Origin of the sequence: Paenibacillus lignilyticus (genome assembly GCF_017942085.1) — a bacterium.
GTDB classification, from domain to species: domain Bacteria; phylum Bacillota; class Bacilli; order Paenibacillales; family Paenibacillaceae; genus Paenibacillus_Z; species Paenibacillus_Z lignilyticus.
Genome location: NZ_JAGKSP010000002.1, coordinates 518,540 through 576,210, shown reverse-complemented (window position 1 = coordinate 576,210; position 57,671 = coordinate 518,540). Strand labels below are relative to the sequence as shown.

At 48.7% G+C, this 57,671-nt stretch carries 27 protein-coding genes (2 of these 27 running past the window's edge); 23 read left to right on the top strand and 4 right to left on the bottom strand.

Annotated features, from left to right (window positions below; genetic code table 11):
- From I8J30_RS07575 to I8J30_RS07515, 13 genes are all read left to right on the top strand, one after another.
- Positions 1–113: the 3' portion of a 2-phosphosulfolactate phosphatase gene (locus I8J30_RS07575; protein ID WP_210656858.1), read on the top strand. The gene continues 598 nt to the left of window position 1, outside the view; the window shows 113 of its 711 coding nt (coding positions 599–711); its start codon lies off the left edge, out of view; the stop codon is at positions 111–113.
- Positions 110–1,426 carry an alkaline phosphatase family protein gene (locus I8J30_RS07570; RefSeq protein ID WP_210656857.1) on the top strand — a complete coding sequence of 439 codons (1,317 nt, stop codon included), beginning with the start codon at positions 110–112 and terminating at the stop codon, positions 1,424–1,426. Before I8J30_RS07575 ends, I8J30_RS07570 begins: the two co-directional genes overlap by 4 nt.
- A 471-nt stretch (positions 1,427–1,897) precedes the next feature.
- A complete protein-coding gene (locus tag I8J30_RS07565) occupies positions 1,898–3,631 on the top strand; it encodes an S-layer homology domain-containing protein (RefSeq protein WP_210656856.1) in 1,734 nt (577 codons plus the stop codon).
- A gap of 20 nt (positions 3,632–3,651) precedes the next feature.
- A complete protein-coding gene (locus tag I8J30_RS07560) occupies positions 3,652–7,263 on the top strand; it encodes a hypothetical protein (protein ID WP_210656855.1) in 3,612 nt (1,203 codons plus the stop codon).
- A 275-nt stretch (positions 7,264–7,538) separates the two neighbouring features.
- Positions 7,539–8,519, top strand: a complete 981-nt coding sequence (locus tag I8J30_RS07555; protein WP_210656854.1) for a BadF/BadG/BcrA/BcrD ATPase family protein — start codon at positions 7,539–7,541, stop codon at positions 8,517–8,519.
- A 1-nt stretch (position 8,520) separates the two neighbouring features.
- Complete coding sequence (locus I8J30_RS07550; protein ID WP_210656853.1) at positions 8,521–9,258, top strand: sugar isomerase domain-containing protein; 738 nt, start codon at positions 8,521–8,523, stop codon at positions 9,256–9,258.
- Positions 9,255–10,904, top strand: a complete 1,650-nt coding sequence (locus tag I8J30_RS07545) for a protein O-GlcNAcase (RefSeq protein ID WP_210656852.1) — start codon at positions 9,255–9,257, stop codon at positions 10,902–10,904. The genes I8J30_RS07550 and I8J30_RS07545 overlap by 4 nt, the downstream gene beginning before the upstream one ends.
- A gap of 20 nt (positions 10,905–10,924) precedes the next feature.
- Positions 10,925–12,241, top strand: a complete 1,317-nt coding sequence (locus I8J30_RS07540; RefSeq protein ID WP_210656851.1) for an ABC transporter substrate-binding protein — start codon at positions 10,925–10,927, stop codon at positions 12,239–12,241.
- 77 nt (positions 12,242–12,318) lie between these two features.
- On the top strand, positions 12,319–13,197 hold the full coding sequence (locus I8J30_RS07535) for a carbohydrate ABC transporter permease (protein ID WP_210656850.1): 879 nt from the start codon (positions 12,319–12,321) through the stop codon (positions 13,195–13,197).
- 32 nt (positions 13,198–13,229) lie between these two features.
- Positions 13,230–14,087, top strand: coding sequence for a carbohydrate ABC transporter permease (locus tag I8J30_RS07530; RefSeq protein WP_210656848.1), 858 nt, complete (start codon positions 13,230–13,232; stop codon positions 14,085–14,087).
- 117 nt (positions 14,088–14,204) lie between these two features.
- Complete coding sequence (locus I8J30_RS07525; RefSeq protein WP_210656846.1) at positions 14,205–15,425, top strand: Gfo/Idh/MocA family protein; 1,221 nt, start codon at positions 14,205–14,207, stop codon at positions 15,423–15,425.
- A 5-nt stretch (positions 15,426–15,430) separates the two neighbouring features.
- On the top strand, positions 15,431–16,816 hold the full coding sequence (locus I8J30_RS07520; protein ID WP_210656844.1) for a GNAT family N-acetyltransferase: 1,386 nt from the start codon (positions 15,431–15,433) through the stop codon (positions 16,814–16,816).
- Positions 16,817–16,839: 23 nt separating this feature from the next.
- Positions 16,840–18,249 (top strand): sugar phosphate nucleotidyltransferase, encoded by a 1,410-nt coding sequence (locus I8J30_RS07515; protein ID WP_210656842.1) that lies wholly within the window; start codon positions 16,840–16,842, stop codon positions 18,247–18,249.
- A 188-nt stretch (positions 18,250–18,437) separates the two neighbouring features.
- Here the strand turns inward: I8J30_RS07515 and I8J30_RS07510 are convergent, their stop codons facing one another.
- From I8J30_RS07510 to I8J30_RS07500, 3 genes are all read right to left on the bottom strand, one after another.
- Positions 18,438–26,342, bottom strand: coding sequence for an S-layer homology domain-containing protein (locus tag I8J30_RS07510; protein ID WP_210656840.1), 7,905 nt, complete (start codon positions 26,340–26,342; stop codon positions 18,438–18,440).
- Between the two features lie 353 nt (positions 26,343–26,695).
- Positions 26,696–28,492, bottom strand: a complete 1,797-nt coding sequence (locus I8J30_RS07505; RefSeq protein ID WP_210656838.1) for a sensor histidine kinase — start codon at positions 28,490–28,492, stop codon at positions 26,696–26,698.
- Positions 28,485–29,222, bottom strand: coding sequence for a response regulator transcription factor (locus I8J30_RS07500; protein WP_210656836.1), 738 nt, complete (start codon positions 29,220–29,222; stop codon positions 28,485–28,487). The genes I8J30_RS07505 and I8J30_RS07500 overlap by 8 nt, the downstream gene beginning before the upstream one ends.
- Before the next feature lie 265 nt (positions 29,223–29,487).
- Here I8J30_RS07500 and I8J30_RS07495 point away from each other — a divergent pair, with 265 nt between their 5' ends.
- From I8J30_RS07495 to I8J30_RS07485, 3 genes are all read left to right on the top strand, one after another.
- Positions 29,488–30,849 (top strand): ABC transporter substrate-binding protein, encoded by a 1,362-nt coding sequence (locus tag I8J30_RS07495; RefSeq protein WP_210656834.1) that lies wholly within the window; start codon positions 29,488–29,490, stop codon positions 30,847–30,849.
- 67 nt (positions 30,850–30,916) lie between these two features.
- Positions 30,917–32,209, top strand: a complete 1,293-nt coding sequence (locus I8J30_RS07490; RefSeq protein WP_210656832.1) for a Gfo/Idh/MocA family oxidoreductase — start codon at positions 30,917–30,919, stop codon at positions 32,207–32,209.
- Positions 32,210–32,632: 423 nt separating this feature from the next.
- Positions 32,633–32,773, top strand: coding sequence for a thioredoxin domain-containing protein (locus I8J30_RS07485; protein ID WP_420831212.1), 141 nt, complete (start codon positions 32,633–32,635; stop codon positions 32,771–32,773).
- 125 nt (positions 32,774–32,898) lie between these two features.
- Here the strand turns inward: I8J30_RS07485 and I8J30_RS07480 are convergent, their stop codons facing one another.
- Positions 32,899–34,062, bottom strand: coding sequence for a helix-turn-helix domain-containing protein (locus I8J30_RS07480; protein ID WP_210656830.1), 1,164 nt, complete (start codon positions 34,060–34,062; stop codon positions 32,899–32,901).
- Between the two features lie 376 nt (positions 34,063–34,438).
- Between I8J30_RS07480 and I8J30_RS07475 the strand changes: the two genes are divergently transcribed.
- The 7 genes from I8J30_RS07475 to I8J30_RS07445 form a co-directional block, all read left to right on the top strand.
- Positions 34,439–42,979, top strand: coding sequence for an InlB B-repeat-containing protein (locus I8J30_RS07475; RefSeq protein WP_210656828.1), 8,541 nt, complete (start codon positions 34,439–34,441; stop codon positions 42,977–42,979).
- A gap of 303 nt (positions 42,980–43,282) precedes the next feature.
- Positions 43,283–44,065: a squalene/phytoene synthase family protein gene (locus I8J30_RS07470; RefSeq protein ID WP_210656827.1), complete on the top strand. Its 783-nt coding sequence runs from the start codon at positions 43,283–43,285 to the stop codon at positions 44,063–44,065.
- 300 nt (positions 44,066–44,365) lie between these two features.
- Positions 44,366–50,332: an InlB B-repeat-containing protein gene (locus I8J30_RS07465; RefSeq protein WP_210656825.1), complete on the top strand. Its 5,967-nt coding sequence runs from the start codon at positions 44,366–44,368 to the stop codon at positions 50,330–50,332.
- Positions 50,333–50,949: 617 nt separating this feature from the next.
- Complete coding sequence (locus tag I8J30_RS07460) at positions 50,950–52,140, top strand: glycoside hydrolase family 88 protein (protein ID WP_210656823.1); 1,191 nt, start codon at positions 50,950–50,952, stop codon at positions 52,138–52,140.
- A gap of 49 nt (positions 52,141–52,189) precedes the next feature.
- Positions 52,190–53,347: a right-handed parallel beta-helix repeat-containing protein gene (locus tag I8J30_RS07455; protein WP_210656821.1), complete on the top strand. Its 1,158-nt coding sequence runs from the start codon at positions 52,190–52,192 to the stop codon at positions 53,345–53,347.
- 33 nt (positions 53,348–53,380) lie between these two features.
- Positions 53,381–55,855 (top strand): glycoside hydrolase family 2 TIM barrel-domain containing protein, encoded by a 2,475-nt coding sequence (locus tag I8J30_RS07450; RefSeq protein ID WP_210656819.1) that lies wholly within the window; start codon positions 53,381–53,383, stop codon positions 55,853–55,855.
- 252 nt (positions 55,856–56,107) lie between these two features.
- Positions 56,108–57,671, top strand: the 5' portion of a protein-coding gene (locus tag I8J30_RS07445) for a hypothetical protein (RefSeq protein WP_210656817.1). It continues 590 nt past the right edge of the window; the window shows 1,564 of its 2,154 coding nt (coding positions 1–1,564); the start codon lies at positions 56,108–56,110; the stop codon falls past the right edge of the window.

The window sequence follows — 57,671 nt, the reverse complement described above, 5'->3', positions numbered from 1 at the left end:
TTGATTTGTGCTTAAGTCTGAACCGGTTTCCCTTCGTGCTGAAGGCAGAGCCGCATGGAGAATCACTGATCAGGCTTAGAAAGCTAGGAGTTGTCGAAGGAGTAATGCTATGAGCCGTCGTGTACTCATTTTTGGGGCGGACGGACTGCGTCCGGACAACGTGGATTTGAAGCGAATGCCGACCTATGCGGAGCTGATCAGTCGAGGGACGTTATTCAATTCCTTCCAAGCAGCCTACCCGTCAGAGACTCGCGTCAGCATGACGACATTGACTACCGGGGTGCTGCCTGGCCGCCACGGGGTCGTCAATAATCTGATGGTGGTACCCGGCTTCGGAGAAAAAGGGTTCCTGCAGACAGGTGACGACCGGGATCTCTTGGCTTACAACGGCGCAATGTCGGAGCCATTCATTCTGGCTCCGACATTAGGTGACAGGCTGCATGCGCATGGGCTGAAGCTTGCTGTAGCCGCCTCCAGCTCCCCCGGAGCCTCCCTTCTGTGGAATCTGAATCACCCGGACCAGGTGATTAATCCGTCATCGACCTATGGCGTCGAACGACTTGGGCAGCTGCACGCGGAGCTCGGAGAACGATCTCCTGAGCGGTCGCGCGTGAAGCGGGAACATGCCCTATGGGCGACTCGGGCGTTAACGGAGATTCATATGCGGAACCCAGAGAATCAGGCGATGGTTCTGTGGCTGTCGGAGCCGGACGCCAGTCAGCACGACTATGGGCTCGGCTCACCGGAGAGCCTGGAGGCATTGGAGCTTATCGATGCATGTGTAGCGGAGGTGCTCAGGGCTATCAAGCGTGAGGGGTTATCGGACGAGCTGGACCTGTTCCTGATCAGCGACCACGGCCACTCGACGATTCAAGCTCAGGGCTCGCTGCAGGAGCATGTGCGGAAAGCCTGTGAGGAATTAGGCCTGACGTCCAGCTTCGTTGCAGCCGGGCACTATGTATATGCTGCACCCGATGAGTCGACTGAGCCCTCTCCGAAAGAGGCAGCAGCTCTCGTTGCGTGGTTGCAGGCAAAGCCGTGGTGCGAGCGGGTTTATGCCGGCTCTCCAGCTTATTGGGACCTCCCCGGCGTGTTGCCGCTGGAGCAGCTGCTCGGACCGATTACGCATCGACGCGCTCCACTCTTCGCCGTTCAGCCGGTATGGTCACACGAGCCGAATGAATATGGCGTGCCGGGGACGACGCTGGCTCTGACCTCATCTACGGCCCTTCGCTCCAGCCATGGGACATCCAGCCCTTACGACCGGCAAGCCTTCTGCCTTGCCGTCGGCAGCAGCTTCCGCCAAGGCGTCGTTTCCGAGGTCCCCTGTGGCATCGAGGATATTGCACCGACCGTCTGCTGGCTGATGGGCCTCCATGCCGAGACCGGCTTCGACGGCCGTGTGCTGAGTGAGGCGCTGCGCTAGGAAGGAAATGACTGAAGCCGCATGACTCTAACCGAGTCATGCGGCTCTTTTTGACGTTCCCCAAACGAACCAGCATAAACAAATAGGAGTGTTTTATACGGATATGACAGAAAAAACAATAATAGATTGACTATTACAAATGGAGATAGTTTTTGAACCTGAGATGCGCATACAATGATAGAATTTGCCATCCTCCCTCAGTACCGAGTCACTTCATCCTGTTCTAAACTGAAAGTTGTAGCAAATGATGCTATAAAGTTAAAGCGGTTTAACTTTTCGGTTCAGGCACTGCTTTCGATGAACCGACGGATCATCCGTTTAAACAGGCAGCGAATCATATCGACGAGGCTCGCTCGATTTTAACCGGAATCGCAGCGAATTAATTCCTATGTACCTGTTTAAGCCAAATATGTAAGCGCCTCCAGTCGATGTGAAACGCATCGCAAAACACCTTGAAAAGGAGTAGAGACAATGACAAGAAAAGTATCGAGCTTCGTTTCTTCACTTTTGATCGGCAGTATGCTGTTCTCCAGTACTTCCGGCGCAGTTCCGTCTTCAAACGCCGACGAACATTGGGCGGCCAAAGAATTGCAAAAGTGGACTTCGAACGGCTTGTTGAAAGGCGATGAGAAGGGGGACTTGCATCCCGATAAAGCCATTACAAGGGCGGAATTCATAACCTTAATCAACAATATGTTCGGCTTTAAGCCGCCGTCTGTTGCACGTTCTTTCCCGGATGTTAGCTCCAAAGTTTGGTATGCATCGGAGTTCCAGAAAGCCTACGACTCAGGAATCGTTCTGGGCGACGAGAATGGGAACATGAATCCCAATGCCAATATTACAAGGCAGGAAGCCGCTGTTATCTCGGCCAGATTGTTTGTGCTGCTTGACGTCGGTGCTCCAAGCGAACTTATTTTTAACGATTCGTCCCAAATCGCGAGCTGGGCTAAGTCCGCGGTTGCTGCTTTGGAAGCCAAGCACTACATCGCAGGCAGATCGAATAATGAATTTGCTCCCAAGGCCAACATCACGCGCGCGGAAGCGGTAAAGATGTTAGACAACATTATGGGAGAAATCATTAACAAGCCAGGCACTTACGAGGGCGATAAAGCCGGGAATCTGGTTGTAAATACCGCCGACGTAACGCTTAACGGCATGATCATTAACGGTAATTTATATGCAGCGCCTGGCGTGAGTGAAGGAGACCTTACGTTAAGCCATGTCCACGTGAAAGGCGACGTAATCGTCGAAGGAGGAGGCATTCATAGCGTACACCTCGATGATTCGAATATCCAAGGCAAGTTGATTATTCTCAAGAAGAACGCCCCAGTCAGAGTCGTAACTTCCGGAAGCACGGACATTGGGCAAGTCGTAATTTCCAGCGGCGCAACGCTGGAGAACCATGCAAGCCATGCGATTCCAACCGTCGTTATTACTGGCGATGATGTAGTCGGCAAAGCTGTAACGCTTACGGGTGATTTTGTAAGCGTGGACGTGCAAAAGAAGGTTGAATTGGACTTCGGCAGCGGAACCATTAAGGATATAGTCGTAAACGGTCAGGCATCTATTACGGGATCGGGCGAAATTGTAAATGCGACGATCAACGTCAACGGCGTAACGATCGAGAAAACGCCTGCGAATGTTAAATTAATGGATGGCGTGACCGCTACTATTGGAGGCGTTATAACCGGCAGCGTGGGCAATGGAGGCGGAGCTATTGGCGGGATCGGCGGTTCGGTTATTACGCCTCAACCACCTATCGTGGCATACGGAACGTGGGGAGATTCTTTAGCGGATAGTTCTGTACCGCAGAACGTGAAATCCTACATCACGGAAATTCGCGGCGTTACCAATCCATTGGGAGGCCAGAAAAACGTCATTACGGATGATCTGTTCGGAGTGACTCCGAATGTTTTCCCGATCCAGCTTGGGGCGAACATCACTACCTCCTATATGGACAGCAATAAGAATCTATGGATGGGGACGACAACGAACCTGATCTATCGAGATAACGCAACGGGTGCATTCAAAGAGTTTGGTGCGGATGTATTGGGCTACGGCAACGTCGATATGATTATTCCGGACGAATTGGGCGGCGTATGGGCTTTAGTCGGAAACGTTGAGATCCCGACTACCCCCGATACACCTGTCGACTACTCCAATACGAAGGTCATTCACATTACAAAGTCTGCTGTAAGCAACTAACGGAGAGGAGTTAGATTCGGATGAAGAGAAGAAAGTCAATGAAATCGATGTTATCAAAGGTCACGTTAACTTCTGTGTCTATAGCCACGGTATTGATGGTTCCTGTGAATGCTTTCGCCGAGCGGAATACGGTTGTTGTACCGACACCTGTCGTACACCAGGTTGCCGCACATTATACGAAGCAAATCAACTATTTCAAACTGGGAGATCCTCGAATTCCCGGCGGAGCGAACAGCAAATATTCTGCAGACTGGATCACGCCTGACAATTACACATCGCAAAGCGCATTGTCCAACAACCGTGTACTTCCATTTGATATGCCCGATTCCGTGCTTGAGGCAACCGGTTTGGGCAGCGAAGTCGACATGGCGTTCAAAGACGCTAATGGGGCGTACTGGGTTGTCGTTAATCCGAAAGGTCTGGTAAGAATCGATTTCGGTGCTTCCGACGCTAACGATGTATTCCAATATTTAACGGGAAGCCGGTACATATTTGACGCTACCAGCGACGATAAAAATACGATCACGGGCATTATGTCCGACGGCGATCACGGGATTTGGATTCAAAACAGTCAAGGTGCTACCCACGTTAAGTTCGTGCTGCAAACCTTGGCGGAGCAAGCGGCGAACATGGAGTATACGCGGGGCTTGTTCGACAGTCAAGGCGCGATCGGGGACCAAAGCGGCTTAACATTGGATTATGGCAACGATACTTCGGACAACGGGCCGGGCTATGTATCCACTTTACCTACAAGCCCGCGAGTCGGTGGAACGAATTATTTCCAAGACGCTTCGGGCAGAACGTATGCGGAAACGCTTAGACCGACCAACAACTTTGCTTACTGGTCCGGATTCAACAGCATTGGCGAAGGGGCGAGATACGACTATTTAGCCAATATGCCGAATCCTACGCTAAACGATGTTATGGCCAAGCAAGAAGCCCGCTCTAATATCATTCGTACGGCCTCTATGGCGATGCTGCTTACGAAGATCAACGGGCTCAACAACGGTTCTCCGAGCAGAAGCTTCAATGAAATCGGAACCACTAACCTAACAGGCAGAAATTCGTATAACTTTGCAAAAGCGCCAGAGAATACCGATGCATCTAAAATTCAAATCGGTGACGTATACTCCTTTGGCCGCAACTATGACTTTGATAGAAAGGAAGATCCAATTCAATGGTATCCGTACACAAGGTTCTTCGGAAACGGATTGCCGATTCATCAGTACAATCCGGAGCTCGCGGCTAACAACGGCTTAACGGATGAACAGTCGCCGGGCACGCCTGATACGAACGCTTTCGTAAGGAATAACGATGCACTTGCACCATGGCAAGGCTACAAGGATGTTGCGCAAGGCAATCTATCGCAAGGCAATGACGCAGCTAACCCGATCGGCAAAATTTTAGGTCCCAACGGCCCGTATCCGACGATTGGCAAGGGTGCGCATGCTTCGGCAGGTATCACCGTTTATGCCGAACAAGATTTTAATTCTGCTACAAGCATTCAAGCTCAAGAGTGGAACTATAAATACCAAGTCACTCAGAACGTAAGCGATCGATATCCGGATCTCATGGCGATGATTGTATCACCGGATCCAGTGAATCCAACGCGTGCATCCTATGGCGGTATTAGCGATTTAGCGTTGGGCAGACTCATTACGGATGGCACAACCACCAACAAAGGGCTTCAAGTGTACATGCACCCCTCATCCGAAGAGCCTGTAGGCGATTTCGCGCAATACTTCACGCTCTATCATTATGTATTGAAACCGGAGCTTGCTAATCCGAATACGCCTGCGAACATTAGAGAGCAAGACGAGAAACTTCTTGCTTTGCTAAGAGATTCCGCAACTGTTGAATTGAATACCATTATCGACAGCGGCTATATGCTCATCGATCCTAACGGCCAAAACTCGTCTTGGGCAAAATGGTCCGCGGACAATTTCAATAACGATCGTGGGCCGAACGAGTATTCCAACAACGATGGCATTCAACAAAACATGTTTTTCGCTGACGCATCTCTGAATGCAGCAGAAATTACAATGTTTATTCGGGTAACAATGGAGATCCTCGAGGACGTAAAGACGGATACGACCGATGTGGACGTATTGCATGATATGGACGCTTGGGTAACCAGGTTCGGCGCGCCGGCTCAAGAGCATAATTACGCTTACTTCTACAACAAGTTCGCTGCCGAGTACAACAAAATCTTCACAGGCACGAACTATGCAATGAACGGCTATGTGCTGCCTGCGTTCTCGCCGCTGCATACGGCGTTCGATGAATCAACTACAGTCGATCTATTCGGAAATCCGGTTCCAAAAGCGGCGATCAGAAACGGTTCCGGCTATATTTCCTTTATGCAAAACGTTAAGGCGTTAAAAGATAAAGAAGCGCAGATGTGGATTAAAGACAATAACTGGTTCATTAAAGCTGCGACCGGAGCATTGCAAGTGAATGACGATACTTCGGTATTGGAATACATTGAATCGTTGCCGCCAGCGGAGAAAAACAACTATTATCTGAATTCCATGCTAATCTTCGGGAACTTGGAACCTTTGTACGGGGATCCATTAAACGATACGGGCGATGATCTTAGAAAACTCGTCACCATGTCGCAGATTCAAATCGATTTCTTTAATCAATTGACAAACAAAAAGGCCATGCGATTAAGCTTTAATCACAGCGACGCGATGATGATGTTCGAAATCTATTATCCGTTAGCGATGGCTGCCAAAAATGATCCGCAATACCCGGCAATTCAAGCGGCTTACGGCAATGTTTATAATACGGTACTGATTAATTCGGATATTCCTGCTTATACGTATTTGCAAAAGATCATGAATCCGAACGATCCAAAAATTGATGAACAAGTTAAGCATGATACTTGGATGCTATCTCGGATTCCTCAATACGGTAACGGAAACATGGTAACCAATAACTACGCCAATCGAGAAGATTACTTCTTCTCAGGAGCAGGAGAAGATATGCTCATGGGCCATGCCCCAGTATCCAACAGGGTGTTGCCTTTGGATGAAAGAGGATCGTTCAAGTATAATTCCGTACAAACAGAAGATGATAGAAACGCGGAATTTGTAGAGGACCATGATATAGTCACGCCGTTCGCAAGCGGCTGGAACGGCGCACAAACCAACCACGTAAAGAGCAATAACTTTGGCTTGCTTTATGATCCGTCTATTTATACGACTGGCTATTGGATCGCGGTCGATAGCGGAATTATTACGGATGCTGCCCCTGTAAATCAGATTCAAGCGCCGTATTCCGTGATGCCGACGTTTGCTGCGACAAGCGCAAGCTATGGTGCTGACGGTTCTGCGCCTGCAGCTATCGATGTAAATTCGGGACGCGGATCCACGGGCGCAACGTATGTATCGTCGATCACTGCTACCACGGACGCAGGGACGCAGACGCTCATCAGCGGCACTGATTTTACGACTGCGTTTACGGCGCCACAGTATTTCGTAAGCAAGAATGGCCTGCTCAAGATTAATCTGGAGCCTTCGACAATCCAAGCGCTTTCGAGCGATGGTACCAAACCGGTAACACTCAAAATCGTACTTGGCGGCGCGAGCGGCGTTATCGGTTATGTTACGCTGTCAAACAACAATTAGCTGAAATCTATTCATGTGATTTAAACAACTAAATCGGAATGAGCACTGTTTGACTGCAGAGCTCATTCCGATTTGCGTTTACCGACGAGATGACATAAAAAAACAAAAAAAGATTGACTATTACAAATGGAGATAGATTCCCATTGTGCAGATGAGCAAACAAAGATAGGAATTGCCATTCTCCCTCAGTACCGACTCCGGTCAACCTGTTCTAAACTGAAGTAGTAACAAGTAATGGAACTGCAGTGTTATTGATGAACTGGGAGCGTAGGTAAATGGTAAGCCGAGAAATCTTGTTGGGCATTGACGGTGGTGGAACCCATTCGACCGCGATCGCTGTCGATATGGAGGGAAACGTCCTAGCCAAAGTGACTGGTGAATCGATTAATTATTATGCTATAGGGATGAAACGAGCACGCCATCATCTCATGCTAATCATGAATCGGATGGTGGATAAAGTAAAAACGGACAAGTTTGAAAGCGTCTACATCGGGAATTCAGCTCTAAGTGAGAAAGCCGCGGCATCCATGATCGATGAGTTGACCGGAGGCATCATCAAGAGCAAAAGCGTGTATATGCACAGTGATTCCTATATCGCATTATTAGCAATGACGACAGGTAAACCGGGGATATTGATCATAAGCGGAACCGGATCGATGGGAATGGCTAAGGGATTATCCGATGAACTCCTGACAATTGGGGGTTGGGGCCATGTGCTAGGTGATTATGGAAGCGGTTATCATATTGCTCTTCAGGGCATTCAAGCAGCGATAACAGCCGAGGATCAAATGGCGACGGCGACCATGCTTCAGGAAGCGCTTAAACGGCATTACGCTGTAGGAGATATGGGAGAGCTTATCGATAAATTCTATAATCCTCCGGTAGATAAACACATTATAGCCGGTTTTGCCTTTGAGGTTGCAAGCTGTGCCGAGCAAGGCGATGCGGTTGCTCTGAAGATAGTGAAGCAGGCGGCTCATGATCTTGCTGATCATGCGAAGGCTTTAGTGAAACGATTGAATATCCAAGGTGTGCCCATTGGTGCAAGCGGGAGCGTATTCAAAAAAAACAGCATGATATTTGAGGAATTCAAAAGCGTACTCCAACAAGAGTGTCCGTTGTCGACAGTAACACGAATCGATTTTCCTCCGGAATTCGGCGCAATCTTCGCATGTTTTCACGAGAATAAGCTTTTATTGGAGCCCTCCATTCAAGAGCGCATGAAAATAACCTATGAATTGCTGAAGGAGGAGTAACATGAACGCGGGTTTACAGTATATTGACGGCGTATTGAAGCTTGTTGAGTTGTTGAAAACAGAGGAACAGGAACAGTTGAGTCAGGCTGCACAACTTATTGCCGATGCGATAGAGCAAGGCCGAACCTTGCACGCGTTCGGAACGGGGCATTCTCACATGCTCGCTTTGGAGCTGTTCTATCGGGCCGGCGGTTTAGCAAGTGTAAATCCGATATTGGAAGAAGGCTTGATGCTGCACCGAAATGCGGTGCAAAGCACGGATCTGGAGCGGCTCGAAGGGTTGGCCTCCGTGATCTTTAAGCAGCAATCTGCTAAGGAAGGTGACGTTATCATTATCGCGTCAAATTCAGGCAGAAATGCAGTAAATATTGAAATGGCTCTTGAAGCAAAGGCTAGCGGGTTAAAGGTTATCGCCATTACGAGCCTGAAACATGCTGAGGCGTCGTCATCAAGGCACAGCAGCGGAAAACGGCTGCATGAAGTAAGCGATGTGGTCATCGATAATCACGGGTGCATCGGCGATGCATCGGTTGAGATCCCCGGGTCACCTATAAGAGTAGCTCCAACCTCAACGGTATCGGGGGCTTTGATTATGAACGCGATCGTGGCGGAAGTCGTCCAGCTTTTAGTGCAGCGGGGAGTAACGCCGGATTTATACGCCAGCAGCAATATGGATGCCGGGGATGAGCATAATCGACGTCTCATCGACAAATACAAAGGAGCGATTCGGAGTTTATGACAACTTTTCCTTCCATCTCTTCGTTAGGTGAAAACAGTTCTGTTATTCAGAACTGGTGCGAGCGAAATAACTATTCCTATCTCGGAGATCAGGGCGGCGAAATCCAAATTACAGCTTCTTATTCCACGGAAGCCAGATTTACATATTTGGAGGAACTGGGTTCTATCTCAGATGAGATCTATCAATTGGAGCTGTCAGGTGAACTGCCTCGCTGCAAGGTGAACATCATTTGCTCCGGAGAACGTGCCTTAAGATATGCATTGAATGCAGTTTCTTTCAAGATAAAGCGTGGAGAATGGCGGGAAGGCGTTGAATTCGATTACCCGCGATTTCCAATCAGAGGCATTATCGAAGGATTCTACGGACAGCCCTGGAATCAGGAGCAGCGTCTAAGCATGCTCAGCTTTATTGCCTCGAACAATATGAATACCTACGTATACGGCCCCAAAGACGATGTTTATCATCGTGAGCGGTGGCAGGATCTTTACGATGAGGAGTCTTACACCAAATTAGGCGATGTTTTCTCCGAGTCAACAGCACTTGGGCTCGACTTTTATTATTGCATTGCACCAGGGCTGTCTATGCGTTATTCGAGCGAGGAACAGTTTGAGGCGCTTGTTCGAAAAGTACGTCAAATCTATGAGCTAGGTGTCAAAAAGTTCTGCTTGCTGTTGGACGATATTCCGGAGGAGCTGCAGCATCAGGAAGATATTCGGATTTACTCGGATCTTGTTGAAGCGCATATTCGGTTAGTGAATCGCTTCTATACGGAAATCATGAATTGGGATGCCGGAATTCGTCTTGTTGTCTGCCCTACGCAATATTGGGGGAACGGCAACGAACGATATATTTCACTTCTGGGGAGCAGCATCCATCCAAGCATTGATCTCTTTTGGACCGGACGCAACATTTGCTCACCTGAGATCACGCTCAGCGAAGCGGCCGTATTTACTCAAAATACGTATCGAAAACCGCTCTATTGGGACAACTATCCAGTAAACGATGTGGAAATGACTGATGAAATGCATATCGGCCCATACCGCCAAAGGGATCGTCATTTATACCGATTCTCTCGAGGGGTTATTGCTAACGGAATGGAGTATGCCGAAAGCTCCAAAATATCCTATGCTACGATCGCATCTTACTTATGGAATCCTGAGCAATATGATCCGGAAGCGAGTTGGCGCGATGCGCTTAAGGAGGTGGTTGGTCAATCGGATTTCGAGCACATGCTCCAATTCGCGGACAATGTAAGATATTCCTGTTTGTATCTCACAGACTCGCCGATGCTTGCCGCTGAATTGACTCGATTTAATTTTTCATACTTTTATGGGGATCGGAAACAAGCAATCGATGATTTAGAGAGATTTGTATTAAAAATGAACGAATCTGCTGCCGTGTTATTATCGGGTGGCATGGAAAATCAAGCCTTGCAGAAAGAACTGAAGCGCTGGATTCTTAAATTCTCCGTTGGCATTGCGGTGCTGCAGGACTGCATGAATTACATTCGAAGTCAGAGCATGGATGACCTCATGGTAGTTCGGCATAATTACGAATTATATCGCAGCGATCTCACGTATGTTTTTTCCGATGTACTCTCTTCTTTCTTAAATAAAGTGCTTGAAGAATATTATTCAGCTAAATAACATGTGGAGGATGATTACGAATGAAAAAAGCAATCATTGGACTAGCGGTTGTTACTTCCCTTACAGCACTTACAGGTTGCGGGAACTCGAATTCTGATACGAATAATGGAGCAGGCACAGAGCAGGCCGGCAATGCCGCCACAAACGACAGCAATGAAAAGTTCACGATTCGTCTGGCCGATGGATCTCCGGGCGATGAAGTGCTTAAAGTATGGAATAAAGTAAAAGAGATGTACGAAAAGCAGCACCCGAACGTTACCGTAGAATTTGTTTTGCAGGATCCTCAGCTGTATCAAACAATGGGCCTGCCTAGCTTGCTGAATGGTGAAAACGCACCGGATATTTATTTTGAATGGGCCGGCGACAGACTCAAGACGAGAGTAAATGATGGATTTGCAGCAGATGTAACAGAAGCGCTTGAGTCGGAAGGCTTTAAAGGCAAGTTCGGAGAAGGTAATTTCGTTGGCATGGTTTATGACGGAAAGAAATATATGATACCGACAGACAGCCAAGTAACGAACGTCATTTGGTACAACAAAAGAATCTTTAACGACCTGTCGATTCAGCCGCCTAAAACATGGGACGAGTTTATGGCAGCTTGCGCGAAAATCAAAGCTGCTAACATCATCCCAATCACTACAGGCAACAAGGATTTGTGGACAGCTGGCAACTGGAACGCTCATTTGATCTCCAGAGTAGTTGGAGAACAAGCCTATGTAGATGCGATGGAATTGAAGTCGCCATTTAACACGCCGGATTTTGTAAAGGCCATGTCTTACGCCAAACAAATTTGGGATAACCAGTACATTAACGACAGCGTAAATGGTATTAACGATGACGAAGGCGCAGCATTGTTCTTTAACGAAAAAGCTGCTATGTATCCTATTGGTGCATGGTTTGTATCCGGAGCTCAAGATCATGCTCCAGATATGGAATACGATTACTTCAATATCCCGGCTATTCCTGACGGTAAAGGCGATCAAGGAAGCGTGATCGGTGTTCAGCAAGGATACGTAATCAACAAAAATTCCAAACATATTCAAGCTGCGATTGATTACATGAAGTTGTACGAATCGCCTGAAGTCGTTACCATGCTGAGCAAGGCTGGCTCATCGATGATTGCACCGGGATCGGAGCCTGAAACCAACCCGATAAATCTGAAGCTGAAAGATATGATGAATAATACAAAAACAGTTGTCTCCCCTCCAGATACTGGATATAACTTAGAGGTTGCTGATGCTCTTAACTCAGCTACAGCTGAAGTCCTTGGCGGCGTGAGCACACCTGAAGAAGCACTTGCAAAATTGGATGCCAAAATTGCCCCATTGAAAAAATAATCTTTACCACCAATAAGCCGGCGTCTTTAAGCAAGGCTCCGGCTTATTGCATTGTTAAATGAGGAGGTCTGAAAGTAGTGCAAAAATCACGCATTTCACCCTATCTATTCACAGCACCGGCAATGCTATTATTTTCGTTTACGATCCTCCTGCCGATAGTAATGACGCTTATCTTCAGTTTTTTCGATTGGAACGGTTTCGGAACGATGAAATTCGCTGGTATTGATAATTATATTCGGGCTTTTCAAGATCATATTTACCTTGTCTCTTATTGGCATATCTTCATCTACATCATCCTGACTATCTTTCTTGAAGTAGTAGCAGGACTCTTGCTGGCAGGTCTAATTACTGTGAAATTAAAGGGAACGGGTCTATTCCGAATCGCTTTCTTTACACCGGTTATGCTACCGATGCTTGTTACCTCCTTCATGTGGAGATTTGTATACAATTCGGATTTCGGATTACTGAACGCAGTATTGAAATTTGTTGGTTTGGAAAGTTGGACGCATGTATGGTTAGGCGACCCGCACACAGCGCTATATGTGCTATCTATCGTGTCTGGATGGGTCTATGCCGGATTTTATATGACGATCTTTTACGCAGGAATTCAGCGTATTCCTAATGATATTTATGAATCGGCCTATTTAGATGGTGCGACGGAGAAGGACATCTTCTTCAAAATCAAAATTCCGATGATTCGAAACCTGGTGGAAGTCGCACTTACGTTATGTATACTTGGCGCGTTCCAAGGGTTTGACTTGTTCTACATCATGACAAATGGCGGTCCGTATAATGCTACTGAAATTGTAACTACGTATTTGGTTAAGGTTGTGTTCACCAATGCTAACATCGGCTACGGTTCCGCGCTGGCCGTGATCATGACGCTGGTCGTTATCGGAATCGGGTTATTATTGAACAAGTTAAAGACTAGTGAGAAAGATTCGCTGGAGTATTAATAGCAGTCGATGGAATGAAAGAGGTGCTCAACATGGAAATGTCTAGTTCATACGAAGTGCACAAAAGCGGCAGCAATGTCATAATGCGAATAACTTATTATGTATGCATGAGCTTGTTCTCACTTATTTATTTTTATCCAATGATTTGGATGCTGCTTTCTTCATTTCGTGACAATAAAGAAATATTCAATAAGCCATTTTCGCTGCCGGATACTTTTAATTTTGATAACTGGGTGGAAGCCTGGAAAATCGGAGGCATGAGCACCTACGTGCTCAACAGCGTAATCGTAACTTCTGTAACGGTTGCTTGTATATTACTGTTTGCAAGCTTAGCGTCGTTTTCTTTTAGCAAATTAAGATTTAAGGGAAGCAAGACGATGCTGACGTTGTTTGTATTTGGTTTGTTCATGCCCATGCAGTCATTTTTTATTGCGCAAAATTATCTTTTTGAACATTTGCATATTAAAAATACGTATTATGCGCTTATTTTGCCCTATGTCGGGATGGGACTTCCGCTGGCGATATTTTTGCTTAAAGCGTATCTCGATTCGATTCCCAAAGAAATGATGGAAGCGGCAAGAATTGACGGCTGTACAGATCTGCGAATGTTCGGGAGTGTTATCATGCCCTTGTTGATTCCGAGCTTGGCGACCGTTGCGATTTTCTCTTCGCTGAATTCATGGAACGAGTTGCTGCTTGCCTTGCTCTATGTGCAAAGCGACAGTCTAAAGACGATTCCCGTAGGATTGCTCGCATTCTCAAGCAAGCATGTGACGGATTATAAATTGTTGTTTTCAGCGCTTACGATCATTACCATTCCAATGATCATGATTTATGTGTTTTTCCACAAACATATCGTTAGTGGATTGACGGAAGGGTCTATCAAATAGATTCGTGACACGATCGGACAAACATAGCCTCCTGGAGCATGGATTTCATGCTGTAGGAGGCCTTGCTATTAAAAATATGATTCTTTGTTGTTTGAAGAGGCAAGGGAGGGTATGTTCATGGGTGCAAAACCGGTGAGGCTGGCTGTTGTTGGTGGAAATCGAGGGACCAGTTTCAAGCTGTCGCTTGCGGCATTGTCGGACAAGATCTCGTTGACCGCCATTTGCGATTTGAATGAAGCCGTATTGAAATCGTGGAAAGAACAATATCCCGACATTCAAACGTATCAAAATTATGGCGAAATGCTGCAGAACCCTTCCATAGATGCCGTTCTTATTGCGAGTCCTATGCTTATGCATGCCAGACAATCCATTGACGCTTTGAAGGCAGGCAAACATGTGCTGAGCGAAGTGATAGCGGCACACACGCTGGATGAAGCTTTTGAGCTGGTCGAAACGGTAGAGAAAACAGGGCTTGTCTATATGATGGCCGAGAATTATTGCTATACGCGTGCCAATTTGGCTGTGAAAAATATGGCCGAAAAGGGGATGTTCGGAGAAATCACCTATATGGAGGGAGCCTACATCCATGAGCTGCGGCATATCCTCCACAATTCGGATCAGACATTGAACTGGCGCGGGCGGCTTCATAAGGACTATAACGGGATGAACTACCCGACCCATTCCCTTGGCCCTGTTGCGCAATGGATTGCGATCAACAAGCAAAACGGAGATGAGCTTGAGAGCATGGCGACCTTTGTGTCCAAATCCCGTGCGCTCAGAAACTATTGCAGCGAACAGTTCGGACAAGATCATCCCGGGGCACAAGACGGTTTCTGGCAGCAGGGCGATTCTGCGGTTACGGTATTACGGACGAAACAAAATGTGATGATCACGCTGCGTGTCGATTGGTCGTCGCCAAGGCCGCATCAAACGAAGCATTACGTTCTACAGGGAACCGAAGGAGCGTACGTGTCCGGGCGATATCAAGGAGAAGATGACTTGATTTGGTTAAGAGACCGGTCACCTTCCAGCACGGATATATGGCATGACAATGGAGAATTGCAAACTACATGGCGTACGCTCAGCAGCTATCAGCCGGAGTACGACCATCCGCTCTGGAACAAATGGGCAGAGCAGGCTTCTCAGGCAAGACACGGCGGCGGGGACTTCTTTGTGCTTGAAGAATTTGTGTCAGTTATTTTGGGAGAACGGGAGCCGTCAATCGACGTCTACGACGCGGTGACTTGGAGCTCGGTATTTCCATTATCGCTGCAGTCCGTCGCTGAGAATGGAAAAGTGATGACCTTCCCGAAGCTCAATAAACGGCAGGAGGCGTGATGACTATGAACCAAGAAAGATTATTGCCGCAATTAGTGATGGTCAGAGAGCGTCTGTCGGATTTGCCGGAGCTCATGCTCCCTCCCGGATACGAGCTTCGGTCGTATCAACCTGGTGACGACAGTCATTGGGAACAAATCGTGCAGTTGGCGTTTGGCTGGCATAAGGATTTCCGCAAAGGGATTAAGGAGCATCCGTTCTTTAAGCCGGAGCGGGTGCTCTTTATTTGTTATAACGATATGCCGGTGGCGACCGCTTGCGCCTGGCATGAAGAGAAGTTTGGTGAACATCTCGGGTATTTGCATATGGTAGGAGTCGACCCCGCTCATTCCGGCAAAGGGTTGGGCTATTCAATAAGTCTTGCGGCATTGCGGCAAATGAGCAGCGAAGGGCTCGAAAGAGCGGTGCTGGAAACGGATGATTTTCGCTTATCGGCAATAAAAATATATGTAAAGCTGGGCTTTAAGGCTATATATATCCATGACAATCAAGCGGGCAGATGGAGTCAGCTGTATCCGCAATTGAACCCGCAAAAGGCAAAATTCAATGTGGCAGGCCACAGTAGGCCGGGTGGCACCAACCTAAATGAAGATGCACTTGTTATTAATAACGATAGTCAAGTTTACGGAGTAATCGACGGAGTATCCTCCATGGCGGCCTACAAAGATACGCAAGGTCATACAGGCGGATACCTTGCAGCACAATTGCTCGCTTCGGAATTGAACGCGCACGATCCCCATTTGGATTTAAAACAAGCCGTACTTGCCGCGAACCGGAAGCTAAATGAAAGCATGGTTGAAGCGGATATCGATTTGACCTGCAAATGGAAGAGGTGGGGCGCGGTATTTGCTATTGTCCGCATTCATGAGACCCATATTGAGTATGTGCAAACCGGTGACTGCATGCTGTTCATTGCCTATTCCGATGAGAGCATACAGGTGCTGACTCGAAATCAAGTAGCTGGCTTTGACCAAATGACCTTGAATAAAAAGAAGGAACTGTCGGATTCAGGCTTATCGAAGGAACAAGTTAGCGAGGGGCTGTATCCTTTCAGTATTGCGAATCGAAATAAAGCGAATACGCCCGAAGGATACTCCGTTATGAACGGTGAACCGGAGCTGGAGCTATATATCGAGCATGGGAGCATCTCCAGAGCAAATGTTAGTAAAATTTATGCCGTATCGGACGGCATGTTCCATCTCATCGAACACTCCGATGATCCGAAAAAATGGGAGACCCTGCTTCGCTTCTTGAATGCAATGGGCATCGAACCTTATATGGATCATTTGACTTGCAGCGAGAATCAGGATCCACAATGCGAGCACTACCCCAGACATAAAAAATCCGATGATAAGTCGGCTATGATCATAGATTTCAACAACAACGCATAAGTGCGAAGGGAGCAAGCAATAACATGAAAACTGCTATTATACTGGCAGCAGGGCAAGGCTCGAAGATGTGGCCCTATGCTGAAATTCGGCCGAAGGCGATGCTGCCTGTTGGTGTCAAACCGATTATTGCGCATCAGGTGGAGCTGCTGCAGGAGCAAGGCTTCACAAAGGTAGTTATTGTAGGCGGAAAGCTGCATGGTCAGCTTCGTAATTATTTCCGCGAGAACGGGAAGCACTCAGGCGCTAGTCGCGATATGGAAATTATCGTGTTGGCCGATGAGAAAGCACAAGGTACGGCAATTTCGCTTACTGCTGCGCGTTCGGCTGCAGGCGACGAGAAGGCGTTCCTGGTTCTATATGGCGATACGCTTCTTGATCGAGCGGACATTGAGCAACTGGTTGCTTCATTTGGTCGTCGGACTGAACGCGAGCTTGCTGCGGTGCTTGTCAATCCGCTGCAAGAGCAATCCTCCTCGGATTGGATTTGCTGCAAGCTTGAGGAGGGCTTAGTCCAACATATCGTAGGGCATCCACGCGGTGACTACACGCATCGATTCTGCGCATTCGCCTTCAGTGATGCTTTCTGGTCCTATGTCAGCAGCAACTCAGGCTTGTTTACAAGCGTGCAGGTAGGGATGATGCCGCCTCTGGAAGCACATCTAGAGATGTCGCTGCTGGATTGTATGAATGACGGCTATGCGATTCGGGCCGTCGAGACGACAGGTGTTTTTGTTGACCTGGACAAGCCGTGGCATATCCTGTTGGCCAATGAGCTTGTTGCACGCAGCAGCTGTGAGAAGCTGAACAGCAATTTCCTCGGCGAAGGCGCATCCATTGATCCTAGTGCATCGATCGATGGCTTTGTGCAGCTAGGCGCCGGCAGCAAGATCGGCCGTAACGTCATTATTGAAGGAAATATCATTGTCGGAAACCGTACCATTATCGAGAATGGCGCTATTCTGAAGGGCAATCATATCATTGGCAATGATACTTACATTGGCAACTATTGTTTCCTTTCCGAGGGCACGACTGTCGGCGATCATTGCGTAATCAATCACTGTGCGGAGCTGGAAGGCGTTATTTTTGACACCGTATACTTGTACCATTACATGGAGTTCTATGGCGTTATCGGCACGTCTACGGATCTTGGTGCGGCTACCGTTTGCGGAACACTGCGGTTCGATGACGGAAGAACCACCCACCGGATCAAAGGACGCAAGGAGACGCCTAGAGAGCACAGCGATGCCATCTACTTGGGCGATTTTGTCCGCACGGGCGTAAACGCCATTCTCATGCCGGGCGTGAAGGTAGGCATTTACAGTGTCGTTGGATCGGGCGTCATCCTGGAAGAGGATGTCCCTAACCGGACGCTGCTCTATGTGAAGCAGGATCTTGTCCGTAAAGAGTGGGGGCCGTCGAGGTACGGCTGGTAAGTTAGGATAAAGGAGTCTAGAAGGTGTAAATAGAAGAAGGCGTTGGCCGAGTACGGTCAGCGCCTTTTTGCGCATATTCTTCAGCAAGGGCAGCTTCTAGGCCAAACAAAATACCCTGAGTCCGATTTAACACCGGACTCAGGGTATTTTGCACTTTCAATTTTTGAATCGTTTATACAGAAACATTTTTAAGGAGTTTGTTGTTGTACTTGGCATACAAATGTCATGACATGACTGTCAGCTTCAAACATAGGTTCTCCATTTAGCGTCATATCGCTGTATGTTACAGTAGCAATCACATTGAATGCATTAGATGTATGATAGCTCACAACACCTGTATCAGCATCAACTGAACCGTCAGCATCTGAACTTGAAGAATAGGTGACGGTAACCCAAGCATTTCCATCCGTATTCTTGTTTAGATCAGCAATTGCAGCAGCCAACCAAACAGGAAGCGCGAAGTTCTCGGCAGTGACTTGATTCAATTGAACTGCAGCCACAGCAGCATTAGGATCAACGACATTGATCGTAAATGTGACCGTGCGCGGAGCAGCGGCGCCGCCGTCTGCCGTCCATGCCGTTACAGTAGCCATTCCAGCCTTTCTGGCGGTAACAACCGATCCATACGTCTTACCGTCAAAGTTCGTAGTGGACTCGCCTGTACGCAGATCAACTACTTGGTAAGCAGGAGTTGAATCATCCCAAGCATCTGTACTCCAAGAGATGTTCTTGATATAAGAATTCTCTTGTCCTGTAACAGATAGATCCAGTTGCTCCCCGACATTCAAAGTAATCGTTTGAGTCAGGTTAGAAGGAATCGAAATATCGCCCGTAACTCTGCTCGTAACAGATGTAATCGAGTTGCCCAAAGAGCTGATGAGCGCTTTGTTAGTTGGATCCACCGAGAGCCAGTAAGGAAGTGAAATTCCAGTTGAAGCTTCCATGCTGTAATCGCCGCGAGAAGCATTTGGATTTAGCCAGTTCGTATTGTACTTAGCCGTTTTAGCTTCATCACGTGGCAACAGTTGATCATAGTCATCAGAAGGCAGATTGTTTGTCAAATCGCTTCTGCCCGCATTGCTGACAGTAACGTTAAGGAAATTACTTGGAATACGGTGCATTTGCCAATCAGCGCCTGCAAGGTCTACTTGATTGCCGGATACATCTACGCCAAGCGCTTGGAGTTGACCAAGGCTCATTGCATAGAAGTACGATAGGAACGGGTTATTCGTTCTTTTCTCGTTGTACCACCATTGATTTAGACCCTTCAGATACTCTTGCTTCAGTGCAGGCGTTGTGTTGGCGTTTGCAGAAGCGATAAGACCAGCAAATCCAAGCGCTGCCATTTCCTCGTCAGAGTAGTTCAAGTAATTTTCAAACGTTGTACCGTCTTCTCCGACTCCTGAACCGTCGTGCTCGGAGATACCAAAATATCTGTTATGGTATTGCGAAGCAACATCAGCGATCGTGTTGGAATTGCGGACTTTTGGAAATCTTGCTTTGTATTGAGCTGGGTTAGTCAGAACATTAAACTCATCCACATAGTCAATAATACCGATTTTAGCCGTTTTGTAACCGTCAGCAGCGCCAGTGTACAATGGAATACTGGAATCAGCCACAAAGTTCTGACCTTGTTGCAGCATCGTCAAGTCAAGAATTGCGCCCAGCGATGCGTCTTCATAATCGGAAAGTCCCCAAGCATTCACATTGCCATCCATATACTCTGGGTTATAGTAAGACCATCTGGTAGGGGTTGAAGGTACATTCAATCCATTACCGGAAGCTGCATATCCAGCAGAGTATTTAGCGCCAGGAGTACCGTTCAAATCTTTTCTATACTCTGGCAGCAATGGAACAACAGGATTTCCATTCTTTTGTTGAGGAGCTACGCCTACAAAATAGTAGTTGTTAATAATAATATGGTTTGTAACGTTCGTAATGGCCGTTTTCGCAAGAGAAGCCAGCTCTGGATCTACATCCTTGAATGTTTTATAAGCCATGTCCAAGAAGTAGAGGTGACCGATCATCTCATCCGTGGAAGTCGTATCTTTGTAGAAGATATGCTTGCCGGCAATATCGAATGTATCGGCCAGTCGCTGTGGTACCGGTACTGTTGCATAAGCCTTTAGAGAATTGTAGTCATATGTGCTAGTGCTAAATGCAGTTACATCATATGGCTTAGCGTAGTTAACTTCAGTGCCATTAATATCCACGGTTGTACCGCTTGCGATCTCCATCCATCTTTCTTTGTCGTTCAACTTGGAAGCCAAGAAAGCTGCATTACCATATTGAGCATCGTCAAACGCATAGTAGGAACGGGAGACAAAGCCATCTGGTGCCGGAGTACCTGTGTTCTCCAATGTAAAGGTTCCGTCAGCATTCAGATAAACCGGGTACCCTTCTTCAGAACCATCAGGGTTAGCGCCTAACAGATCATAGATGGCTGGATTATTTACGTTTGAAGCTGCTGGAACTTTAAGCTGTCGTTGAGAAATGAAGGACAACAGCAAGTCCGATTCAACCGAACGAGTTGCCGATGCCAGAGCATCTTTTGTACGAGCATCATCAGCGCCGTAAGTAGCTTTCATGTAGTTATAGCGATAAAGCTCGCCAGCCCCGTACATCGTCGTCCATAGCCCGTCATTGTCAGTACTGCCCAAGGAACGAGCGATATCAGATTGATCTTTCGAGCCATTGACAGCCGCATACATATCTTCTTTGGTGTTAAAGCGAGCCGTACCCGATTGAAAGCCCAATCTGTCATTTAAGTTTCTTCCAACCTCATCCAATAGCAGTGTCTTAGCCATCAGTGACATTTGCTTTCTAACGATATGAGTCACATCGCCATTAACGCCACGAATCCATAGACCACCATTATTGTCCGACAAGATGGATGCTATCTCATCTGACGCTAGCGGACTTAAAATTGGGATGTATCTTGTGCCTTGCAGGTATTGAATTTGGTCGAGCGGATTACTCGCGTTAGGATCATACAGCGTTACGGATTTCTTGTCGGAAGCGAGCATCCATTTCACGCCATTTGTGCCGTCAACGTATCCGGCATAAGAAGCAGAAGGCCAAGCCTTTCCGGCTGGAGCTGCAACAGTATCCGTAGTTAGAGTAGCGGCAGTGAAATTAGGAATCAGCGCATCACCGGCGCTGTAATAGTAAACGATTTTTTCCAGGTTCGTCGCTAGGCTTGGATCATTGTGAACCGTAACCTTTACCGTAACAGTTGAAGCACCTTGTTTACCTGTAATTGTTGCTGTTCCTGCAGAAATACCTAGAACTTTACCGGCATTATTGCCAGTCGTATTACCAATGGTATCCACATATGCAACATATGGATCAGATGTTGTCCATTGAATAGGTAGCGTTAGATTGAAACCTTCAGGCTGTAAACGAGTGATCTGTGTGCTGTACATGCTGATAGTTGTTCCAGTAGTAACAGGAGTAACAGGATCAACAATCGGCGTAGAAGTGTTAGAAACAGGGCATTCAAAAGTCATAACATGGCTGTCTTCTTCAAATCTAGCACCCAAATCATCCCATGCACCAGCATCAGCGTCAGGGTCAGCATTAACTGTTGTATCCGAATAGGCAACAGTTGCAATGATAGTGAATGGATTATTGGTCAAATAAGTAATTTCACCTGTTACAGGGTCAACCGTACCATCTGCCTCAGAAGAAGAACGATAGGAAACTTCTACAAACGGGTTACCATCTGTATTTAGGTTAGGTTTAGCCATTTCTGCAGTCAGCCAAGCTGGATAAGCAAAGTTACTTGCCGTTACAGCAGTAAGAGATGCAGGCGCTGCACTTGCTTTAGGATCAACGACGTTTATAGTATAGGTCAGTGTCTTAGGAGTTCTAAAGAATCCGTCGATAACATATGCAGTAACCGTAACTGTTCCCGGTTTAAGACCTGTTGCATAAGCGCCAGTGTATTCGCCTGCTACGCTAATGCCGGTTGCATCAACATTTCCGACTTCACCGTGGGCAGCTAAATCTCTCAGGTCAATAACTTGGAATTTGCTTGGATCAGCATTAATTGGAGCAGGTTTTCCATCAACATAACCTGCCTGGTGCCAAGCATCTGTCAGCCAAGAAACGCTTCTGATATAGCCGGTAGTTTTAGCATCAAGCCTTACAGAATCTCCAACGTTAATGGTAAAGGTGTGCGTTGCAGCATCGTAGTTACCATTAGGGTTCATTGCCTCGACATTGGTCGGATAAGTTAAGCTCTCTGTTCCCTTGTTTACAGGGGCCGTAACTGCTTGTCCAAGCGCAGCTACATTAGCTGCATCATTAGGATTCATAGTTAACCAATAAGGCATCGAAATAACGGTTGAAGATTCCATGCTTCTTGAGAAACCAGAGTCAATTGTTCTTCTGTCCATCGTACCGAAGATATTTGTGTTGTACTTCGACATCATAACTTCATCACGAGGAATAAGTTGGTCAACCATGCCATCAGGTATAACATGCGTTACATCGTTTCTGTTAGCAGATAGAACATCCCAGTTCATGAAGTTATTAGGGATACGAGTCATCTGCCAAGTTGAACCGGCAAGATCGACAGTCGGATTTCCAATGTTAACGCTTTTGTTTTTCAATGCACCAAGAGATGCTGCATAGAAAGTAGTAACAAATGGATTTTTCTGTCTCTTCTCGTGGAACCACCATTGATTCATACCAGCTAAAATGTCCCCAGCATGAGTAGCATCAGTATGGTGAGCTAATGTATAGTATGCGAGCGCAGCTTCTTCTTCATCGGAATAGTTCAAATAAGATTGGTAAGAAGTGCCGCTCTCCCCCATTCCATTTCCGTTATGAGCAGAAATACCAAAGTATCTTGAGAGGTAATCCAGGCTCATATCCAGCAGAGAAGTGGAGAAATGCGTTTTAGGATATCTTGTTTCGTAATCGTTATGAGCAGTTTTAGCTCCAGTTGGAGTATCGCCGTTCATAACATTTAGCTCGTTCGCATAATCAAGCGGCTTGGTAAGTGTTACACCTTGAGCAGCAAGAGCAGTTTGCTCAGCTTGTGTGTAATTGCCCATATCTTTTGCAACTGCAAGCATTTGCAGCGCAAGAGTCGCATTGAGAGGGCCATCCTCATAATCATTTCTTCCCCATGCATTAGAAACGCCATCAAGGAATTCAGGATTCATATTGGCCCATTTTGTAGGAACCGAAGGATAGTTCAACCCGTTGCCTTTGGCAGCATTCTCAATAGGGTCAGCAGGATTAAAGCGGGACTCAACTGGGTTTTCACCGGTTACACTGACTTGATAGTAGTTGTTCAAGATAACCGCATTCGTATGGTTAATCATGTCATTCTTGATCAGAGCAGCAAGTTCAGGGTCGCTGTCTTTGAATGCACTATATGCCAGATCAAGTGTAAAGTAATGACCTACCAACTCATCCGTTGATGTTGTAGCTTTGTAGTAAACATTGCTGCTGTCCAGGTTGTTTTCCGTATCTCCACCGTTTAGAGCAGCATAAACTTGAACAAGTCTGGAAGGTACAGCAACCGTATCATAAGCTTTCAACGCTCCGGATGGAGTCGAATAGTTGACCGTTGTTCCGTTGATATCAGTAGTTGTTCCAGCCTTCTTTTGCAACCAAGCAGAGTTTACGCCTGGATTACCGTCAGCTAAAGTAGCGCCATTGTTCTTATTGGCAACTTTATAGCTTCTAGCGAAGAAGCCGGCAGAAGCAGGGGCGTTACCTGCAGCAGTTAACGTATAGTTGCCTGTAGCAGCGTCAATGTAGACAGGCTTTCCTTCATCCGAGCCATTCGGATTTGCACCCAATACAGTGTAGATGGAAGGGTCGTTTACATTGGCCTTGGAAGGCACTTTTAGCTGCATTCCAGAGACATAACCGAGAGTAACGATGGATTCAACAGCGCGAGTAGCAGACGCTCTCGCATCTATTGTTCTCGCGTCAGCATCACCATACGTTTTCTTCATGTAGTTGTATCTCCAGATTTCACCGGAAGCGTACATCGTTGTCCAGAGACCATCATTGTCTGTATCACCGATATAAGCTCCAGCACCTTTATCCGCGTTCATCGCAGCTTTTATCATATCAGCTTGCGTTGAGAAAGATACAGCGCCGGATTGGAAGCCGAACCGATCAGCAAAGTTCCTCGAAATTTCTTCTTGAACCAATGATTTTGCCATCAAAGACATCGGCTTGCGAACAATGTGAGTTGCATTGCCAGCAGCACCTAATATCCAAAGTCCATTTTTGCCGTCAGGCATAATGTTTGTAATCACTTCTTCTGCGCCGGTTGCTGGACCAGCAACACCTGTTTGAGGAATATATCTGCCACCTTGAAGGTACTGGATTTGGTCAGCAGAAGCTAAGTTAGGGTCGTATAACGTTACCGCATCGGATACGATGCCAATCGTTACAGGAGTGGTTTCATTGCCTAAAACCACTTTACTGGTTGACTTGATTAACGTATCTTTCGATACTAACCACTTCACACCTTTCTCACCTTCAACATAACCAGCGTATGTTTTAGATGGGAAAGTTTTGCCTTCTGGAGCAGCAGGGATATTCGTTGTACTCCAAGCTGTTGAACTAAGAGCAGCAGGGATAGTAGCATCACCAGCGTTGTAATAGTAAACGATTTTTTCCAAGTTCGTTTCTTTCGCTAGGTTCGGATCATTTTTCACCGTAACTGTAACCGTAACCGTTACAGCGCCTTGCTTACCTGTAATTGTAGCTGTTCCTTCAGTAACGCCTAGAACTTTACCAGCGTAATTGCCTTTGCTGTTACCGATCGTATCTACGTAAGCAACGTAAGGATCCGAAGTTGTCCATTGGATCGGCTCCGTTACTATCAATCCTGCAGGTTGCAAACGAGTGATTTGTGTGCTGTGCATGTCAACTGTAGTTCCGGTAGAAACAGCAGGAACTATAGGTGTAGGAGCAGTACCGCCGCCAGTAATAGGAGGAATTACCGGTGTATCAGGTGTAGAAGTTGTACCTTCTACGGTTTTTCCGGCAACGGTAGACGTAATGCCAGCAGCAACATTAACATTTGCAGGTTGCTGGGCGATCGTAACGCCGGCTGATTTGATGTTAGCAGTTTGAATGCTGCCAGTACCTGTAACATTCGAAGGCGTGTTTAGTGTGAGTACGTTTAGTGTCGAATCAGCGTCTAGGTTTAGCGCCAATGTATGGTGCGTGTCAGTTACATTTGTTGTACCCGTAACTGTGGAAGCAATGAGGTTTACACCTTTTGCAGAGACAAGGCTAAGATCGCCTTTTACTGCAGTGTGATCCAAAACAACAGGTTCAGATGCTGCGGCATCCGTCACATATACATCACCAGTGATTGTAAGACCTTTCAGAACAGCGCCAGGAAGGGCGATTGTAACATTTCCAACGATCGTGGATGGAAGGTTAGCGAGATCTTCAGCCGTTCTTACTAATGTACCCATAACGCGATCCGTCATAACGAAAGATTCGGCACGCGTGATATTAGCATGAGGATCAAAATTCCCATTGCCTCTACCGTTTAGATATCCCTTAGACGCAAGAGCAGAGACTGCTTCTAAAGCCCAGCCCGCTATCTTCGAGGAATCGCTGAATTCAATGTCTTTAGTTCCGGTAATAACTTGGAAGCCTCTTGAAATTAGAGCAGCCGCTTCTTGACGAGTAATAGCTGCATTAGGATTCGCATTGTTGCTCGCATCGCCGTTTAGTAGGCCAGCCGCGGAAGCCTTTTGAAGTTCTGTATAATACCAATCACCAGGATTCGCGTCGGCAAACGTTTTGGAACCGACCGTGCTTTGAAGATTGAATACGCGATTCAGAATCGTGACGAATTCCGCACGAGTTATAGCTTCGTTTGGATTAAGATTTCCATTCGCATCACCTTTTAGTAAGCCAATGGATGACCATTTTTGCAGTTCTTTCGCTGCCCAGTGTGTAGAGTCATCTACGTTTGCTGCCACATTCGTCGGGACATCTGGAGAAGGACTTGCAAAAGCTGCCGTGCTTGATAACAACATGCTGCCAATAGCGATAGTAGAAATGACTTGCGAAGTTTTTCTCGTTTTTCTCGGCATTCTCTGTGCTCCTTTTGTTGTTGTTCTGGCATTACACCGACGCTTGAAGCGCTTACAAATACATGCTTCATATTCGCCCCCACTGACTTAAATTCGCTTTCAATTGCGAACCATACTTCATTATGGGCAACTTTTAAACGCAATCACAGTTCGTTCATTTAACAAATTCAATCATTAATTGACTGCTTAATTTTCTCAAATCATGCTAAATAGCTATTTTCTATCGTATTTTGATTATAATAATCATTTTGTGGTCAATATTTCACCGATTGCGTACATCTGCATCCGTTTGCAGAATAGAAAAGAGCAGCCGATCACCGGCTGCCCTTCATGGAATGATGCTTAATCTGTACTTATAAACTTTCGTACGACACTTCCAGCTGTTTCTGCACCGGGAAAGTCAGACTGATCGAGGTTCCCCATCCTAGCTTGCTAAGAATCGAAATGCGGTACTGTTCACCATAAGTAATCTCGAGCCGTTTATGCGTATTGAGCAGCCCAATATGCCGTCCGCCCTTGATTTGTGAAGCCAGTTTTGTCAGTACCTCCTGCCGCCGCTCCTTCTTCATTCCAACCCCTGTATCCGTTACGGTCAGGCGTACATGATCCTCAATTAACTCTGCTTTGATACGAATAATACTTTTGCCCTCTTTCATCCGAATACCGTGATAAATACTGTTCTCAATAATCGGCTGCAAAATCAGCTTCATGACATTATAGTCTGCGACAGCCTCATCAATGCGCCAGATCACATCGAATTTCTCTTTGTATCGGATATGCTGTATGTCCACATAACGCATGGTGTACTTCATTTCTTCTTGAAGCGGCACGAAGGGCATAGAACTATCTAAAGAGTACCTCAGCACGCCGGAGAGATTCTCAATCATATCATTGGCTTCATTCGGCTTGCCCGTATAACTGGCGACTTTCCAGTAGATCGTCTCCAGCGTGTTATATAAAAAATGCGGATTAAGCTGAGAATGAAGCGCAATAAATTCCATCACTTGCAGCTTATATTTTCGCTCGGACAGTTGAATGGTCAGAAACTCATTCTCAACGAACTTCTTCACGATATTCTCCGTAATATAGCCGTAAATGTCGTTCTTCGCGCCTGGAAGCACCTGCGGCAACGATGTACCGCGTTCAGCTGCGTGAAGGATAGAGACAACGGTTTGAAGCGTCTGGTGCTTCTTTTTGGATAAAGAATAAGCGAGAAACAGCCCGATTATGGTGGAAATGAGCAGCAGCAGTCCAGTCAGCATTCGCAGCTTGGATGGAAGTGAATACAGTGCTGCTTTGGGAACAATCGATACGAACTTCCATTTAAATCGTGACGACGATAGCATATCGACCGTGTATGTACGGCCGTCGACCTTCATTTCCTCCGAGAGCAGGTCTTTACTCGTTAAATCGTTTTGTTTGAACACATTCATATAATTCAGGTCTGAATTCTTAGCAATGGTACGGTTATGTTCATCCATCAGAAGAATGCTCTGGCTGCTGTTTGCGGGCAATTGCCGCAGAAGCGATTCAATAAATTCGGCTTTCACATTCAAGACGACAACGCCGCTGCCGCTTGCCAAATGCAGTCTGTTATAGATGGAGATGACTCGGATTTCGCCTTCCGGGGCCCGCCTTTTCACAATGCGGTTTTCAGTCCACACCCGCTCGTTGGAATGATTCTTATACAAATCGTGCCACTCATGATCATAAAATTTGTCCACGGTATTCAAGCCTGTTACCGACGATAAGAACCGCTTGTCCTGGTTATCGAAATAGATATAGACAGAGTAGATGAAAGGGTTCGCATAAACAGTTGAATCGACGAAATTACGAATGACTTTAAGAACATCGAAAGTGCTGTCCGTGATCCGTCCTGTTTTTAGGATATCCTTCATCGTTACGGTTAGTCCCGGATTTGCGGAGAAATTCGTACTCAGGGAGTCCATCTCACGGAAAGAAAGCTCAATATATGATTTAGTCTGGGATAAGAGTGCCTGATTATTGGTATCAATCTGATCCTGGATATAGAGCTTAATAAGAAAAGTGGAAAGCGATCCCAAGATCAGCAGCGGGACCAGCATCGGAATTAACAAGGTGATAAGATGGCCAAGCATGGAACGATGGACGGTTTTGAGCTTATTATCCATTATTACGGTAATCCCTTGGGCTTTTGCCAAAGATCCGCTTGAAAGAGCGAGTGAAGTTGTGTGGATTTGTGTAACCCAACATTTCACTGATCTCATAGGTTTTATAAGACGGGTCTGCCAGCAGCTGGGCTGCTTTCTGCATTTTGATCTGAATGACATAGTCCATGAACGTCAAGCCGGTCTGCTGCTTGAACAGTTTGCTCGTGTAGGAGTGGTTCAAATGCACATGTTTGGATGCGCTTTCAAGTGTTACGTTCGTGTAGTGCTCATCAATATACTTTTTAATGGCTGAAATATACCGGTTTTCCTGCTTCGGATCTACTTCTTCAGCTCGCGGCTCGGCTTTGCTGCGTTCATTGTCCATTTCTATCTTTAAGCCATGGAACACCTCTACAAGTTCTTTATAGATGGTTGGTTTCACGAGATAATTCTTAACACTATAGGTCATCGCTTGTTTGGCATACTGAAAGTCCGTGTATCCGCTTAAAAATACCAATTTGATTGCGGACTTATTGTCATGCAGCTCCTTGGCAAGCTCAAGTCCTGTCATAAGCGGCATCATTATGTCGCTTAGAATAACATCAACCTGCTTCTCTTTCAGCAGCTCCAAGGCTTGACGACCGTTCTCCGCTTCACATACAACCTCATAGCCAATCTCATTCCATGGGAAATAGTTTTTCAAACCGGTACGGATTTCGATTTCGTCATCGACAATCATTAACTTGTACATCGCGATGCCTCCTGAATACTTCTCCGAGCATGTTGAAACTCCCAGAAAGTATACAACATATTAAGTGAATTAAATACTGAAATAATATAGGAAAAAATCAAAAGTGGATAGCTATGACAAATGGAGATAGATTTCCAACTAGGAATGCGCATATAAAGATAGGAATTGTAACATGCCCCTAGTAGCGATTCACTTCAACATGTTCTAAACTAAAGACAACAAGTTTTCAAGCTGAATGAAAGCGGCATCACTGGGGGAAGGTTAAGTGAAGAAGTCATTTAAGAGAGTATGGACGATACCTTTCGCATTTACGTTGCTTGCAGGCAGCATAATAGGATGTTCCAGCGAGAGCACCTCTGATGGAACAGCAAACACTGCAGCTAATGAGTCAGCTGCAGCGGGGAATACAAACGTAAAGACAGAACCGGTAACGCTTCGTTTCTCGTGGTGGGGCGGCGATCAGCGTCATAAAGCGACGCTGGCAGTCATTGATCTTTACATGAAGAAACATCCGAATGTCAAAATTATAGGCGAATACAGCGGATATCAAGGTTACTATCAGAAGCTGGTCACGCAGCTCTCGTCTAATGCAGCGCCGGACATTATCCAAATCGATCAGCCTTGGCTTGCAGATCTGACTAGCCAATCCGATATATTCGTGGATTTGAAAGATAAGTTTGATGTTTCTGGCTTCGATCAGTCATTCCTAGACAGCTTCGCAGTTATTAATGGCAAATTGCAATCGCTTCCAACAGGCGTGAACGGTGACGTCTTTATCTATAACAAAGATGCCATGGGCAAAGCAGGTATCCAAGTAGATGAGAAGCTGGACTGGGACAAACTGTTCGCTTACGGAGAGAAGCTGAAGTCGGTTGACAAATCGGCTTATCTGCTAAACACCGAGCTGTATAATATCTCAGACATCCTGAGAAAATACACCGTTCAGCATACGGGCAAGCGCTGGATTAACCAAGATTATACACTCGGCTTTACGAAGCAGGATGCGGTTGGAGCGTTTAAATTGTTGCTGAAAATGGAAGAAAGCCACGTGATAGAGCCATTTGAAGATATATTACTATTTGATGAGGATCCATCCAAAAATCCGAAGTGGGCAAATGGCAAGCTGTTGGGTTTCCTCGACCAAGTGAGCGAACTCGAAAACTATCAAAGTTTGATGAAAGGCGCACTTGATGTTGCCCAAGCTCCGATCCTTGTCGGCGCTGCGGACACAGGGGTAGTCGTGCGTCCATCGCAGCTGATTGCGGTAAATGAAGACTCTAAGAATCAAGAGACTGCACTGAACTTCTTGAACTTCTTCTTCCATGACCCTGAAGCGATCAGAACGCTTGGTACGGTTCGGGGTGTACCTGCGACTGAGGATGCAAAGAAGCTGCTGCTGGATGACAAACTGATGAATCCACTCGTTGCGAAAGGCATCCGAATTGCATCAGCAACGAAGGGCTCGAATGAGAATGCCGTCGAAGCGAACAAGGAAATTTATAGTATCACAACCGACATCATTGAGAAGGTAGGTTTCAAGACAGCAACGCCTGAAGAAGCAGCCGATGAGCTGATTCAGCGGCTGAATGAGAAGCTTGCAGAGCTGAAGGCAGGTCACTCGGACTAAACAGGGCGAAGCGCGGTATATGGAGAAACAGGCTAGTCAACCTATAGGAATGCGAGGGGATGAAGAAATGAGTACTAAGAAAAAGTATGTCATCGTTGGAGCGGGTGGCAGAGCGGAGTTCTTCTACGCGGCGATTGCAACAGATTACAAGCATACATCTGAGCTGCTTGCCTTCTGCGATGTGAATCAGACCCGGATGGATTATGCAAATAAGCTGTTGACAGAGAGCTATGGCTCGAAGGCGGTTCGGACGTACAAAACGGAACAGTTTGACCGGATGGTTGAAGCCGAGAAGCCCGACGTTGTCATCGTGACGAGCATTGACCGCACGCATCATATCTATATTATTCGCGCAATGGAGCTAGGCTGCGATGTCATAACCGAGAAGCCGATGACGGTGGATGAGAACAAATGCCAGGACATTTTGGATGCTGTCGAACGTACGGGCCGCCGCATGCGTGTCGCATTCAACTACCGCTACGCACCGCATCATACAAAGGCGCGGGAGCTGATCGGAGGCGGAGTTATCGGCGACATTACTTCGGTTCATTTTGAATGGATGCTGGATACGAGACACGGCGCGGATTATTTCCGCAGATGGCATCGCGACAAGCGCAACAGCGGTGGGTTGTTGGTACACAAGTCGACGCATCACTTCGACCTGGTGAATTTCTGGATCGGGGCACAGCCGGAAACGGTCTTTGCCTTCGGCAATTTGTCGTTCTACGGCAGAGAGAATGCAGAGCAGCGCGGAGTAACCAGCTTCTATGATCGTGGCACAGGTAATCCGATTGCCAAGGAAGATCCGTTTGCATTGCAGCTTGATGAGAACGAGCATCTGAAGCATATGTACCTGGATGCCGAGCATGAGGATGGATACAGACGGGATCAAAGCGTATTTGGAGACGGCATTAGCATTGAGGATACGATGGGAGTGATCGTCCGCTACGACAATAAGGCGATTCTGACGTATTCCCTGAATGCTTACTTGCCTTATGAAGGCTATCGGATCGCGTTTAACGGTACCAAAGGACGGATTGAGATGGAAATTCTCGAGCAAGCGTACATCAACTCCGGCGGCAATAAGGCGGACGAAGGAGCACTGGAAAAACAGTCGATTATCGTTCATCCGATGTTCAAGCTGCCATACGAGGTGAAAGTCGAGGACGGAGAGGGCGGTCATGGCGGTGGCGACCCAATTCTACTTCGCGACTTATTCGGTGAGCCAGCGGAAGATCGTTTCAAGCGTGCAGCCAATCACATTGACGGCGCCAGATCCATCCTAACGGGCATCGCAGCGAATCAATCGATACGTACAGGGCTTCCGGTTAACGTGAAAGATTTGGTAACCTTTAACTAAGGAGCTGGCAGAGGAAGAAGACGTCAGTGAGATAATCGGACTATATAAGCGGATCATACGATGCCCCCTAATTTACGGGGGCATTTTGTTGTCTCATAAAGTACTGCATAATTCATAAAGCCTTTGCAACTAGCGATCAGCTTCAATTGATTGCAAGTGTTCATATGGTAGAGTGGAATCGTTACCATGATCAATTATTATTCATGAGAATAGTGAAGTTTACCATGTCAAAAAGCAAAAAGCAAAGCCCTCCCGCAAGAGCAATGGGCCATCCAGCAAACAGCTGGTTGTGTTTACAGAGATTATCGTAGGCTTATTCCTATTATTGTTTATTATCAGCCAAGCATCAGATAAGTCCGGAATTCGTTTCAAGATTCGCCTGAGATTAGCAATCAACCGATTGAAGGCGACAAAGATGCCAAAGTGTCTATTGTTGAGTTTGGCGACTTTAAATGTCCCTCCTGTAAAGCTTGGGGAGAGCAGCTGTATCCGAAATTAAAGGAAGCCTATATCGATAGGGGGAAAAGCCAATTTTACTTATATCAACGTTCTATTTCACGGTGATGAATCTAGGTTTGGGGCACACTCGAATTGATCGAGGAACAATTAAACGACTTAACAGCTATTCATATCAAAAACGGTTTCTTTCTATTTCTAGAAAGAAACCGTTTTTGATTTCCCGGAACTACTTATTCCTTTAATTGGTTATTACGGAAATCCATTGGCGAGACGCCGACGAACTTCTTGAACACTTTGGCAAAATGATTCTGATAATTGAAGCCGACGGCTATAGCAATATCGCTGATGGATTTACGGGTTTGCAACAGTAGATGCTTGCTTTCCATAACTCGGAGATAATTCAGGTTTTCATTGAATCCTAAGCCGGTTTCCTTCTTTAGCCTACTTGAAATATAGGATGGATTCTTATCGAATTTCTTAGCTACATCTTCCAGCGTAATCTTATCAAACATATGAGACCGCAAATATTGAATAATGTCTTTGACAAGATTCGAGTGGACCTGACTGGAGAATTGGGTAATGGCGGAAGTGAATTTAATCGTTACTTCTTTAAGCAGCGTAATAAATCCATTACTGGACGAAAAGGTTTCTGCAATTCGGCTATATTCTTCGGAAATCGTTCTGGCGTACGTATATTCAACGCCGTTGTCGATGGCAACTTGCGATAGGGCTGAGCAGGCTAATATGAAATGATTTTTAAGGGAACGTAATTGATCAGCTTTGGCCTGAACGATGCGGACAAAGTAATTTAAATAAATTTTGGTATTGAAAATATCCTCGATCGCACTGTTATCACCGACGACCATTTTAGCTTTGATTAAAGCGAATACTTCGGCAGGGAGATAAAGCGATTCGTTCTCATAATAGATATTAACGAGCGATAGATTGGCAAGTCTGGAGACCTCATTCCATTGCACACCAAACGGCAAAGGAAACGGAACCGTTTCTGCCTGCGGATGGTAATACCAATAAATCAAATTAACAATATGATTGTCTCTTTCTGCGCTCTTTGTTTCAATCGGCCCCAACACTAAGAATGGATACGAAGCGTTGTCTTCGAAATTAAGAACTAAAAAGCTCCGATTTAATGTAAGAGGAAACCTGCTAATGCCATTCGACGTCTTTTCGATTTGCCGGCGATTCAAACGCAAGGAATCGATCAGCATAGAAAGATGCTGGTTTTTATCAGGCGCTTGGGAGATTTCCGCGCTGTGATAGGCAAACGTAATTTGCAACTGATCATCTAAAGCATACGCGCTCGTACCGATCGAAATGGCTAAGCTTGTTGACTTTTCTATAAAGGAATCAATCTGCCGGAGGTATTGTTGAGACAAAACGGTCACACCACCTTCAATGTACGTGATAACGCATTCTTTTTTTACTATAATAAAATATTCCAGCTAAATTCGTATCCAAAACATTATATATGTATCCAGTCGGATTTGGTCGACATTGTATACTCAATTTAGCTTAAAGAAGGGGGAACTGCGGGCCTATTTATGGAGTGTTTTCAAGGCATACCGAAAGTTTAATAGGAAACTTTGTACAATAAGAGAGATTTGCGCGTAATCCACATCTTAGAATTTCACATATGCGAATGTATCTTATTGTTTTTGCTATGTCAATGAAATGCCATAGATATAAGGACCTGAAAATTCAGGAAACTGTGAAGATGAAAAGAAGCAATTAATCGTTAAACGGAGGATCACGATGAAAATGAAATCAAGACAAGCAAAACAAATGCTGTCCGTTATTGCTTTAGGTACGCTTCTATTCAACGGTGTACTGCCTCAGAATCTAACGCGCGTACATGCTGCAGACGCAAACGAGCCGGAGCAGCAGCAAAGCACTGGGACATTTAATGCAGATGAAGTAAATCGCATTCTGGCCAGTCTGACCCCCGAGCAGAAAGCAAGCATTAACAAACTGACCGGAGCGGACATGGCACAGAAAATCCATGTGGATCCAAAGGATTTGCGCAGCTCCAAACCTATTAACGTTATCGTGCAATTCAAAGTGGATCCGGCTAAGATCCAAATCATCAAGCAATCGTTGGCGAACGGCGGTGCTGGGGTAAACGGTACAGCATTTACGAATGATTACGCCGATGCGCAACAAAAAGTGAAAGATTCGCACGCTAGATTTAAAAGCTTTGTGACTACGCAGCCTGCCCAATCAATCGTTGGCGGTAAATCTGTCAACACGAGCATGAGAATTACTAGAGAATATTCTGAGGCGTTTAACGGTGTATCTCTATCTTTGCCTGCAAGTGAAGTGAATAAACTTGCCGATAATTCGGAAGTTGCTTCCGTTTGGTCTGTTGTACAATTCGATGTACCTAAACAAAGCTCAGCATCCGCTGCAGATACAAGCGGTTCTGTCGGCAATCCTACTTCGGCGCTGACTTGGATGGGCATTGATAAGCTTCAAGCCGCAGGCCATACAGGTATGATTGAATCAGGTCCTCGTAAGGGTGAAAGAATTAAGGTCGGTGTCTTGGATACCGGGATTGATTATAATCATCCTGATTTAAAGGCCGTTTATAAAGGCGGACATGACTTTGTTAATAATATAGTCGATGTTTCCGGTAATGTAACTTTCGTGGATGACCTTGACCCGATGGAAACCACTTATCGGGATTGGCTGGCTGCAAAGGAGCAACCGAATCCACTTGTAAGTCCTACAGCGAACTATAAGGACTACATAACGGAACATGGTACGCATGTATCGGGGACAATTGCCGCGAATACGACAACGAATAATGCTGTCTATTCTGCGAACGGCGTCGCACCGAAGGTTGATCTTTACGGGTACCGCGTATTAGGTCCAGGTGGAAGCGGTTCCTCGGACGGGGTATTGAATGGGATTGATCAAGCCGCTAAGGATCATATGGATATCATCAATCTTTCACTAGGAAATACAGTGAACGATCCTATGTATCCGACAAGCATTGCCATTACCAATGCTACAATCGAGGGTGTTGTTTGTGCAATTGCAGCAGGTAATGCAGGTCCTGGTCAAGCTACTGTTGGCTCGCCGGGAACTTCACCGCTTGCAATAACCGTCGGTGCCAGTACGATTCCGGAAAACATTCCGGTCATGACCCTCAAGAACGGCACAAAGTCTTATCAGGCTCGTTTATTTGGAAGAAGCTTCATCCAAAGCGATGATCAATATAAAGGACAGACACTTCCAATTGTTGATGTCGGTCTAGGTACTATGGATGACTATAGTGGAAAAGAGATGTCCGGTAAAATCGCCCTTGTTAAACGCGGCGGCGAATATATGCAGACCAAAATCGCGACTGCTCATCGCGCAGGCGCAGCGGGTATGATTATCTGGGATCATATTGATGATGCCGATACAGAAGGTTATATTCCGAATTACTTAGGCCTGAGTATGGATTATGCGTATTCCGTTTCCTTGACGCGAGTCCAAGGGGAAGCACTTGCGAAAGCAATTGCAGCTGATCCCGATCATGCCACCATTACGTTCCCGGCTGCTCTGGACGCGCCGCTCGTAAAGAATGGGGACGAATTGGCAAGCTTTAGCTCAACGGGACCCGTGAAGGATTGGACAATTAAGCCGGACATCGTCGCTCCCGGCGTTGACATTCTGTCTACAGCTCCATTCGACGTTTATGAGCCGCAAGACACAGGTACGCCTGATTATACGAATCAGTATATGCAAATGTCCGGTACTTCCATGGCTACACCTCATGTAGCGGGGATTGCGGCATTGGTTCTGGCAGCTCATCCTGATTACAGTCCTGCCGACGTTAAGACGGCATTAATGAATACAGCAAAGGATATGAATACCGCTTCGAAGACTTATAGCGTGTATCAAGTAGGTGCTGGCGTTGTCGATCCTGCTCGCGCTATTGGGGCTAACATTAATATTCAAGTGCTGGAAAAAACCTCTACGTATGATACCCCTACGGATTATACGACTATCCATCAAGTGGATAATCTGACGGGCAGTCTTTTCTTCGGCTTTAAAGGCAGAGGAGAGGGTGCAACGGACGGCTCGGATGACGTGGTCTCATCCAAAGCGTTTAACGTATCGAATAATGGTACAAGCAGCAAAACATTTAAACTCAGTACAGAATTTATTACCACTAAATTTGCGCTTTCGCACCCTGTTGGTACGGGGACCGGCAATGATGTCAAGATCGATTTCTCTACAGACAACGCACCTGTGACATCCATTACGGTTGGCGGAGGCAGTAAGGTTAAAACAACAGCCCAAATTACGGTTCCTTCAAACGCGATTGATGGCACTTATGAAGGTTATATTCATCTCGTTAATGCCGCTGATTCGTCGGAGTCTTATCGCATTCCCTTTACGGTGACCGTAGCCGAAAAAGGAATCGATATGAGTGTAGACATAAAAGCATTTACACTTCCTTTCTCCATTACAGGAAACTGGAACCCGGATACAAACGGATCCGGAGGTACGTACTATTCCTTCTCTGTTAATAGTGCAATGGACAGCATGTACCTGGTATTGAAAGATAAGAACGGTAAATATTTAGGTGTCGTTCAAAATGCTGCGAGTATCGGCGGCGTAGGTCCGGGTGTCATTTATGGTCCTCTACCTATGCTTCTGGGAGGCGCATATCTTCCATTTACTAAGCCTTATGACGGATCATCACTAGATCAGTCCGGAATAGCAGCCAAACCGGCGATCATTACGGAAGGCTCTTATTCCGTGGAGATGATTGCTACTGACACAGCTGGCAAACGTTACAGAGCAGAAGATACGCTGTACGTGGATTTGACAGCGCCTACGATCGCCATGGACAGTGATTCAAAGCCGGGGATTTATGAAATCGATCCGACAGGCTATCAGCCTGGGCAAGAGATTCAAGGTTTCTATGGTACCGTATATGATAATAACATCGACATTATGAAGAATAATGGTGAAACTTCGGTTAGAAGTCCAGAGGATAATCGAACACCTGTGCCGGTAGATCAAGGCTTAAATGCAGTATGGGGTTACCAAGATGGTTATTGGCCAACTGTAATCTTCAAGACGGATTCGAAAGGTCGTTTCCATTTTGGAGTTTCTCCAGAGGACATCACGCCAGAAGGCACTAACTTCTGGGTTTACCCAAGCGACTATGCCGGGGCGGCTGATACGGATTCCACCTCGCAGCAGTATTATTTCATCAAAAAGGGCTCGCCTTATGTAACGGTTACATCTGCCGGAAACACAGATACTGTGTATCAGGATAAGACGGTAATGGATGCCAATAAACCATTCAAGGTTACCATCGCTTTGAAGCATGGTATTGGCATGACAGGCGGTAATTTTATGTTAAATAGTAATCTTTATTCATTTGCCAATATCAAACTTACAGATGAATATAAAAACTATTTAAGCAGCAAAGGTATTGACCCTTCAACTGTTGGATTAACAGTAAGCCAGCCGTATAGACATTCACAATATGCGGGTCTGACCACTGACGTTACGATATCAGGAATTAGTGACGCTGGCGCCCTTGATCGGGATATGAACATCGTAGATTTGGATGCAACGTATACAAACGCTGGCCCGATTTCTGGCCCATGGAAATTCAACGTCTACAATACATTCTTTACGATGTCAGGTACAGAGTCGAGGGTTCCGGCTTTCACAACAAATGTACCTTATTTGCGACAGACTCAAGCTATGATTACAGGCGGTTTGTTTGCTGAATCGTTCAGACAGAATACGCTTAGCGGACAGTTCACAAACATTACGACCGATTCAGGCGCAAAGGTGAAGGTTACCAGTCAAGATGGCAAATCGTATGTAACCGATAATCCTACATCCACAAACAATGCAATTCAATATTTGGGTAATATGACCGGTACTTATGCCGTTACAATGGATGTAAGTGATAAACCATACTCCGTCGAGCTTTCCATGCCGGGACATTTTAAGGGATACCTTAAAACCCCTGTAGTTGCTTCAACAAAGTATGGTTATCTAACGGGAGAATACAAGGATATCCCTTCTAGTCAAACGCCTTCATTATTAGCCGGAGATGTTAATGGCGATAATGTGATTGACATGAAGGATCTCATTGCAGAAATCCAGACGTATTTAAACTACAAAGACCTGATCGCTGCAAATAACCCAGTAAAAGTAAATCAAACATCTAAAATGAATTTCCTAAATAACAATAGAAATTTTGATGTTTCCTGGAAAAATCCGTTATCTTCCAGTGCTGCAATCGACTATTATGACTTCTATTTCATCTTCAAAAACTTTGGTCAAGTGAATCAGAATGCAGTTGATTTCGGTGTAATCCCTACTGCCCCTACTCCGCAGCTTTTGGTGGAACAAGCTGCTACCATTTCAAAGCTGTATGGGGGTAGCATTGACTTAAACGCTGGAGACGGCATGAAAGAAGTAATGGCTAAACTCGGTTTCGCAGGTCCACTGCAAACAACGTCAGTTACGACACTTCCAAAGTTAAGTGACTTGCAAAGTGGTGCGACCATAACATTAATACCCAATAACAGTGTATTTCTGGATGACGTTATTTGGAGAACCAGCATTACGAAGATCCTTCTAGGTTCAATAGACGTAACCGATAAAGTAATAATCACTGCAGGGTACAATTATTTCGATCCAATTAAGGGTTTGACTTTTGTGCCGTCTAAGATTACTTTACCAGGTTCACTCTTCCCAGCAGCCGGTAATTATGCTGTCAAAATCCAGGCCGCAGGGTATACAGATGTAACGACTAGCTTCTCGATTGGCGCTGCACCGATTCCGACGCCTACGATTCCGTTAGTCACCGATCCGGCCAAAGCGCATGTAGGTAAAGATTTAACACTTACATTTACGGAAGATGCGAGTGGTGAAGATTGGCGCAGCGGTATCAATAAAGTCGTGGTGAAAACAAGAGACTACCCAACCGGTATAGACATCACCGATTTGTTGGATGGCAGCGGTCATAAATATTACGACATCAGCCAGCCCGGGCAAATTACGTTTAAGGCAGATCTCTTTAAGACCAATGCATCACCTGTCGTTGCAGCTTCGGCAATAGCTCCAGGCGGAGCCAATTATTTGCCTCAGCTGTATATGTTTGAATTCAGTTCAACAGGTGCCACCACGGGTACAATTTACCCTCTTAAAACGGTAGGCTCTGATCCGTCAGGGATATATGGTGCTATGCAAGCCGTTGGATACGGCCTTACATTTGACAGTCAGGGCGGAGCTCCGGTTCAACCCATTGCCGTTGGAATTAATCCTGCGAAGAGCAGAAACGGAACTAACCTTGTATCAAACTCAACGTTGAAAAATCCTTCAACAACAAGACCCGGATATAACTTTATGGGCTGGTATAGCGATCCGGCACTTACGAAGAACTGGGATGCAGGCAGCAATATTAGCTCGGACATTACCCTTTATGGCAAATGGCAAATGAATTTCACTCAAAACTATGCTCTTGTTGATAAAGCGAAGCAAGATGGCCTAAAGTTCGACGGGACGAATGGCGCCGTCAGCGGGAGAGGTTGGGTGCTTGGCGAAGGGAATCTGGATATTGGCATTGCGGATTATGCTGCTAATATTCCTTGGCTAACGAGCAAGGCGAGTATTCAAAAAATTGAAGCCTCCTTCTACAAGATCAAGAGTGATGGCGCAACTGAATCGACACTTACAACGTATACGCTAGATCGAAGCACGTATGACTTTGTAACGAATGGTACTGCTGGCAAGCTGACCTTTACGACTGCAACAGCAGCAGCAGCGGCTCTAGCTGGACAAACAAGTCTGGGTCAAAAGTTTGCGTTTAGCGAAGCGCCAAGTCTCCTTGGCGGAAGTCCGTATAGCGGTTACCAGCTGAAGGTTACAGCAATCGACGGTACGACGACTTTGTTGATCAATGATGTCAAGCTGGGTTATAGACGTCATATTGACCTTAACGGCGGTGCGTTAAAGAGTCCTAATGACACCTACTTCTGGGATACACTTGTAAACGGCAAAGCCAGCATCCCTAATATGACAACAGTAGTTGACGCCGTTACGGGGAACGTTACATCAGGCCCATTATTACATGTAACCAATGGAGGTCTTTCTGTAAGTCCATTGCTTTATCTGGATGCAGCAAGCTCAATCGGGAATACGTTTAACGGCAATGCAGCACTGACAGATAATGCCGTGTTATATCTAAGCTGGACGAAAACGCCGCCAACAGTTCTTAAACAAGTCTTTGGGAACACGGTCGGCAGCGATATTAGTCTGCATTTCACCGATGACGGATTATGGAAGAGCAATATTAGTAAAGTTATGATCGGTTCTAAAGTATTGGTTCGTGATACAGACTACACGATCTCCGCCGATGCAATCACGCTTAACCATTCCCTGTTTACAGCTGGGCAAAAGGTGAATGTAGTGATTCAATCGGAAGGTTATGCAGATGCAATCGTTACGGATCAAGTTATCGGTTATTTGGTAAACTTCGAGTCCAATGGCGGTGATCCCATCGCACCTCAAATTGTAACAAGAAGCGTAACAAGACCGGTTGATCCGATCAAGGTCGAGTATAGGTTTGCCGGTTGGTATGCGGATCAAGACTTAACAATGCCATTTGATTTTGCAAGTATTGTGACGAAACCAATGACTCTGTATGCCAAATATGCTTTAGCCACATCGATTGTTTCACCGGATGATTGGGATAACGCCGTGGGTAACGACATTACCCTTGAATTCAGCGACTCGGATTGGGCAAACGCAATTACAAGCATCATTGTTGGTGGTACTCCTGTAGATAGCTCGACTTATAGAGTAGATCCTGCTGCAGGTACGATCACGTTGGATAAGAGTCTCTTCACGAAAGCAGCAGCTTTCAGTATCACGATCAGCGCTGCCGGTTATGCCGATGTTTCACTTATCCAAGAAGTCATTAACGGATATCAAGTACATTTCGTACTTCCGGCCGATGTTCCGTTTGGCGGAGTCCAAGATCAAATCGTATCCCGCAGAATCACGCAACCGGAAGTTTACGGTTATGATTTGGTGTGGTACGCAGATGAGGCTCTTGCTAATCCTTGGGATTTCACAAGCTCCATCTATTCGGATCGTACGCTTTATGGAACATGGACGCTCCATAAATTCAACGTGACAATCGATACACAAGACGGAGGTTTAGTTGATACTCTGGCAGTAGATTACAACACTGTTATCACAGAGCCAACAACTCCGGCGAGAGAGGGTTATACGTTCGGAGGTTGGTATCAGGATGCTGCGGGTACACTTCCATGGGACTTTGCAACGAATATAGTAACAGCAGATACAACGTTATACGTGAAATGGCTAACCAATAGCTACAATGTTAGCTTTGACAGCCAGGGTGGCAGTGAAGTGGCAAGTATTCCAGTGGAATATAACACTACAGTTACTGAACCAACAGCGCCGACAAAAGACGGTTATACTTTCACTGGTTGGTATCAGGATGCTGAAGGTACACTTCCATGGGATTTTGCAACGGATACAGTAACAGCGGATACTACTTTATTCGCAAAATGGACTTACATTCCAGTTAACAGTAACACAGGCGGTGGAGGCGAAACTCCATCGGAATCGGAACCGGAAACAAAACCAGAAACAAAACCAGAACCAACGCCGGAAAAACCGGTATTGAAGGCTGACATTGTCGATGTGGCAAAACTCGTAGAAGCAATCAAAACCAATCTTGCAACCGCTCCTGCGATCACATTCACTGACGAAGCTCCTACAAGCTGGAGCGCGAACGCTGTAGCATTGGCTACGCAGATCGGCTTCGTATCCGGTTATACGGACGGTACGTTCCATCCTAATGCTTCTGTCACACGCGCAGAATTCGCAACTATGCTTGTAAAGGCTCTAGGCATCACGGCCAAAGGTTCTGATAACTTTGCGGATGCGGAAGGAAATTGGGCGGCAAGCGCAATTGCAGCTCTGAAATCTAACGGCATCATTAACGGTTACGCTGACGGAAGCTTTAAGCCGAACAACGAGATTTCCCGTGCAGAAATTGTTGCTATTCTTTCGAAGGTGATGAACCTCAGCCCTGTAACAGGCGCATCGAAGTTCCATGACATTGAAGGAAGCTGGGCAGAAGAGCCTATCAACCAATTGGCCAATGCGGGAATTATCGGCGGTAAGGGAGACGGTAAATTTGATCCGAATTCCACGGCATCCCGCGCTGAGTCGGTAACGATGATCCTTCGTGCGCTGAACGTAAATCTTGATCTGGGTTTGGAATTGTAAAAAAATGAAAAGTTTGGGCTGTCTCAAAGACAGCTCCCAAGTATGCGAAAGCCCCCGATTCATTCGGGGGCATTTTTGCGCATGAAAATGCTCAGCTGCAGATGACAAGTAATGCCTTCTACACTACTAAAGCTTCCTGCTTCTTCCTGCTTCTTCCTGCTTCTTCCTACCATACTGCTGCTTCTACCATATCGCCTGCGTTCTCCGCAACCTTTATAATAGGATTGTGTTATTATGATATAAGTTACTTTAATGCAATGCTTGGAGGGAATTATCATTAATAACGATGTCTTGAATGATGCAATGACCATGTTGAAAAAAACGAGCCGCACTTTTTACATTCCCATAAGCCACATGGAGTTTGGGTTGAAGGAGGCTGTGACATCTGCTTATCTGTGTATGCGGGCAATAGATGAAATAGAGGATCACGAAGAACTCTCCGACAAATTGAAAGTGGAACTATTACTTGGAGTACACGATGCATTCCAAACCGCACATATTACTGAAGCCATACGAAAATTATTATCGCCGTATCGGGCAGTATTACCAGCAGTTACGATGCAACTCGATGAGTGGGTGGCTCTATGTCCTTCCTCAGGAGCACCCATCGTAAATCGTTATATCGCAAAGATGGCTTTACAAATGTCCGAATGGGTTCAGAACGGGTGGAATATTCAATCGGAAGAGGATTTGGATCGTTACACTTATAGCGTGGCCGGTATGGTTGGAGAAATGCTTTCAGAACTTTGGTTATGGCATGACGGTACTCAATCCGATTTAACGAAGGCGGTTGCTTTCGGGCGAGGACTGCAGGCCGTAAATATTCTCCGAAATAGATCGGAGGATATTAAACGTGGGGTGGACTTCTTTCCCGATGGTTGGGGATTCAAGGAGATGCAACAGTATACGCGCCGCAATTTACAACAAGCCGATTCTTACGTCGCAGACTTGAAAGACGGTCCGGCGTCGAAATTTTGTAAAATACCTTTAGCATTAGCTCATGCTACAGTAAACCTCATTTCTACCGGCGGAAGCAAATTAACAAGAGATACAGTATTAAAAATCGTGAGCCGTGTGACTGGTTAATAGAACGAAATAGCGATCGCATGAGAAGTCGGTAAACGCCGGCTTCTTTTTTTATATAAAATCAGGCCGCAGATGGTTATGCCTCTAATTTCCGTAAAGCTATTAAAAGTAAACGAAAGGCAATGAAATACAATATATACCATCAATAGAGTGTGTTACCTTATACGCATCGGGCTCGTCATCGAGAGCGAGGAAGGAGGGATATTCGCAGGTTTCCGGCCCGGATCTACAGTTCATCCACTTGGAACAAGAGCACTTTGTCCGACACACTTGGGACCACCATTTCAATAAGGGGGAACAATGATGAAACGAAGGCTATTGGCAGTTATGATTATTGTAGTCATGATGTTGACGAGCATCCCGATTCCGGCTTTTGCGGGCACCGCGGCGGGGATCGACGTATCCGTGACTGCGGATAAAACATCCGTGGAACCGGGCGAAACGGTAACCTATACGGTCACCGCTTCCAATAACGGCAGCAAGGGAACGTACAACAATATCAGCATTGTCGCGGGAGAGAACACCTGGGCCATCAAACAGATCAAGAAAGGCAATTCTCAAACCTTTACATTTAATGCCGCATATAACGAGCCGGGTGAATACACGCTAATAAGCAAAGCGCAGGACAAAAAAGGCGGCCTGATCTCCCAGTCCGGCCCTCTGACCGTTAAGGTGGCGAACGCTGTCGCCGACGACGGATGGATTACCATTGGCGACACGGAGATCGTAGGCGTGGACAGATCCTGGCTGGGCGAAAAAGGTCAGGATACGACCCCGGGCAACCCGTATCTGCTGTTCCGCGGATACGAGACCTATAAGGACTTCACGACCTTTGAGCAGATCAGCGCAGCGAGTCCGTCCGGCTATTGGCCCATACTTACCCAAGAGGACAAGCTGATCCCGAACGGCAATACCGACAAGGTCTGGAGATCGGGAGCCGGAGGAGCATGGGACACGAACAGAGTCCTCGAGATCGAGCTTAAACAGCGGCATGATCTTGAGGAGATCTGGTTCTTTGACGGCGGAGCGTACCGCCCATCGGCATATTGGAACTTTACGGATCCGGCTAACCCTGTTCCCGACGTCCCGAACGATCCTGATGGCGTGGGCAGCAAGTGGGAGGTCATCGGCGGATCTATCAATGTCTACGGCTATCTGGAAGACGCGCAGAGGTATGAGCTGCTGTTTTCCTATGATATGAACAACGATGACAGCTGGGTGCAGGTAGACCTCAGCGATCTCAGCGATTTCGCCAACCATACCAGCCTCACGTACGATGAAATCAAGAGAGTCTCGAAAATCAAAATCGAGAAGGTGAGCGAGGATAAATACCACTGGTGGGAAGGCGCCGACGTATACAGAAACTTCGATACGGACGTAAACCTTTCGAGCTTCGTCATGGTCGGCAAGCCCATCACCCGCAGCAAGGTGGCGGCGGTGCAGAGGTCTTGGCTGGGCAACGACGGCAAGGCTGAAGGCGACGGATCGCCTTACCTGCTGTTCGACGGATACGAGAACTACAAGGACTTCACGACGATTGAGCAGATCAGCGCAGCGAGTCCGTCCGGCTACCGGCCCGTGCTCAGCGACGAAGAGAAAGCGCTTCCGACCAACGACAGCGTATGGAGAACGGGCGAGGGCGGCAGCAACAAGCTAGAGATCGCACTCAATCAGAAGCATACGCTTCAGGAAATCTGGTTCTTTGACGGCGCGGAGTACGGCCCCACATCAGACGCCATAGCGGATCAGACCAGCGAGTGGCAGGTCGCCGGCGGTTCTGTCAAGGTGTCCGCCTATGTGGGGGACCATTATGTGGAGCTGTTCACCTACGCGATGAACAACGACGACAGCTGGGTGCGAATGGACCTCGCCAGCCCCGCCGGCTTCGGCGGAGGCTACAACTACGATGAGATTAAGAACGCCTCGAAACTCAAAATCGAAAAGCTGAGCGGAGGTACGTACAAATACGTTAATTTCGCGGACGATACGATTACGGTCGACCGCGACGTCAACCTTTCCGAGTTTGTTATTCTCGGCTTGCCGCTTGAACCGTTGATCGTGGATACCGGCAAAAGGGATATCGTCCCTATAGACTGGGACAAAGAACCTCAGACGGTACCCGAATTCAACATTGACTTCGGTACGTTTGTCGGCACCAACAGCTTCTTTAATGACCCCGACCTTGGTGGCAACGTCGTACCGGTCAGCGGAACGACGAGGGAATACCATACTTGGGCCTGGACGGAATATATGGTCGGAAACGACTCGGGCGCCGGCGACAACGATCCGCGTATGATCGACGATCCGGAAAAGCCGATGGTCGCGTTCGTCAACACCTGGGGCGCTTTTGACGCTTTCTACAGAAATATGAAGGCCGCCGGCGCATTGGTATATCTGTGCCTGCAGAACCTGCATGTCGGAGACGCGGAAAGAACGGATCCCGCGTACAACATGCCCAATTACCAGGGCGATGGGGACAGAGAGAATCCCGATTCCTATCTGGGCCACGCCATGAGCTTATGGCAGCATGCGGCTAGATACGGTAGCGCCAAGAGCACGGAAGAGGGCGGCACCATCGATCCGGATCTGGTGCACGTCGCCCCCGGCACCTCCAAGGAAATCGGGTTGAACCTGATCGAGACCTATGAGAACGGCAACGAATTGAACCTCAAGGGCGTGAGCGGCTATGAGTTCGCGGCGATGACCAGCGCGGACTACGACGGCCATATGAACGCCATGAAGTCGTGGATACACGATACGGACATCGATGTTAAGTCCCGGAGCGGGAATTACATCTACACCGAAGAAGCCACCGGAAAGCCTTACTCCGGCGTGGGCATCAAGAATGCCGACCCCAATGCCAAGCTGTCCATAGCGGGCGTGGGCGGCCTCGACCTCAAGTTCCTGGAAGAGATGACAGAGTGGTTCCTGACCTACAGAACCGCGGACGATTACCTGGATATCAACTATGTCTTCGAGGGGAGTTCGTACTTCAGGAAACACGATACCGAGAAGAACAAGCCCTACACCAGAGAGGAAGCCCTGTTGGGAGAGGAAAATCCCGAGGAACCGGAAAACTTCCTGTACAGGTTCGAGCAGTTCCCGGTAGACGTACTGAACGTGCACCACTACACCCCCGACTCCAAAGACGTCGCGAACGGCAGGGCGATCGGCGGCGTGGCGCCGGAGGAAGACCAGTGGACCAACCAGACGTGGAACCAGGACGTTCCCCTTGAGTACGGCATGAAGTGGGTCATGAATCTTCGCGCGCTGTATTATCCCAACGCCGAGGTGTGGATTTCCGAGCTGGGCTGGGACAGCGCCCAAGGCACGGCGACTACCGCCAAAGCGAATCAGACTTATTATCCCGGCGTCAATGCCGAGCTCGAATTGAATCCGGCTCTTTATCCCAGCTTCGCCGGTAAGGACAATCCGGCAACTTTGCAAAACGTAGTCGGCGGTTTTGAGATTCAGGGCCGCTGGATGGTTAGGGAATTCCTCCTCCTTGCGTCCTGGGGCGTGGATCGTGCCCAGCAGTTCATGCTGCGCGGTTCAGGAACGGGTACCGCCGGTAAATTCAATACCAGCGGGTATCTGGATACTCAAAACGTGTTGGGCGAGGGTCCGAACGCCAAGAAACCCGCATGGTACTATGTCACGGCCATGCGCAACTGGCTGGGCGATATGCGCTTTGAGAAGGAAGTGGAGACTCCGACTTATACCAAAAAAGTAGAACCATGGGATACATCGGGCAACGCCTTCTCCAATAACAATACCACGCCCGAAAACGCGCTGAACGTCCTGCAGTTCGGCTTCGAAGACGAGAACGCCGGGAAAGTCGAGCAAGACAAGAATAACGGCAAGGGCTACGCGCTCTGGCTGGGAACCTCCAAGGGCGATGTGGACGGCAACTTTGTCGATTACGAACTTGACCTTTCCGCACTACCTATGGATGATATCGAGGACGTTAAGCTGGTCGAGCTGGTGCGAAATAGTGAGACCGGTTCCTCGACATCCATAAAGTCTCAGCTATCTGACGGAAAGGTGACCGTAAGAGTCACTGAAAAGCCGGTGTTCGTCATGGTGACCACGGGGGATAATCCGGAGCCTGCGGCGCACAACGTTACGATCGGCCAGATGGAGAACGGAAACGTCACATCTGATAAAGCTCAGGCGATAGAAGGCGAGCTGGTCACCCTCACTGTTGCTCCGGAACCCGAATACAAAATGCAGCTTGGCTCGCTCAAGATCAACGGCAGCGCTGCCGGCCTGACCAGTCTCGGCAATAACAAGTACCTGTTCGCCATGCCGGGCGAGGACGCCGCCGTGACGGTTTCGTTCGTCGAGATCGTGGCCGACGACGGATATGCCGTCCTGTATGACGAGAATTTCGACGCCAGAGACAGTGTCGGCGGAGGAGCTTGGGCCGGCGACAGAGCAGCGATTGTCGCCCGTCCGCAGGGTGACGAGGGCAACAAGGCGGTTGGAATTACGCAGGGCGCCGGCAATAACCTGTATCAATTACCCGGAATCTCCTTTGAGTCAGGCGTCGACTATACCCTTGAATATGACTTTAGGGGTGACAGCGGAATCGACGGAACCAGTTTTTATTTTAACGACAGCCAAAGGCTTTTCGACGGCGACGCCCCGGTGGACGGCATGATGAATGTGCGTTCGGCCAGCACCTGGAGCGCGAAGACGTATACCCAAAACGAGTGGCATCATTTCAAATTGCAGTTTAGGCACGACGGCGTGAAATGGTCATTTACGCTTTACATCGACAACGTCCTTATGGCTAACGGCCCCGTCGCTAACGCTACCGCTATCGGGAGCCAGACGGTGAAGCTGAAGAACGGCTACCTTAGCGATGAAGGCGGCAAAGCGTACTATGACAACTTCCTCCTCTATCGGGGGCAGCAGGAGGGCGTGAAGACGCCGCACGGCATAACCGTCCCCGGCGCGATCACCGGAGGGTCGGTCACCGCGGACAAGGCAACCGCTGCCGAAGGCGAAACGTTCACCTTGACCATAGCCCCGGACGACGGCTATGCGCTTTCCTGGCTCAAGATCAACAACGTGGAGCAGACGATAACCGGCGGCAGCCACGTATTCCTCATGCCCGATGAGGACGCCGTCGTAACCGCAGCGTTTGAGGAGCATGAGGTTCCATTCGCCGTCCTGTATGAAGAAAACTACGACTCGCGCAATGCTCCCGGCGAGGTTCTCGGATGGGCCGGCACCGGCAGCGCGATTGTCGCCGCTCCGGGCGGAGCGGGCGGCAAAGCGCTTGAGATCACTCAAACCGACGGCAATAGCTTGTATCAATTCCCCGCGATCGCGTTTGAGCCCGGGATCGACTACACCTTGGAATATGACTTTAGGGGCAGCGGCACGAGCACCGGAAACGCGCTCTATCTCGGGTGGAGCGAGAGATTTTACGACAGCGACGGCGGCAGCGATTCGAGCAAGCTGCATCTGCGCATGTGGCAGAGTTGGCTCACAAAGCCGTATACGAAAGACGAGTGGCACCATTTCAAAGCGGAGTTTAACCACAACGGCGCGAAGTGGAGCGTAAGACTCTTCCTGGATGGCGCGCTCGTAGACGAAAACGACGTAAATGGCGCGGTTTCTCTCAACCAGCAGCTGATGTTGAAGGTCGGCGGGGCCGGCGGTAAAAACTACTTTGATAACGTCGAGCTCTATCAAGGCGAAAAGCCGGTAACTGTCCTGCTTGAGGAAAATTTTGACTCGCGCAGCGCTCCCGGCGAGGTTATCGGATGGGCAGGCACCGGAAGCGCGATTGTCGCCGCACCGGGCGGAGTAGGCGGCAAGGCGCTTGAGATCACTCAGACTGACGGCAATAGTATGTATCAATTCCCCGCGTTTACGCTTGGGCCGAATGTCAGCTACACCCTGGAATATGACTTCATGGGCAGCGGCTTAACCACCGGAAACGCACTCTATCTCGGGTGGAGCGCGAGGTTTTATGACAGCGACGGCCCGGCGCAGGGCAGTGATTTGAATCTGCGTCCGTGGAACACTTGGGGGAATGCGTATTATACCAAAGATGCGTGGCATCATTTCAAAGTGGCGTTTACCCACAACGGCACGAAATGGAACTTTACGCTCTATCTGGACAACGTCTCTGTGGCTGCCGGTCCTTGCGATGCGAATGTTACCGGAAGTGTGCAGCTGATGTTAAAGGTCGGCGCGACTGCCGCCGGCGGCACAGGGTACTTTGACAACATCGTCCTCTACCATGACTAGAGTCCGAGCAAACTGTTACATGGGATATTCAAGTCACATAAGGTCGTAAAGGTTAAGGTTCACCTGAAAAAATAACGCGGGCTTGCGATCATCGGGAGGTTTTCTCCCGCGAATACGCAAGCCCGCGTTATGTTTCAAAGCCCACTTTCGCCCTCCCACCATTGGCGAAACCATGGGCTTTTCGAAGCTGAGAGACGGGTATTCCGACTCTCGGCATCTTTTTCCCGCGGTTTCGCCGCTGAGAGTCGGATTTTACGACTCTCGCCCTCCCACGTTGGCGAAACCATGGGCTTTTCGAAGCTGAGAGACGGGTTTTCCGACTCTCGGCGTCTTTTCCCGCGGTTTCGCCGCTGAGAGTCGGATTTTACGACTCTCGCCCTCCCACGTTGGCGAAACCATGGGCGTTTCTCCTTTGAGGATGACGAGATGATCGTCCCTGCGATACATGGTTTTGCGACGCCGAGCCACTGGGTACCCGTTAAAAGGTTATGAAAAGACAGCGATTCTTTAAATATTACTATAAGGTTCGGCAATGCAGTGATTTTATAATAAATACATACGGCAAAGCCGGAGATGTAAGGACAATCTTTCGCAGTCAGGGAAGGAAGGCTGGAAGCATGACGGAGCATAAGTTACACCACGGTTTGAAACGGGATTTGAGCTGGGCGGATGAGGCTTGGAGCCGGGCGGAAGCAAAAATCGGCCGGAGTGCCAGGACGATTGGAGCGGCCTTTCCGAACGGAACGACAAACGGACGATACGTTAAGGGGCTGACGCACGACTGGGTCGCCGGCTTCTGGCCAGGGCTGTTGTGGCTTGCATATCGCGAGAACGGCGATGAGGAGCTGCGGCGTGTCGCCGAAGCGTGCGAGCGTCAGCTCGCGGAGACGCTGCAGACTTACGACCTGCTGCATCACGACGTCGGCTTCATGTTTAGCTTGAGCAGCGTTGCCCAGCATCGTCTGGCTGAGGCGTCAGGGCGCGGGGGAGATTCCGATGCGAAGCGGCATGCGCTCATCGCGGCCAATCTCCTTGCCGGACGGTACAATCCGCAAGGCGAGTTCATTCGCGCCTGGCCGAATTGGGACGAAGAAGATCATACCGGCTGGGCGATCATTGACTGTCTGATGAATTTGCCGCTGCTGTATTGGGCCGGACGCGAGATCAAGGATCCGCGGTATAAGCACATCGCGATCCGGCATGCCGATTCCGTCCTGCGCGATTTTCTTCGTCCGGACGGCTCGGTCTGCCATATTGTCCGCTACGATCCGGATACCGGGGCGCCGATCGAGTCGCTGGCCGGGCAAGGCTACGCCGCGGATTCCGCTTGGGCGCGCGGAGCTTCCTGGGCGCTGTACGGCTTCGCGCTCAGCTATCGGTACACGGGTGAGGCCCGGTATCGCGAAGCCGCGCTGATGGTAGCTCGGTTCTTCGTCTCGCGGCTGCCGGAAGACGCCGTTCCGTACTGGGACTTCTTCCTGTCGGAAGCCGACCGGGAGTCGATGCCGAGAGATTCGTCCGCGGCGGCGATCGCGGCGTCCGGTTTGCTGGAGCTGGCAGACCTTATGGAAGATGGCGGAGGAGCAGGAGTCGAAGATGCCGCTTGGTGCCGGACATCGGCCGAGCGGATCGTCCGGTCGCTGTGCGACCGCTATGCGGACTGGGGCGACGAGCATGAAGGCCTGCTGAGGCATGCAACCGGTTACTACTCGCGCGGTGTATTTGTAGATGAATCACTGATCTATGGCGATTATTTCTTCGTAGAAGCGCTCGCGAAGCTGCGGGGACGCATGGAGCTATTCTGGTAGACGACGATTTAGGAGAGTATATAACGAGGAAACCGAGAGGATGAGAGAGATGGGGCTGAGAGATCCGATGCTGCGCAATCGCACGATCGAAGTGACCGCGGGAGGTTCGCAAAGCGACTATCCGGGTTTTACGTCGATGGCGATTCAGTTGGCGGTAGATGAAGCGACCGGCCGCGGCGGAGGCATCGTGCGGTTGGATAAAGGCGTTTATGACATATACGGACCGATTCGCCTGACGGATCGGGTCACGCTGACCGGCGCCGGACCGGAGACGGTTCTGCGGAAGACGGACGGCTTCAAGAGCCCGTTCATCGTCGACGCCGACTACGGGGAGCTGCGCGTGGAGGTGGCGGATGCCAGCGGCTTCCGCGTAGGGATGGGGCTGCAAATATTCGACGAGTCGCAAAAATGGGGCTGGGACGAAAGCACGGCAACCATTACAGCGGTGGATGGCAATGTGCTGCGCTTCGACCGGCATCTTGAGCGCGATTACCGCACCGACGACGGCGGCATGGCAACGAACGCCTGCCCGATCATCGAGGCGGTGGACGTCGAGCAGGTCCGCGTGCGCGACCTTGCGATCGACGGCAACAAGGCGGCCAACGAGCCGATCGGAGGCTGCCGAGCGGGCGGGATTTATCTGAAGAAGGCACGCGACTGCATGATCGAGCGCGTCTTCGTGCGCGACTTCAATGGCGATGGAATAAGTTGGCAGATTACCGAAAATATCTCGGTGCTGCACTGCGACGTACGCGGCTGCACAGGATCGGGGCTGCATCCCGGCGCCGGCTCGCATTCCTCGCGCGTCAAGGATAATACTTGCGTCGGCAACGGCACGGCGGGGCTGTTCATCTGCTGGCGCGTCCAGTTCGGCGAATTCGAGCGCAACGTGCTGGAACATAACGCCGTGTCGGGAATCTCTATCGGACATAAGGACTCCGACAACCGGTTCGCCGACAACGTCATTCGCGGCAACGGGAATAGCGGCGTCTATTTTCGACCGGAGAAGGCATCCAACGGGGCGAACCGCAACAAGTGGCTCCGCAACGTGATCGAAGACAACGACGGATTCGGATTCTTCGTGAACGCCGGATCCATCGACAATGAACTGAAGGATAATCTTATCCGCGATACGGGAGCGGGCCGGCAGACGGGGGACGTCTGGCTGGCGGATGGCGCAGATCGCTTTCCGGCGAATCGAGAGTAGGCTTGAGAGACCGCGCGAAGGAGTCTATGGAACATGACTAATAGAACAATAGAATCTACCATCTCGTATGTGGAGCGGATGCTTGAAGGCACCGATTACCGCAGCATTGCATCCTTGGAGGAAAATTGGCGCTTCCATGCGGGAGACGCACCGGGCGCGCAAGCGGCCGGCTATGACGACTCGGCTTGGCGGATCGTGCAGCTACCGCACGACGATTCGGCGGAATCGGATTTCGACGCCGCTTATCCGGCGAACGGGTACGTTCGCTCGGGCGTCTTGTGGTACCGATTGCCGTTCGTTTCTCCGCATCGGCATTCAGGCGGCAAACGTTACCTAATGCTCGACGGAGCCGCGATGAACGCCGAGGTGTGGGTGAACGGTCGCTGCCTCGGGACGCATCCCTACGCATATACGCCATTCTGGCATGATCTTACGCCGCATCTTCGCCCCGCCGGGGAGGAGAATGTCCTTGCCGTCAAAGTGGATGCTTCTCTGCAGCCGTTCGGCAGATCCTATCAAGGAAACGGGCTGTTCCGCCGCGTGCAGTTAATTGTCGCCGCCCCCTTGCACATTGACGTATGGGGCGTGGTCGCAAGAACGGAGTCCATCGACTCGGAGGGCGCCTTAATTTCAGTCGCAACGAACATCTCCGTAGGGCGTTATCCCGAGACGAAGTGGAACGCTTTCGTCTGGCAAGGGAAGGGAATGGCGGACAATAACGAAATCAGCAAAAACTGCCGACTGAGAACGACGATCCTTGATTCGGAAGGCTGCGAGGTGGCCGTAGCCGAGGCGGAGACGATCGTGCCGCAGTTCGGCAAACATCGGTTCGAGCAGCGGCTGCGCGTGTTGGAACCCGATCTATGGAGCCCGGACCAGCCGAACCTGTACCGGGTCCGCTCCGTGCTGTTCGTCGAGGACGAGCCGGCGGACGACGTGCTGACCCCGCTTGGCATTCGCACGTTATCGTTTACGGCCGAGGGTTTCGAACTGAACGGAATCGAGACGATAATCAAAGGCGTCTGCTTGCACCAGGACGCGGCGATTTTCGGCGGTGCGGTTCAGACGCGTACTTGGGCGAGCAGGCTGGCCATGCTGAAGGAAGCCGGGTGCAACGCAGTCCGCACGTCGCATCACCCTTTCCAGGCGGAATTTTATCATGCGTGCGACTTCCTCGGCATGATGGTCATGGACGAAGCGTTCGACGAATGGCGGTTAGGCTGGGAACGCGGCTACTCGGATTCGCCGTACGGCAAGAACACCTACGGGTATTCGCTCTACTTCGACCAATGGTACGAGACCGACCTTCGGGCGATGATTAAGCGAGACCGCAACCATCCGAGCGTCGTCATGTGGAGCGTGGGCAACGAGATTCCGGATCTCTACTTCGACGAGGGAATCCCCATTTTGCGCAGATTGGTCGAGATCTGCAAGGAGGAGGACGACACCCGGCCCGTAACCGTATGCGCGGAAGGCAATCACCTGTTGAACTTGCGAGAAGGCATCATGGATTTGGTGGACGTGCCGGGATATAACTATATCGCCAGCCGGGAAGGCGACGCGTACTATGAACGCATTCACGCGGAGCGTCCGGATCTTGCGCTGCTCGGTTCAGAGACGGAATTCGAGCCGGAGCACTGGAAGCGCATTATGCAGCATCGCTACGTCATCGGACAGTTCCTGTGGGTCGGCATCGATTATTTGGGAGAAGGCGCCGACGTGCTCGGCGAAGACTCCGCTTTGGGCAATACGTTCGATATCTCCGCACTCGCAGGAGGCCGACGCGGCTGGGCGTTCGGGCTTATCGATTCGGTCGGCACGGCGCGAGGAGAGTACCACTACCGCCGAAGCATCTGGAGCGAAGAGCCATTCGTTCGGCTTGCCGTCAAGCAACCCGTTCCCGCTGCCGGTGAAGCGTTAGCCTACATGAATTCGCAGTTTCATTGGAACTGGAACGAAGGCGAACGCAAGACGGTATACGCCTTCACCAACTGCGCCGAGGCGGAACTGTTCCTGAACGGACGCTCGCTCGGGGTATTGGCGAAGGATACGGAAGGTTACCGCGCGATTGAACTGGACGTCGATTATGTTCCCGGAACGCTCGTTGCAGTCGGCCTGAGCGAAGGGCAGCGCGTATGCGAGGACCAACTGGTTACCGCAGGAGGCGCGGTACGGCTGAAACTGAGCTGCGACGCCGAACGGTTGACCGCGGACGGAAGGGACTTCGCGGAGTTGCGTATCCTTGTCGTCGACGAGGATGGCCACCTTGTGCCTGACGCCGCACATTCGATTTCCGTCACGGTGCAAGGCAGCGGCAGCCTGCTCGGCGTTTACTCGGCGGACGCGACGAGCAGCGAGAGCTACCGTTCCGCGAGCTGCCGTGCCTACCGCGGAATCGCAGCCGCCGTCGTGCGGGCGGGGCGGGATCCGGGAACGATTGCCATTGAGGCATCGGCTCCGGGGCTGGCTGCCGCGAGCTGGACGTTGCCTTGCATCAAGCCAGATTAGGCTGCGTGCGTTCCGCGAACCGCATACCTATGAGAAAGGCACCCGATCGGGTGCCTTTCTTCAATGGTCGGCGATTCCCCAAACTCCGCTTAACTTTCCCGTCATGTAATCGACAGCGCGGCACCAAAACCGGAGTCGGGAATCGGATATGAAAATGCAAGAGAAGTCATTTATAGACTATATCCATGGCCTGAGCCACCATTCAATATAGAAGGATGCAAATACGTACGAGATACGAAATGGGAGGATAAGGTGAAACCATTACCGGACGTTCAAATCGCTGCAGAGCAGATGTTGTTTAGTTGGAAAACCGATAAGGACCAGGCCGTACTAGAACGGGACGGCCGCATCGTGTGGCAAGGAAGTCTGCTTCCTTCTTTTGAGTTGGCGGATGAAAACGGACTGACTTCTTATACGGATGCGATTGCCTCGAATGTGTCGGCGCTTTCGGATTCTCGCTACGAGATCGAGCTTGCATTCGGCGAGTTTGGCAGAGGCTCCCTTCAAGTGATTAGCGAAGCATGGGGAATCCGATTTGCCGGTCTGGAAGTGGAATGGCATCGGCCGGCCTCTATCGTAGCGCTCTATTTCGGAACTAAGCGAATGACGGATATGCAACGCAGGGCAGCGCCATCGCTGGCCAAGCCTTTCTGGCCGAACTGGAAGGCGGAGGGGTACTGCCTGCCGTGCGCAGGCACGAATCCGACGCGCAGCTTCTGGCGTTTTTTTGATATGGGCGATGCCCTGCTGCCTCTCGGCAGCTATGGCGATGCGATGGGTACGTCGTATGCGGCTGCTTACCCGAGGCCGCTGTATGCCGCGGCGATGGGAGGCGGTGACGGATGGATGTCGTTCGGACCCGGAGAGATCCCGGATGCGGCGCTATCGTTGCAGTTAAAGTCCGCCACCGCTTGTTTGCAGTATTTATACAGGGAGGATTTGTGGGAAGCACCTGACTTGCTCAACCGAAGCTGGAGCGAGCCGCTCAGACTTGCTTGGGGGGCGAATGGATTCGATGCCTACGACCGGCTGTATCAAACCTTTCCGGTCAACGGTCCTAAATCGTCCATTCATGCGAAATCGTTTGTATGTACATGGGGCGATTTTAAGGAAGGGCAGTTTAATCTGAGGGCCATTACGGAACGGATTTCGCGATCGGCTCCTGCCGATATGATCGTACTCGACGAATATTGGGAGACTTGCGACAGCAGCGGAATTCCGGACTATAACCGGTTTCCGGAGTTTGACCGAGATATTGCGCATATGCAGGCAGAAGGCTTCGAACTTGCGGTATGGCAGTCTATCGGCTGGATTGACCAGCCTGAGGCGTTCGGTCTGACCGATAGGGATCTCCTCTGCGGAGCGGACGGGAAGCCGAGGCTCTGGCGCTGGTCGGGCGATCCGATATACGGCGAGTCCTATCATTACTGCTTGGATCCCAGCTCGGAGCGGACCAGGTCGTTTCTAGCGGAACGGACCAGGTCCGTCGTCAACCGGTTGAATCCCGTAGCGCTGAAGTTGGATTTCGGCTATGGGCTGCCCGGGCCGGACGTAAGCGTGCCGCGTCGTCCGGAATTCCGGGGAGAACGGCTTTGCTCGGAACTGCTCAAGATCATTACGGGCGCGGCCAAGGAAGCAAAGCCGGATATCACGATTATTTATTATGGGCTGCATCCGCTGCTTCACGACTATTTCGACGTGATCAATATCGATGATCTGGGCGACGCCGGAGACAGCGCGGAGTACGAGGCACTTGGGCACAATCAGCGCTGCATGTGGTCGGCACTCGCGGCGCGCCGCGGCATGTTGATCAATA

What these genes read in the sequence shown, in the direction of transcription:
- I8J30_RS07570 (WP_210656857.1), top strand. Translation starts at nt 110, where the DNA reads ATGAGCCGTCGTGTACTCATTTTTGGGGCGGACGGACTGCGTCCGGAC.
- I8J30_RS07565 (WP_210656856.1), top strand. Translation starts at nt 1,898, where the DNA reads ATGACAAGAAAAGTATCGAGCTTCGTTTCTTCACTTTTGATCGGCAGT.
- I8J30_RS07560 (WP_210656855.1), top strand. Translation starts at nt 3,652, where the DNA reads ATGAAGAGAAGAAAGTCAATGAAATCGATGTTATCAAAGGTCACGTTA.
- I8J30_RS07555 (WP_210656854.1), top strand. Translation starts at nt 7,539, where the DNA reads ATGGTAAGCCGAGAAATCTTGTTGGGCATTGACGGTGGTGGAACCCAT.
- I8J30_RS07550 (WP_210656853.1), top strand. Translation starts at nt 8,521, where the DNA reads ATGAACGCGGGTTTACAGTATATTGACGGCGTATTGAAGCTTGTTGAG.
- I8J30_RS07545 (WP_210656852.1), top strand. Translation starts at nt 9,255, where the DNA reads ATGACAACTTTTCCTTCCATCTCTTCGTTAGGTGAAAACAGTTCTGTT.
- I8J30_RS07540 (WP_210656851.1), top strand. Translation starts at nt 10,925, where the DNA reads ATGAAAAAAGCAATCATTGGACTAGCGGTTGTTACTTCCCTTACAGCA.
- I8J30_RS07530 (WP_210656848.1), top strand. Translation starts at nt 13,230, where the DNA reads ATGGAAATGTCTAGTTCATACGAAGTGCACAAAAGCGGCAGCAATGTC.
- I8J30_RS07525 (WP_210656846.1), top strand. Translation starts at nt 14,205, where the DNA reads ATGGGTGCAAAACCGGTGAGGCTGGCTGTTGTTGGTGGAAATCGAGGG.
- I8J30_RS07520 (WP_210656844.1), top strand. Translation starts at nt 15,431, where the DNA reads ATGAACCAAGAAAGATTATTGCCGCAATTAGTGATGGTCAGAGAGCGT.
- I8J30_RS07515 (WP_210656842.1), top strand. Translation starts at nt 16,840, where the DNA reads ATGAAAACTGCTATTATACTGGCAGCAGGGCAAGGCTCGAAGATGTGG.
- I8J30_RS07510 (WP_210656840.1), bottom strand. Translation starts at nt 26,342, where the DNA reads ATGCCGAGAAAAACGAGAAAAACTTCGCAAGTCATTTCTACTATCGCT.
- I8J30_RS07505 (WP_210656838.1), bottom strand. Translation starts at nt 28,492, where the DNA reads ATGGATAATAAGCTCAAAACCGTCCATCGTTCCATGCTTGGCCATCTT.
- I8J30_RS07500 (WP_210656836.1), bottom strand. Translation starts at nt 29,222, where the DNA reads ATGTACAAGTTAATGATTGTCGATGACGAAATCGAAATCCGTACCGGT.
- I8J30_RS07490 (WP_210656832.1), top strand. Translation starts at nt 30,917, where the DNA reads ATGAGTACTAAGAAAAAGTATGTCATCGTTGGAGCGGGTGGCAGAGCG.
- I8J30_RS07475 (WP_210656828.1), top strand. Translation starts at nt 34,439, where the DNA reads ATGAAAATGAAATCAAGACAAGCAAAACAAATGCTGTCCGTTATTGCT.
- I8J30_RS07470 (WP_210656827.1), top strand. Translation starts at nt 43,283, where the DNA reads ATGACCATGTTGAAAAAAACGAGCCGCACTTTTTACATTCCCATAAGC.
- I8J30_RS07465 (WP_210656825.1), top strand. Translation starts at nt 44,366, where the DNA reads ATGATGAAACGAAGGCTATTGGCAGTTATGATTATTGTAGTCATGATG.
- I8J30_RS07460 (WP_210656823.1), top strand. Translation starts at nt 50,950, where the DNA reads ATGACGGAGCATAAGTTACACCACGGTTTGAAACGGGATTTGAGCTGG.
- I8J30_RS07455 (WP_210656821.1), top strand. Translation starts at nt 52,190, where the DNA reads ATGGGGCTGAGAGATCCGATGCTGCGCAATCGCACGATCGAAGTGACC.
- I8J30_RS07450 (WP_210656819.1), top strand. Translation starts at nt 53,381, where the DNA reads ATGACTAATAGAACAATAGAATCTACCATCTCGTATGTGGAGCGGATG.